This is a genomic window from Mesorhizobium sp. B2-3-7 (assembly GCF_006442695.1).
Lineage (GTDB): Bacteria > Pseudomonadota > Alphaproteobacteria > Rhizobiales > Rhizobiaceae > Mesorhizobium.
Map to the genome: position 1 here is coordinate 56,326 of NZ_VFVV01000015.1, position 54,551 is coordinate 110,876.

60 protein-coding genes, 1 tRNA gene and 2 pseudogenes (2 of these 63 only partly in view) are annotated in these 54,551 nt (G+C 62.7%); 26 read left to right on the forward strand and 37 right to left on the reverse strand.

The window, feature by feature from the left end; translation table 11 throughout:
- Nucleotides 1-975, forward strand: the 3' portion of a protein-coding gene (locus FJ940_RS24520; protein WP_140498648.1) for a CTP synthase. It extends 663 nt beyond the left edge of the window; 975 of the gene's 1,638 nt are visible here — the last part of the coding sequence; its start codon lies off the left edge, out of view; its stop codon occupies nt 973-975.
- Nucleotides 976-1,001: 26 nt separating this feature from the next.
- Nucleotides 1,002-1,553 carry a DUF1697 domain-containing protein gene (locus FJ940_RS24525; protein WP_140658186.1) on the forward strand — a complete coding sequence of 184 codons (552 nt, stop codon included), beginning with the start codon at nt 1,002-1,004 and terminating at the stop codon, nt 1,551-1,553.
- A gap of 46 nt (nt 1,554-1,599) precedes the next feature.
- Here FJ940_RS24525 and FJ940_RS24530 read toward each other — a convergent pair whose 3' ends face one another.
- Nucleotides 1,600-3,057: an NCS1 family nucleobase:cation symporter-1 gene (locus FJ940_RS24530; RefSeq protein ID WP_140498646.1), complete on the reverse strand. Its 1,458-nt coding sequence runs from the start codon at nt 3,055-3,057 to the stop codon at nt 1,600-1,602.
- Nucleotides 3,058-3,384: 327 nt separating this feature from the next.
- Between FJ940_RS24530 and FJ940_RS24535 the strand changes: the two genes are divergently transcribed.
- Entirely contained in the window at nt 3,385-3,687 is a 303-nt protein-coding gene (locus tag FJ940_RS24535) for a DUF982 domain-containing protein (protein ID WP_140498645.1), read from the forward strand.
- Nucleotides 3,688-4,142: 455 nt separating this feature from the next.
- Nucleotides 4,143-5,141, forward strand: coding sequence for a tRNA dihydrouridine(20/20a) synthase DusA (gene dusA, locus FJ940_RS24540; protein WP_140557178.1), 999 nt, complete (start codon nt 4,143-4,145; stop codon nt 5,139-5,141).
- Between the two features lie 17 nt (nt 5,142-5,158).
- Here dusA and FJ940_RS24545 read toward each other — a convergent pair whose 3' ends face one another.
- Together FJ940_RS24545 and FJ940_RS24550 are read right to left on the reverse strand one after the other, a co-directional pair.
- Entirely contained in the window at nt 5,159-5,863 is a 705-nt protein-coding gene (locus FJ940_RS24545) for a TIGR02281 family clan AA aspartic protease (protein ID WP_140584433.1), read from the reverse strand.
- Between the two features lie 13 nt (nt 5,864-5,876).
- A complete protein-coding gene (locus FJ940_RS24550; protein ID WP_140498642.1) occupies nt 5,877-6,110 on the reverse strand; it encodes a DUF1289 domain-containing protein in 234 nt (77 codons plus the stop codon).
- Nucleotides 6,111-6,270: 160 nt separating this feature from the next.
- Here FJ940_RS24550 and FJ940_RS24555 point away from each other — a divergent pair, with 160 nt between their 5' ends.
- Nucleotides 6,271-7,269, forward strand: a complete 999-nt coding sequence (locus FJ940_RS24555; RefSeq protein ID WP_140498984.1) for a nicotinate-nucleotide--dimethylbenzimidazole phosphoribosyltransferase — start codon at nt 6,271-6,273, stop codon at nt 7,267-7,269.
- Between the two features lie 37 nt (nt 7,270-7,306).
- Here the strand turns inward: FJ940_RS24555 and FJ940_RS24560 are convergent, their stop codons facing one another.
- On the reverse strand, nt 7,307-8,827 hold the full coding sequence (locus FJ940_RS24560; RefSeq protein WP_140515376.1) for a HAMP domain-containing sensor histidine kinase: 1,521 nt from the start codon (nt 8,825-8,827) through the stop codon (nt 7,307-7,309).
- A 73-nt stretch (nt 8,828-8,900) separates the two neighbouring features.
- On the opposite strand from FJ940_RS24560, the gene FJ940_RS24565 reads away from it, so the two are divergent.
- From FJ940_RS24565 to FJ940_RS24580, 4 genes are all read left to right on the forward strand, one after another.
- Complete coding sequence (locus FJ940_RS24565; protein ID WP_140515377.1) at nt 8,901-9,524, forward strand: thermonuclease family protein; 624 nt, start codon at nt 8,901-8,903, stop codon at nt 9,522-9,524.
- A gap of 49 nt (nt 9,525-9,573) precedes the next feature.
- Nucleotides 9,574-10,185, forward strand: a complete 612-nt coding sequence (locus tag FJ940_RS24570; protein WP_140515378.1) for a glutathione S-transferase — start codon at nt 9,574-9,576, stop codon at nt 10,183-10,185.
- Nucleotides 10,186-10,187: 2 nt separating this feature from the next.
- Nucleotides 10,188-10,805: a uracil-DNA glycosylase family protein gene (locus tag FJ940_RS24575; protein WP_224518976.1), complete on the forward strand. Its 618-nt coding sequence runs from the start codon at nt 10,188-10,190 to the stop codon at nt 10,803-10,805.
- Nucleotides 10,806-10,913: 108 nt separating this feature from the next.
- A complete protein-coding gene (locus FJ940_RS24580; protein WP_006205209.1) occupies nt 10,914-11,405 on the forward strand; it encodes an Lrp/AsnC family transcriptional regulator in 492 nt (163 codons plus the stop codon).
- A 46-nt stretch (nt 11,406-11,451) separates the two neighbouring features.
- Here FJ940_RS24580 and FJ940_RS24585 read toward each other — a convergent pair whose 3' ends face one another.
- The 13 genes and pseudogenes from FJ940_RS24585 to moaA all read right to left on the reverse strand — a co-directional run bounded on the left by FJ940_RS24585 (nt 11,452) and on the right by moaA (nt 20,587).
- Nucleotides 11,452-12,021 carry a DUF3299 domain-containing protein gene (locus tag FJ940_RS24585; RefSeq protein ID WP_140498637.1) on the reverse strand — a complete coding sequence of 190 codons (570 nt, stop codon included), beginning with the start codon at nt 12,019-12,021 and terminating at the stop codon, nt 11,452-11,454.
- 46 nt (nt 12,022-12,067) lie between these two features.
- Nucleotides 12,068-12,646 carry a GNAT family N-acetyltransferase gene (locus FJ940_RS24590; protein ID WP_140525214.1) on the reverse strand — a complete coding sequence of 193 codons (579 nt, stop codon included), beginning with the start codon at nt 12,644-12,646 and terminating at the stop codon, nt 12,068-12,070.
- Nucleotides 12,606-13,310, reverse strand: a complete 705-nt coding sequence (locus FJ940_RS24595; protein ID WP_140525213.1) for a DNA alkylation repair protein — start codon at nt 13,308-13,310, stop codon at nt 12,606-12,608. Before FJ940_RS24595 ends, FJ940_RS24590 begins: the two co-directional genes overlap by 41 nt.
- 7 nt (nt 13,311-13,317) lie before the next feature.
- Nucleotides 13,318-14,187, reverse strand: a complete 870-nt coding sequence (locus FJ940_RS24600) for an NAD(P)-dependent oxidoreductase (protein WP_140658188.1) — start codon at nt 14,185-14,187, stop codon at nt 13,318-13,320.
- A 110-nt stretch (nt 14,188-14,297) separates the two neighbouring features.
- Nucleotides 14,298-15,122, reverse strand: coding sequence for an ABC transporter permease (locus tag FJ940_RS24605; RefSeq protein WP_140498633.1), 825 nt, complete (start codon nt 15,120-15,122; stop codon nt 14,298-14,300).
- The gene (locus FJ940_RS24610) at nt 15,119-15,835 is read right to left on the reverse strand and encodes an ABC transporter permease (RefSeq protein ID WP_140498632.1); all 717 of its coding nucleotides are present in this window, start codon (nt 15,833-15,835) and stop codon (nt 15,119-15,121) included. The genes FJ940_RS24605 and FJ940_RS24610 overlap by 4 nt, the downstream gene beginning before the upstream one ends.
- A 74-nt stretch (nt 15,836-15,909) precedes the next feature.
- The gene (locus tag FJ940_RS24615; protein ID WP_140498631.1) at nt 15,910-16,695 is read right to left on the reverse strand and encodes an ABC transporter substrate-binding protein; all 786 of its coding nucleotides are present in this window, start codon (nt 16,693-16,695) and stop codon (nt 15,910-15,912) included.
- Nucleotides 16,696-16,854: 159 nt separating this feature from the next.
- Nucleotides 16,855-17,364, reverse strand: coding sequence for a molybdopterin-guanine dinucleotide biosynthesis protein B (mobB, locus tag FJ940_RS24620; RefSeq protein ID WP_140498630.1), 510 nt, complete (start codon nt 17,362-17,364; stop codon nt 16,855-16,857).
- Between the two features lie 50 nt (nt 17,365-17,414).
- Nucleotides 17,415-17,504 (reverse strand): annotated as a pseudogene (locus tag FJ940_RS29090) (molybdenum cofactor guanylyltransferase MobA); the annotation flags it as partial.
- A gap of 42 nt (nt 17,505-17,546) precedes the next feature.
- Entirely contained in the window at nt 17,547-18,467 is a 921-nt protein-coding gene (locus FJ940_RS24630; RefSeq protein ID WP_140658190.1) for a DMT family transporter, read from the reverse strand.
- A 119-nt stretch (nt 18,468-18,586) separates the two neighbouring features.
- A complete protein-coding gene (locus tag FJ940_RS24635; protein ID WP_140498628.1) occupies nt 18,587-18,946 on the reverse strand; it encodes a hypothetical protein in 360 nt (119 codons plus the stop codon).
- Nucleotides 18,947-19,063: 117 nt separating this feature from the next.
- The gene (locus FJ940_RS24640) at nt 19,064-19,537 is read right to left on the reverse strand and encodes a hypothetical protein (protein ID WP_140561226.1); all 474 of its coding nucleotides are present in this window, start codon (nt 19,535-19,537) and stop codon (nt 19,064-19,066) included.
- 54 nt (nt 19,538-19,591) lie between these two features.
- Nucleotides 19,592-20,587 carry a GTP 3',8-cyclase MoaA gene (gene moaA / locus FJ940_RS24645; RefSeq protein ID WP_140561224.1) on the reverse strand — a complete coding sequence of 332 codons (996 nt, stop codon included), beginning with the start codon at nt 20,585-20,587 and terminating at the stop codon, nt 19,592-19,594.
- A gap of 197 nt (nt 20,588-20,784) precedes the next feature.
- On the opposite strand from moaA, the gene FJ940_RS24650 reads away from it, so the two are divergent.
- The gene (locus FJ940_RS24650) at nt 20,785-21,138 is read left to right on the forward strand and encodes a DUF971 domain-containing protein (RefSeq protein ID WP_140561222.1); all 354 of its coding nucleotides are present in this window, start codon (nt 20,785-20,787) and stop codon (nt 21,136-21,138) included.
- 63 nt (nt 21,139-21,201) lie between these two features.
- Nucleotides 21,202-21,813, forward strand: coding sequence for a pyridoxamine 5'-phosphate oxidase family protein (locus FJ940_RS24655; RefSeq protein ID WP_140564542.1), 612 nt, complete (start codon nt 21,202-21,204; stop codon nt 21,811-21,813).
- Nucleotides 21,814-21,834: 21 nt separating this feature from the next.
- Here FJ940_RS24655 and FJ940_RS24660 read toward each other — a convergent pair whose 3' ends face one another.
- Complete coding sequence (locus FJ940_RS24660) at nt 21,835-22,287, reverse strand: MarR family transcriptional regulator (RefSeq protein ID WP_140548466.1); 453 nt, start codon at nt 22,285-22,287, stop codon at nt 21,835-21,837.
- A gap of 47 nt (nt 22,288-22,334) precedes the next feature.
- Between FJ940_RS24660 and FJ940_RS24665 the strand changes: the two genes are divergently transcribed.
- Nucleotides 22,335-23,246, forward strand: a complete 912-nt coding sequence (locus FJ940_RS24665; protein ID WP_140658192.1) for an alpha/beta fold hydrolase — start codon at nt 22,335-22,337, stop codon at nt 23,244-23,246.
- Between the two features lie 7 nt (nt 23,247-23,253).
- Here the strand turns inward: FJ940_RS24665 and FJ940_RS24670 are convergent, their stop codons facing one another.
- On the reverse strand, nt 23,254-23,655 hold the full coding sequence (locus FJ940_RS24670; protein WP_140498621.1) for a rhodanese-like domain-containing protein: 402 nt from the start codon (nt 23,653-23,655) through the stop codon (nt 23,254-23,256).
- A 72-nt stretch (nt 23,656-23,727) separates the two neighbouring features.
- Nucleotides 23,728-23,907, reverse strand: a pseudogene (locus tag FJ940_RS28910) (TetR/AcrR family transcriptional regulator); the annotation flags it as partial.
- Nucleotides 23,908-24,131: 224 nt separating this feature from the next.
- On the opposite strand from FJ940_RS28910, the gene FJ940_RS24680 reads away from it, so the two are divergent.
- The gene (locus tag FJ940_RS24680; protein WP_140564544.1) at nt 24,132-26,027 is read left to right on the forward strand and encodes a murein L,D-transpeptidase; all 1,896 of its coding nucleotides are present in this window, start codon (nt 24,132-24,134) and stop codon (nt 26,025-26,027) included.
- A 4-nt stretch (nt 26,028-26,031) separates the two neighbouring features.
- Here the strand turns inward: FJ940_RS24680 and FJ940_RS24685 are convergent, their stop codons facing one another.
- From FJ940_RS24685 to FJ940_RS24705, 5 genes are all read right to left on the reverse strand, one after another.
- Complete coding sequence (locus FJ940_RS24685) at nt 26,032-26,508, reverse strand: hypothetical protein (protein WP_140557197.1); 477 nt, start codon at nt 26,506-26,508, stop codon at nt 26,032-26,034.
- Between the two features lie 166 nt (nt 26,509-26,674).
- Nucleotides 26,675-26,932, reverse strand: coding sequence for a PepSY domain-containing protein (locus tag FJ940_RS24690; RefSeq protein WP_140525200.1), 258 nt, complete (start codon nt 26,930-26,932; stop codon nt 26,675-26,677).
- A 304-nt stretch (nt 26,933-27,236) separates the two neighbouring features.
- Nucleotides 27,237-27,410 carry a hypothetical protein gene (locus FJ940_RS28570; RefSeq protein ID WP_181165341.1) on the reverse strand — a complete coding sequence of 58 codons (174 nt, stop codon included), beginning with the start codon at nt 27,408-27,410 and terminating at the stop codon, nt 27,237-27,239.
- Nucleotides 27,411-27,606: 196 nt separating this feature from the next.
- A tRNA-Val gene (locus FJ940_RS24700) sits at nt 27,607-27,681 on the reverse strand.
- A gap of 375 nt (nt 27,682-28,056) precedes the next feature.
- Nucleotides 28,057-28,740, reverse strand: coding sequence for a phosphoglycolate phosphatase (locus FJ940_RS24705; RefSeq protein ID WP_140498617.1), 684 nt, complete (start codon nt 28,738-28,740; stop codon nt 28,057-28,059).
- A 387-nt stretch (nt 28,741-29,127) separates the two neighbouring features.
- Between FJ940_RS24705 and rpiA the strand changes: the two genes are divergently transcribed.
- From rpiA to gor, 3 genes are all read left to right on the forward strand, one after another.
- A complete protein-coding gene (rpiA, locus tag FJ940_RS24710; RefSeq protein WP_140498616.1) occupies nt 29,128-29,823 on the forward strand; it encodes a ribose-5-phosphate isomerase RpiA in 696 nt (231 codons plus the stop codon).
- Between the two features lie 21 nt (nt 29,824-29,844).
- Nucleotides 29,845-30,441, forward strand: coding sequence for a DUF2059 domain-containing protein (locus FJ940_RS24715; protein WP_140525199.1), 597 nt, complete (start codon nt 29,845-29,847; stop codon nt 30,439-30,441).
- A gap of 118 nt (nt 30,442-30,559) precedes the next feature.
- Complete coding sequence (gor, locus tag FJ940_RS24720; protein WP_140557202.1) at nt 30,560-31,951, forward strand: glutathione-disulfide reductase; 1,392 nt, start codon at nt 30,560-30,562, stop codon at nt 31,949-31,951.
- 52 nt (nt 31,952-32,003) lie between these two features.
- Here the strand turns inward: gor and mgtE are convergent, their stop codons facing one another.
- The 5 genes from mgtE to FJ940_RS24745 all read right to left on the reverse strand — a co-directional run bounded on the left by mgtE (nt 32,004) and on the right by FJ940_RS24745 (nt 38,742).
- The gene (mgtE, locus tag FJ940_RS24725; RefSeq protein WP_140658194.1) at nt 32,004-33,368 is read right to left on the reverse strand and encodes a magnesium transporter; all 1,365 of its coding nucleotides are present in this window, start codon (nt 33,366-33,368) and stop codon (nt 32,004-32,006) included.
- Between the two features lie 290 nt (nt 33,369-33,658).
- Entirely contained in the window at nt 33,659-35,563 is a 1,905-nt protein-coding gene (locus tag FJ940_RS24730; protein WP_181168624.1) for an ABC transporter ATP-binding protein/permease, read from the reverse strand.
- Nucleotides 35,564-35,935: 372 nt separating this feature from the next.
- The gene (locus tag FJ940_RS24735) at nt 35,936-36,205 is read right to left on the reverse strand and encodes a hypothetical protein (protein ID WP_140498611.1); all 270 of its coding nucleotides are present in this window, start codon (nt 36,203-36,205) and stop codon (nt 35,936-35,938) included.
- Nucleotides 36,180-36,860: a DsbA family protein gene (locus tag FJ940_RS24740; RefSeq protein ID WP_140498610.1), complete on the reverse strand. Its 681-nt coding sequence runs from the start codon at nt 36,858-36,860 to the stop codon at nt 36,180-36,182. The genes FJ940_RS24735 and FJ940_RS24740 overlap by 26 nt, the downstream gene beginning before the upstream one ends.
- 61 nt (nt 36,861-36,921) lie before the next feature.
- A complete protein-coding gene (locus FJ940_RS24745) occupies nt 36,922-38,742 on the reverse strand; it encodes an extracellular solute-binding protein (RefSeq protein WP_140658196.1) in 1,821 nt (606 codons plus the stop codon).
- Nucleotides 38,743-38,967: 225 nt separating this feature from the next.
- Between FJ940_RS24745 and FJ940_RS24750 the strand changes: the two genes are divergently transcribed.
- A complete protein-coding gene (locus tag FJ940_RS24750; protein ID WP_140498608.1) occupies nt 38,968-39,597 on the forward strand; it encodes an invasion associated locus B family protein in 630 nt (209 codons plus the stop codon).
- A gap of 92 nt (nt 39,598-39,689) precedes the next feature.
- On the opposite strand, the gene hspQ is transcribed toward FJ940_RS24750, so the two are convergent.
- Complete coding sequence (hspQ, locus tag FJ940_RS24755) at nt 39,690-40,013, reverse strand: heat shock protein HspQ (RefSeq protein WP_181165343.1); 324 nt, start codon at nt 40,011-40,013, stop codon at nt 39,690-39,692.
- A 159-nt stretch (nt 40,014-40,172) separates the two neighbouring features.
- Nucleotides 40,173-41,387 carry a UbiH/UbiF family hydroxylase gene (locus FJ940_RS24760; protein ID WP_140498607.1) on the reverse strand — a complete coding sequence of 405 codons (1,215 nt, stop codon included), beginning with the start codon at nt 41,385-41,387 and terminating at the stop codon, nt 40,173-40,175.
- A 112-nt stretch (nt 41,388-41,499) separates the two neighbouring features.
- Here FJ940_RS24760 and FJ940_RS24765 point away from each other — a divergent pair, with 112 nt between their 5' ends.
- The 8 genes from FJ940_RS24765 (at nt 41,500) to FJ940_RS24800 (ending at nt 49,804) form a co-directional block, all read left to right on the forward strand.
- Complete coding sequence (locus FJ940_RS24765; RefSeq protein ID WP_181165344.1) at nt 41,500-42,396, forward strand: DUF2182 domain-containing protein; 897 nt, start codon at nt 41,500-41,502, stop codon at nt 42,394-42,396.
- 14 nt (nt 42,397-42,410) lie between these two features.
- Complete coding sequence (locus tag FJ940_RS24770; RefSeq protein ID WP_140498606.1) at nt 42,411-43,025, forward strand: DUF1326 domain-containing protein; 615 nt, start codon at nt 42,411-42,413, stop codon at nt 43,023-43,025.
- A complete protein-coding gene (pcsA, locus tag FJ940_RS24775; RefSeq protein ID WP_140498605.1) occupies nt 43,022-43,840 on the forward strand; it encodes a phosphatidylcholine synthase in 819 nt (272 codons plus the stop codon). Before FJ940_RS24770 ends, pcsA begins: the two co-directional genes overlap by 4 nt.
- Before the next feature lie 27 nt (nt 43,841-43,867).
- Nucleotides 43,868-44,845, forward strand: a complete 978-nt coding sequence (locus tag FJ940_RS24780; protein WP_140498604.1) for a quinone oxidoreductase — start codon at nt 43,868-43,870, stop codon at nt 44,843-44,845.
- A 215-nt stretch (nt 44,846-45,060) separates the two neighbouring features.
- The gene (locus tag FJ940_RS24785) at nt 45,061-46,638 is read left to right on the forward strand and encodes an ABC transporter ATP-binding protein (protein WP_181171811.1); all 1,578 of its coding nucleotides are present in this window, start codon (nt 45,061-45,063) and stop codon (nt 46,636-46,638) included.
- A complete protein-coding gene (locus FJ940_RS24790) occupies nt 46,635-47,765 on the forward strand; it encodes an ABC transporter permease (protein ID WP_140658201.1) in 1,131 nt (376 codons plus the stop codon). Before FJ940_RS24785 ends, FJ940_RS24790 begins: the two co-directional genes overlap by 4 nt.
- Nucleotides 47,765-48,685 carry an ABC transporter permease gene (locus FJ940_RS24795; protein WP_140498601.1) on the forward strand — a complete coding sequence of 307 codons (921 nt, stop codon included), beginning with the start codon at nt 47,765-47,767 and terminating at the stop codon, nt 48,683-48,685. The genes FJ940_RS24790 and FJ940_RS24795 overlap by 1 nt, the downstream gene beginning before the upstream one ends.
- Before the next feature lie 51 nt (nt 48,686-48,736).
- A complete protein-coding gene (locus FJ940_RS24800; RefSeq protein WP_140498600.1) occupies nt 48,737-49,804 on the forward strand; it encodes a BMP family ABC transporter substrate-binding protein in 1,068 nt (355 codons plus the stop codon).
- Between the two features lie 45 nt (nt 49,805-49,849).
- On the opposite strand, the gene FJ940_RS24805 is transcribed toward FJ940_RS24800, so the two are convergent.
- Both FJ940_RS24805 and rimO read right to left on the reverse strand, forming a co-directional pair.
- Complete coding sequence (locus FJ940_RS24805; protein WP_140658203.1) at nt 49,850-50,956, reverse strand: acyltransferase; 1,107 nt, start codon at nt 50,954-50,956, stop codon at nt 49,850-49,852.
- Between the two features lie 99 nt (nt 50,957-51,055).
- Complete coding sequence (gene rimO, locus FJ940_RS24810) at nt 51,056-52,369, reverse strand: 30S ribosomal protein S12 methylthiotransferase RimO (protein WP_140498598.1); 1,314 nt, start codon at nt 52,367-52,369, stop codon at nt 51,056-51,058.
- Nucleotides 52,370-52,680: 311 nt separating this feature from the next.
- Between rimO and FJ940_RS24815 the strand changes: the two genes are divergently transcribed.
- Nucleotides 52,681-53,106: a hypothetical protein gene (locus tag FJ940_RS24815; RefSeq protein ID WP_140658205.1), complete on the forward strand. Its 426-nt coding sequence runs from the start codon at nt 52,681-52,683 to the stop codon at nt 53,104-53,106.
- Nucleotides 53,107-53,135: 29 nt separating this feature from the next.
- On the opposite strand, the gene FJ940_RS24820 is transcribed toward FJ940_RS24815, so the two are convergent.
- The 3 genes from FJ940_RS24820 to FJ940_RS24830 form a co-directional block, all read right to left on the reverse strand.
- Nucleotides 53,136-53,822, reverse strand: a complete 687-nt coding sequence (locus FJ940_RS24820; protein WP_140498596.1) for a TerC family protein — start codon at nt 53,820-53,822, stop codon at nt 53,136-53,138.
- A gap of 184 nt (nt 53,823-54,006) precedes the next feature.
- Nucleotides 54,007-54,414, reverse strand: coding sequence for a DUF930 domain-containing protein (locus FJ940_RS24825; RefSeq protein WP_140498595.1), 408 nt, complete (start codon nt 54,412-54,414; stop codon nt 54,007-54,009).
- Between the two features lie 45 nt (nt 54,415-54,459).
- Nucleotides 54,460-54,551: the 3' portion of a DUF2161 family putative PD-(D/E)XK-type phosphodiesterase gene (locus tag FJ940_RS24830; protein ID WP_140557216.1), read on the reverse strand. 607 nt of this gene lie beyond the right edge of the window; only the last 92 of its 699 coding nucleotides appear in the window; its start codon lies off the right edge, out of view; its stop codon occupies nt 54,460-54,462.

The following is a 54,551-nucleotide window of genomic DNA, read 5'->3' on the forward strand; positions in this document are numbered from 1 at the left end:
GAGCGTAGAAAACTGTCGCTGTTCTGCAATGTCAGGGAAAGCGCGGTCATCCAGGCGCTCGACGTGCCGCACATCTACGACGTGCCGATGGCTTACCACAAGGAAGGGCTCGATTCGGAAGTGCTGGCCGCGTTCGGCATCGACCCCGCGCCGAAGCCGCGCATGGAGCCGTGGCAGGCCGTGTCCAACCGCATCCACAATCCGGAAGGCGAGGTGACCATCGCCATCGTCGGCAAATATACCGGCCTCAAGGACGCCTACAAATCGCTGATCGAGGCGCTGTCGCATGGCGGTCTGGCCAACCACGTCAAGGTCAAGCTCGACTGGATCGAATCGGAAATCTTCGAGAAGGAGGATCCGACGCCCTGGCTGGAAAAGGTGCATGGCATCCTGGTGCCCGGCGGTTTCGGCGAGCGCGGCTCGGAAGGCAAGATCCTGGCTGCGAAATTCGCGCGTGAGCGCAAGGTGCCGTATTTCGGCATCTGCTTCGGCATGCAGATGGCCTGTATCGAGGCGGCGCGGTCCCTGGCCGGGGTCGATGAGGCCTCCTCGACCGAATTCGGCCCGACCAAGGAGCCGGTCGTCGGCCTGATGACGGAGTGGCTGAAGGGCAACATGCTGGAGAAGCGCCGGGCAACCGGCGATCTCGGCGGCACGATGCGGCTCGGCGCCTATCAGGCCGAGCTCGCCAAGGGTTCCAAGATCGCCGACATCTATGGCGACACGCAGATTTCCGAGCGTCACCGCCACCGCTACGAGGTCAATATCGACTATAAGCAGCGGCTGGAGGATTGCGGCCTGGTGTTTGCCGGCATGTCGCCCGACGGCGTGCTGCCCGAAACGGTCGAATACCCCGACCATCCCTGGTTCATCGGCGTGCAATACCACCCCGAGCTGAAGAGCCGGCCGCTCGACCCGCATCCGCTGTTCGCCAGCTTCATCGAGGCGGCGGTCGAACAATCGCGCCTGGTATAGGCGCGCCAGGCGGGGTTCGGCATCCGATGCAGACCTACGTCGCCCTTCTCTACAGCATCGTCCTGGGAGAAGGGCGCCGGGTCGTGATGTCCGACCTGAAGGCGATGGCGGAAGGCCTCGGGCTGAAGAATGTCCGTACGCTCGTGGCGACGGGCAATCTTGTCTTCGAGGCGCCGGCGACGGACGTCGCCGGTCTCGAGCAGCGTCTGGAGGCCGCCTTCAAAAAAGCTTTCGGCCGACATGTCGATATCATCGTGCGCGGTGCCGAAGATTGGCTGAGGCTCGCGGCCGGCAATCCGTTTCCGGCTGAATCCGCCGAGACCGGTGACCAGGTGGCCGTCCGGATAATGCGCAAGCCCGTGCCCGACGATGCGGCGGCGGCGCTCGAGACCCATGCCGCCGCCGATGAGAAGGTGATGTCACGCGGCGGCGACATCTGGGTCGTCTTTTCGCGGGAACGACCGAGTTCACGGCTGCTCGCGGCCGCCAATCACAAACGCCTGGGCGTCGGCACGTCGCGCAACTGGAACACGGTGCGCCGGCTCGCCGAGATGGTAGGAGTAGGCAGTAGGCAGTAGGGGGAAGCCGTCTGCTTTCCCTACCTTTCCTGCCTACTGCCCCATTTCAGGCCTTCGCCGTCTTGGCGCCGGCACCCACGGCGGCGGTGCGCAGCACGTAGTAGATGATGCCGGCAATCCCGACGCCGAAGAACCAGCCATAGACGCCCCACCAGGATGGCAGCCAGTTGGTGAAGTTCGGCAGGATCGAGGAGAAGACGGCGCCAATGCCGGCAGCGATGAAGGCATTGACATGCCAGCCGCCCTGGAAGCGGAACTCGCCGTCCTCGCGATAAAGCGCTTCGACGTCGACCTCGCCCTTCCGGATCAGGTAGTAGTCGACCATCATGACGCCGAAGATCGGCCCCATCGTCGCACCGATGATGTTGACGAAGGACGCAGCGCTGCCTTCCCAAGGCGCGAAGGGATAGAGCACGAGCGCGATCAGTGCCGCGATGTAGCCGCCCTTCTTGAAGTCGATCTGGCGCGGGAAGACGTTGGAGAAGTCGAAGGCCGGCGAGACGAAGTTGGCCACGACATTGATGCCGAGCGTCGCCACCGCGAAGGTCAAGGCGGCGAGCGCGGCCAGGAACCAGCTGCCGAATTTCGCCGATATCTGGTCGGGGTGCAGCAGCACCTCGTGATAGACGTCGTAAGCGGCAATGGTGGTGACGCCAGCGACCAGCGAGAACAGGATGAGATTGATCGGCAGGCCCCAGATATTGCCCTTGCGCAGCGATGCCTTGTCCGGTGCATAGCGGGCGAAATCGCAGAAGTTGAGATAGAGGGCCGAAAAATAGGTCACCCAGATCGCGGCGACGGCGAACAGCGACGTCCACGATCCCGGCGTACCTGGCACGCCCGCATCCTTGGTCTTTTCGAGCAGCACCTCCATCGGAATGTCACTGGTGAAGGCGAAGGTCCCGGCTTTGACACAGAGATAGACGGCCAGGATCAGCATCATCACCCACACGGCTGGCCCGGCCCAATCCTGGAAGCGGCGCACCGTCTCCATGCCGTTCTGGATAATCAGCAGCTGCAGCGCCCAGATGACCACGAAGCAGATCACTTCCAGCCCGGAGTGGCCGAGGAAATGGGTGTTGGCGTTGAAATCGGCGAACCATTGCGAGCGGATCAGCAGCGCGACAATGGCGCCGGAAGCGGCCGCCGTCTGTGCGCCGTACCAGAAGCAGGCGACGATGGCGCGCACCAGCGCCGGTATGTTGGCGCCCCATATGCCGAACGAGGCGCGGGCGAGCACTGGGTAAGGCACGCCGGTCTTCACGCCGGCATAACCGACCATGTTCATCAGCGCGTAGATGACGAGCGAGCCGATGCCGATGGCGATGATGAAGTTGACGAAACCGCCGCAGAACAGGAAAAGGCTGGCGGCGAGATAGTAACCCCAGAGGCTGTGCACGTCCGACGTCCAGACGTTGAAGATCGAGAATGGTCCCCAGTTTCGTATCTTGGCCGGTGCGAGATCTTCGTTATATAGATCCGGCGATGCGCCTTGTATCGTCATTGCAATTGTCCCCTTCTTGCAGCACGCGCCCTCACGCGTTGACCGTCAAGGTTACGCCTGACGCGAGGGAAGGGGCAATCGGCTGATTTGCCGGCTTTGGCCTTAAAGATATTCAATGGGGATCGCCATTGTCGCGCGGCATGATGCTTGCCCTCTGATCGGCGAGTCGGGTTCGTGGCGCTTTCAAGCGCCGGCGCGACGACATCGGAGCCGCGGCGGGCAAACCTGCCCTTTTTTTGCCAAGCGTCGTTTTTTATGGAACCAAGTGGATGATGGCGCGTTTGATGGGGTTCGGTCGAACACGTCGCGACCGAGCGGGAGGATATGATGGACTATTTGCATTTTTTTTCGCCCGTGCGGATTTCACGCGGGCAGGGACACCCTATCGAGGAAATCGACAGTGTTGCCGAGGCCATGATGTTTTTGCGTAAATGGCCGACCGGGCGACGTGGCCCTGTCTATCAATGCGCGCTGAACTGCTGCGCGGCCGCCCTGTCGGGGCAGATGTCGGCTGAAGAAGCCAGGAAGGCGTTCACCGGCTTCGCCCGGATCACGCGGCTTCTGGATGACGACATGGCCTTGTCGGTGGGCAGCGAGCCAGCTGGGCGCGTGTACGCGCTGCGGCGGTAACGTTCTGAACCGGCTGTAGTCGAAAATCGGCGCCGACCCCCGGCGCCGATCGACTGTTTGTCCGTTTGCCATGGCGTCGGCGAACGCCTAATGCGGCGCGGCCCAGGATGGCCACCATCTGCTTGTGGTCGGCAACTTCGGAAAGCAGCCAATCCTGGAAAGGCGGTCCCCCGTCTTGTTCGCCGCAGTTGAAAGACTATCGACCAGGTCGCAAAACGGCGTGCCGCTCTCCTGCGGTGTAGCAAGGGGGTGCAAGCTTCCGATTTCTTGGAGCGATTTCGCCCAGCACTCGAAAAAACGAGAAGACAGCACTTCAGGCCATAGGATTTGGCAGGCGCAGAAGGACCGCCTTCAGACTTACTGCTCGAGCGAGGGGCTTGCCTACTTCGCATATGTCGCCGATATGAGGATTGGTGGCCATACCGCCCGCATCAACCAACCAATTGACGCAAAAAATGTCGAGATACCAAGAGCATAAGGTGGCAATCGCCCCGATGATGGATTGGACGGACCGCCATTGCCGGTTCTTCCATCGCCAGCTGACTCGCCGTGCGTTGCTCTACACCGAGATGGTGGTGGCGGACGCGGTCATCCAGGGCGCGCGCGAGCGCCTGCTCGGTTTCGACGATGCGGAACATCCGGTCGCGCTGCAGCTCGGCGGCTCCGATCCGGGGAAGCTGGCCGAGGCGGCGCGCATCGGCCAGGCTTTCGGCTATGAGGAAATCAACCTCAATGTCGGCTGCCCGTCGGACCGCGTCCAGTCCGGTACGTTCGGCGCCTGCCTGATGAAGGTGCCTGACCTCGTCGCCGACTGTGTCGCGGCGATGAAGGCGGCGGTGACCATTCCCGTAACCGTCAAATGCCGCATCGGCGTCGACGAGCAGGATCCCGAGCCGGCGCTGGATGCGCTTGCAGACGGTGTTTTCGCGGCCGGCGCCGACGCCCTTTGGGTGCATGCGCGCAAGGCATGGCTGGAGGGGCTGAGCCCCAAGGAAAACCGCGACATCCCGCCGCTCGACTATGGCCGCGTCTATCGGTTGAAGGCGAGAAAACCGAGCGAATTCATCGGCATCAATGGCGGTATTCAATCGCTTGAAGAGGCGCAGACGCATCTCCAGCACCTCGACGGCGCCATGCTCGGCCGCGCCGCCTACCATACTCCAGGCATTCTGACCGGCGTCGATGCCATGTTTTATGGAGAGCGGACCGGTCCCTTCGATTTCGCCGCGCTGATCGATGTCATGGCCGGCTACGCCGCACGCCATGTCGAACAGGGCGGGCGGCTCGGCCACGTCACCCGCCATATGGTCGGGTTGTTCCATGGATTGCCCGGTGCGCGCCGCTACCGCCAGATCCTCTCCACGGATGCAACGCGCCCCGGCGCTGGGCCGCAGGTGCTGAAGACGGCGTTCGCTGCGGTCGACCTCAGCGGGGCGGTCGACAAGGCCGCCTGAACCGCTTTTGCCGAACGTCAATCCCGGAGGGTCATCCGGTCGCCGCGCACGTCGAAGCCGGACAGCGAACTGATGAAGTTCATGCCGAGCAGGCTCTGGCCAAGCATACCGGGTGCCGCGACCATCACCGGCATATTCTTTCGCACGATGCCGCCGATGGCCAGTTCGTTGGTTTTCACAGCCGCGGCGCGCGCCGTGCCGTTGGCGGTCGAGACCGGTATGGTGAAATCGAGAGCGGCGGGATTGATCCCGGCTGCCTGGGCGTCCTGCGACGTCAACACGGTGCTGGTCGCTCCTGTGTCGACCACCGTGCGCACTGGCGCGCCGTTGATCAGGATGCGCGCCTCGAAATGGCCATTGTCGGCCTTGTCGAGCGTCACGGTGGCATGGCCGTCCTCGATGCCCAGCGCCAGCGGGCTGCCGGGAACAAGGCCAGCGGTTACCCGGTTGGCGAAATCCTGCAATTCGTAGCGATATTGATAGCCGGCGATCAGCGCGAGCGCGATCGCCGCCCACGCGCCGAGATTGCGCGCCATGGCCCCGAGCGGGCGGCCCGACCTTAGCAGGCCGGCGCCGATGAGCGCGCCGAAGGCGCCCAGCCAGATCAACCGGCCGAAATCATCGTTCTCGACGCCGAGCGTATTGCCGGCGGAATCGTTGAACATCAGCAGCACCGCGCCGACGCCGATGACGAGCATCAGGATCCAGAACAGGCGGTTCATGTCGGCAATCCGTTCACGAGAGCGCGTCGCGTTCCCGTGCCATACGGGTGCGGCGGGTTTCGCGGCGCGGCCGGCGCTCGACCGTCTCCAGCCTTGCAGGCAGTTGGGCCATGACGTTACGGCGCGCCTGCGCCGTCATGTCGATCCAGGCGCCGATCTCGTCCCGGGTGCGGCCGCACCCGAAACAGAAACCGGTCTTCATATCGATCGAACAGACCAGAATGCATGGGGATTCGATGGCCGTCATGAATGTTTCCTTGGCTGACTTCCACATGGTGCAACGGCATGGCCTTTGCAAGCCCTCGGGAATGCGTCGCTCGCGGCCGCTTTTACATCAGGCGCGGGAGGTTGTGCCGGCGCACGAGGGCGGCTATGCCGCTGCCATCTGCAAGGACGATTTCCACGACATGACCAGAGCACAGCCCTTCGACGATTTCCGTAACCTGCTGGCCAACCTGCCGGCGGCCGACACGACAGCCGAGGCCCGTGTGCGAACGCTGTTCGCCAAGGCGGACAAGCCAAGGAACTCGCTTGGTCGAATCGAGGATATCGCTGCCTGGCTGGCAGCATGGAGCGGCCGTGCGCCGCCGGCAGTGACGCGGCCTCTGGTCGCGGTCTTTGCCGGCAACCATGGTGTTGTCAGGCACGGCGTCTCGCCGAGAGTCGTGGCGGCGACCGCCAACGCCGTCGAACTGTGTGCGGCCGGCGGTGCAGCGATCAACCAGGTCTGCGTCGCCAACGACCTCGGGCTGAAGGTTTTCGATCTCGCCTTGCATATTCCGACAGCCGACATCACGCAGGATGCCGCACTCGACGAGCGGGGTTGCGCCGCGACCATGGCCTTCGGCATGGAGGCGATCGCCGGCGGCGCCGACCTGCTTTGCCTCGGCGATCTGGGCGTCGGCAATTCCACCGTCGCCGCGGCCCTGTTCGCGGCCGTGTTGGGCGGCAAGGGCACCGATTGGGTCGGCCCGGGCTCCGGCGCCGATGCGGCGATGCAGGCGCGCAAGGCGGAGGTGGTCGATGCGGCGCTGGCTTTCCACGCCGGCCATCTCGATGAACCGTTGGAGGTGTTGCGCCGGCTCGGTGGCCGTGAGTTCGCGGCGATAGCCGGCGCCATCCTTGCGGCACGGATGCAGAGAATCCCCGTGCTGCTCGACGGAGTTGCGGCAACGGCCGCGGCGGCGGTGCTGCATGCCGCAAATCCTGCGACACTGGATCATTGCCTGCTCGCCGGCCTGTCGCCGGAGCCCGCGCATGCGCAGGCCGCCGAGCGCCTTGGCCTTCGCCCCTTGCTTGACCTCGGCGTCGGCCACGGCGAGGGAGTAGGCGCGGCACTTGCCGCCGGCCTAATCAAGGCAGCGGCACTGACCAGTTCGGGCATGGCCGCGGCCGTTCGCGGCTAGGCCGAGCATTCGTCGCTCATTCCACGCATGAGGCGCGTCAACGCCGACGCGCCGCGACCGCCGCGGTCGGCAGGGCCGGGAGTTCCTCCATTACCCGGCTCAGCGGGAAGATGGCAATCGCCTCTGTGCCTTCGCGCAGCTTGGAATGAAGTTGGAATTCGCCGCCATGCATGGCGAGCAGGCCCTGCACGATCGGCAGACCAAGTCCGGTGCCCTGTTCGGCGCTCTTGATGGCGATCGAACCCTGGCCGAAGGCCGAAAGCACTACCGGGATCTCGTCTTCCGGTATGCCGGGGCCGTTGTCCCTGACCGAGATGTATTGTCCGCCGCCGGCCGTCCAGCCGACGCGCACGCGGATTTCGCCGCCGGTAGCGGTGAACTTGATCGCGTTGGACAAGAGGTTGAGGGTGATCTGGCGCACCGCGCGCTCGTCGGCGAACAGGCGCGGCAAGGCATGTTCGAAATCCTGAATGACGCGGATATCCTTGTTGCGCGCCTTCAACTCCATCATGTGGCAGCAATCCTCGACAATGCCGAGCAGCATCACCGGCTCTTCATTGAGCTGGTACCGGCCGGCCTCGATGCGCGACAGGTCGAGGATCTCGTTGATGAGGTCGAGAAGATGCTGGCCGGATTCGTGCACGTCATGGGCATAGTCGCGATAAGTGGGATTGCTCATCGGCCCCAGCACTTCGTTCGACATCACTTCGGAAAAACCGAGAATTGCGTTGAGCGGCGTGCGCAATTCATGGCTCATCGAGGCAAGAAAGCGCGATTTGGCCAGATTGGCATCTTCCGCGCGCCGCCGCGCCTCGTCCGACATCGATTTCGCGGTCTCGACTTCGGCGATCAGTGCGTCCTTTTCGGAGCGGAACGACAAAAGCATCAGGGAGGAGCGGTTGAGGTTCCGCGCGATATAGGCAAAGAAAGGCAGCGAAAGAACGAGCAGTACGGCCATGATCGCCCCGACCGGCATCCACAGCCTTATTTCGGCGTAGGCGTAAAGCGTCACCGGAACAGCGAAAGTCGCCAGCAACGCCCCGCGCAGGGATGAGGCCATGATAGCGGTTCCGGCCATGGCAAGCAGCAGCACCACGGCCTTGACCACCTGAAACTGGTCGACCGCGCAGGCACCGCAGCCGAGCCAGACGAACCAGCCCCAGCCGAGGCCGCACAGGAAATGTGCGAACAGGAATTCTCTCTGGGTTTGCAACGGGTTAAGCTCGGACGCTTCCACGCGTTCGACGCGGCGCGCCATGAAAGCCAACATCGTGTAGCAGGTCAGGGTGAACAGCGCCCAGAGAATGATCTCATTGCCGATGCCGGCCAGCCGGCCAAGCGCGGCGATCGCCAGGACAAGCAGCGGAATGGCAATGGCGCCGCTGGTCATCGCGCGCGCATGGAGTTTCAATAGTTCGCGATCGAAATCCGGATTGCCGGCCTGTTGCGAAAGACGGTCGCGCGTCTTGCGCACCGCGCGCGCGACATCGCTGTTGCGATGGCGTTTCCTGCGGTCCACAATGAATTTGTCCGCTGTGTTCGAGCGTTGCAAAGGCATGAAGACTTCAATTATGCGGGCGGCATTTCAAGGTGTTAAGCTACGTTCGAATGATTAACCAACCGTTTGCCATATGAGCCGTTCCTGGTCGCAAGGACCGCGCCGGCGGTACGCTGCGCCGCGTCCGCGAAGCCCATGGCGCAAATTGCTGGACTACGGGCTGACCGTCATTATTCTGGGGTTGCTGATCGTGCTTGCGGCGCGCCTCGATCGCGTGGAGACGCGAAAGACACAGGGCGTCGCCATCATCAATGATGGCGACTCGATCACGCTCGGCGCCGAACGCATTCGCATGCGCGGCATCGACGCGCCGGAATACACTCAGACCTGCCGCAAGAAAGGCGCCGACTATTCCTGTGGCACGCTTGCGCGCCAATCTCTGGTGCGCCTGATCGCCGGCAGGCCCGTCATCTGCAGCGGCTGGCAGCGCGATCGTTACGGCCGGCTGCTCGGCGATTGCAGGGCCGGGGACACCGATCTCAACCGCGCACAGGTCGAGGCGGGCTGGGCGGTCGCTTTCGGCGATTACGAGAGCGAGGAAGCGATCGCGCGCGCGGCAAAGGCCGGTATCTGGGCAGGTACGTTCGACCAGCCGCAAGATTGGCGCGACAGCCACCATGGCGAGTCCGTCGAGAGAAAACATGGCACGTTCGCCTCCATCGGCGATGCCGTGCGAGAGATCTTCCGCTTCTGGTAAGCCGGCGGAAGCTGAACCCTGCCATCACCGGCAAGAACTGGAGGATCGAATGAAGCTCTTCGACGGCGGCCGAGCGCCCAACCCAAGACGGGTTCGCATTTTTCTGGCCGAGAAGGGAATCGCGGTTCCGCTGGTGTCCGTCGACATGGGCGCGCTGGAACACAGGCAACAGGCGGTCAGCTCGCGCAATCCACTGCGGCGATTGCCGGTGCTGGAGCTTGACGATGGCACCGTCATCACCGAGTCCGTCGCCATCTGCCGCTATTTCGAGGAACTCAATCCCGAGCCCGCACTGTTCGGTCGCGGGGCGCTCGGCAAGGCGCAGGTCGAGATGTGGCAAAGGCGGATGGAATTCAACCTGCTGACCTGCGTCGCGCAAGCTTTCCGCCACACCCATCCGGCCATGAAGGAATGGGAGATCCCGCAGATTCCCGAGTGGGGCGAGGCCAACAAGCCGAAGGCAATCGAATTTCTGCGACTTCTCGACGGCGAACTGGGAACCCGCGAATTCGCCGCCGGCGACGCCTATTCGATCGCCGATATCACCGGGATGATCGCCATCGATTTTATGAAACCGGCGCGCATCAAGGTGCCGGACGAGTGCAGCAATGTGTTGCGCTGGTATCGGATGGTTTCGAGCCGGCCGAGTGCCGCGGCCTGAGGATGACTGCGGAACTCGAAAGCTTCGCCGCGACGGTTCGCGCCTGCCGCATCTGCGTCGACAATCCGATCGGCCGGCCACTGCCGCACGAACCGCGCCCGGTGCTGCGACCCTCGTCGAATGCCCGCATCCTGATTGCCAGCCAGGCGCCGGGAACCAAGGTGCATCTGTCGGGCATGCCGTTCACCGATGCTTCGGGCGACCGGCTGCGAGACTGGCTCGGCGTCACCAGCGAGGAGTTCTACGACACCGAGAAGTTCGCTATCGTGCCGATGGGCTTCTGTTTCCCCGGCCAGGACGCCAAGGGCAGCGACTTGCCGCCAAGGCGTGAATGCGCGCCGGCCTGGCGCGCGCCGTTGATGGGGCTCATGCCGCAGATCGACTTGGTGCTGACGATCGGCATCTACGCGCAGTCCTGGCACATGGGTGCCGCGCGGCGCCCGTCCCTGACGGAAACGGTGAGGGACTGGCGCTCCATCTGGGAGAAATCCGCTGGCCAGAAGGTGCTGCCGCTGCCGCATCCGTCCTGGCGCAACACCGGCTGGCTGAAGCGGAATCCCTGGTTTGAAATGGATTTGCTGCCTTTCCTCAGGTCGGAAATCCGCTATCGCCTCGGTTAGACATTCAGCAAGAAACCACCGGCTTTTCCGCCAATCAGCAGAATTTTTTTCTTGTGGAAGCCTATAATAACGCCGATTATGGCCAATCCATTCCTTCAGGAGCTTTCAATGGACCGCCTTGACCGAAAAATTCTCCGCCTCCTGCAGGAGGACGCGACGCTCGCGGTCGCAGATGTCGCCAAGAAAGTGGGACTGTCGACGACCCCTTGCTGGCGGCGCATCCAGAAGCTCGAGGAAGAGGGCGTCATCAAGCGGCGTGTCGCCATTCTCGATCATGAAAAGGTCAATGTGCGGGTCACCGTCTTCGTCTCGATCCGCACCAATTCGCACAGCCATGAATGGCTGCGGCGCTTTTCCGAAGTCATCCAGGAATTCCCCGAGGTGGTCGAGTTCTACCGCATGAGCGGCGATGTCGACTATCTCCTGCGTGTCGTGGTGCCCGACATTGCAGCCTATGATGCCTTCTATAAGCGGCTGATCGCCAAGATCGAGATTCGCGACGTCTCGTCCTCGTTCGCCATGGAGCAGATCAAGTACACGACCGAAATCCCGCTCGATTACATGGTGCTGGACAAGGAATCGGGCGCGAACGCGGCCTGAGCGCGCGTGGCCTTGGTGCATGCAAGGTCACGCAAGCTCGCCTTGCTTAGTTCTTCTTTTTGTTGAGGAAAGTCCAAGGCGAGTTGACCGGTAGGGTTATTGTGTCCGGCACGGTGTCGACGCCGGTCACGTCTGCCTTGCGCACGGTATAGCCCGACTGGATGACCGAGACGCCGTCCAGGATGAAAAGCTGGCTCTTCTCCATGCCTGGTTTCAGCGCGCCGGTTACGGAAACCGGCTGGTAGGCCCGCGATATTTTGTAGGGCTGAGCCGGGGTGACCAGGACGATCTGGTTGGGTGGTGGTGTCGGCATGTGGCTGCAGGCGCCGGTCCACGGCACCAGTAGGAATTGATAGACAAGATCGCCTTCGCGATCGACCGGCAACGCATAGCCGGCTATTTGTATGGTCTTGTCCTGCAGGCCGAGGGATAACGTCTCGCCGCGATCGGGCAATTTTGCCGCGATCATCGGCAGGCCAGCTTCTTCGGCAACCGCCTGGGTCGCCGGGCGCAAATCCTTCCAGAATATGTGTGTGGTCTCGGCCGAAGCGAGGGCGGCTGTAAAAGCCGACATCGCGCCCGCGAACGCTGCCATGGCTATCAGACGTTTGGTCATGGGACGTTTCCTTTGCGTTCGAGTAAAGACACCGCCACCGGCGACGTCAACGCTCGAGCCGCATTACATGCCGGCGAGAACCGGTCATGCCGGCGTCGTGAAAGCCGCGCGCCGCAAACATGTCGCGAAACCCCATGAAACGGTAGCTCGGCGATGCCTCGCCCACCGGATAGGCCTCAATGATATGCGCCCCCTTGGCGAACGCGTGGTCAATGGCCGCATCGAGCAATGCGGAAGCAAAACCGCGGCCGCGCAAAGCCCTTGGCACATAAAAGCAGACGATCGACCATACCCCTGTCTCGCTGTCGTCCTGCCGCTTTGAAAGCCTTCGGTAGGTTTCGCGCGGCGCGACCGAACACCAGGCAACGGTCTTGCCGTCGATCTGGGCGAGGATGCCGACCGGCCTGCCGGCATCGATAAGTGCCATCATCTGGCGCTTTTTCTCATCATTCGGGATGTGCTCGCGGACGGACTGCCGCCACGCCATGCACCAGCAATATTTTGGCGCACCCGGCTGCTCGAACAATATCTCGAAGTCGCCGCGTGTTGCCGGCGTCACCTCCGTGAACCGGATATCGGCAAGATCAGCTTTTTCTGGAGGTGAGCCGTTCCAGCCTTTTGGCATCCGTTAACTCCTTCACGGCGTCCCGGCCGATCCAGCGCGCCGTCTTGTCGGATGATCCGGCCAACTTTTGCGCGAGCGCAAGGGCAGGGGCATGCAGCGCCGCCGAGCGTTTGCCAATCTGCCGCAGCGCCCAGCTGACCGCCTTCCTGACGAAATTGCGCGGATCGCCGGCATGCGCCTCGATCAACGGCAGATAGGCGAGAAACGTCGCGTCCGGCTCCTGCTTCAGATGCACTGCGCTCCACGCCACCATGGCAAAGCCGGCGCGGCGCACGAACTCGCGTTCGTCGGCAGCAAACTCCTCGATCAACTCACGCCGGAACGGCGTTTCAGCAAAGAGATCCGAAACGCTGTCTACGATCTCCCATGAATCGAAATCGCCGGCCCAGCGGCGGCACTGCTCGGCCGTGATCCTTTTCGGCTCCCCGGTGAACGCCGCCACCAGCCGCGCCTCGCGAACACCGCTGTCCCACAGGGCAAGCGCCCGCTCGTGATTGCGCTTCAGCTTGCGCGCCAGCGGCCGCAAATCCGAATTGCCTACACCAAGCGCCGTCGCGGTGTTGATGCCGAACCGGGCCATGCCGGCGCGGTTTTCCTGCGTGCCGATCGAGCGCAGGTGAGCGACGATGTCGTCCGCGCTCCAGCTCGGGCAGGGCAGGGACATCTGCGTTCTACTTTTCCAGCCTCGCCAGCAGTGAGGATGTGTCCCAGCGCCTGCCGCCCATCGCCTGGACGTCCTTATAGAACTGGTCGACGAGCGCCGTCACGGGCAGTCTGGCCCCGTTGCGGTCGGCTTCATCAAGGCAGATGCCGAGATCCTTGCGCATCCAGTCGACCGCGAAGCCGAAGTCGTATTTGCCTGCATTCATCGTCTTGTGCCGGTTCTCCATCTGCCACGAGCCCGCTGCGCCCTTGGAGATCACATCGATGACCTTCTCGATGTCGAGCCCGGCTTTCCTGCCGAAATGGATGCCTTCGGACAGTCCCTGCACCAGCCCGGCGATGCAGATTTGGTTGATCATCTTGGTGAGCTGGCCGGCGCCTGCCGGTCCCATAAGCCCGACCATCCGGGCATAGGCGTCGATGACGGGCCTGGCTTTGTCGAAGGCTGCCTGATCGCCGCCGACCATGACGGTCAGAATGCCGTTTTCGGCGCCGGCCTGGCCGCCGGAGACCGGCGCGTCCAGGAACGAGAAGCCGCGCTCCTGTGCGGCCTCGGCCAATTCGCGCGCGACCTCGGCCGATGCCGTGGTGTTGTCGATGTAGACGGCGCCCTTTTTCATGGCCTGAAAGGCACCGTCCTTTGCCGTCGTCACCGAACGTAGATCGTTATCATTGCCCACGCACGAGAAAACAAAGTCCTTGCCTTCGGCAGCCTGCGTCGGCGTCAGGGCGAGAGCGCCGCCGTGCTGGGCGACCCATTGCTCCGCCTTTGCCCCGGTGCGGTTGTAGACGGTGACGTCATGGCCGCCCTTGTTCTTCAGATGCGCGGCCATGGGGTAGCCCATGACGCCAAGACCGAGAAATGCCACCGATGCCATGGCTTGTTCCTTCCGACGGGAGCAAAGATTGCAGTTGCGGAAGGTCTAGGCCATGCGGCGGATTCGTCAAGGCGCGCGCCGCGCCATCGACTGGCACAGATCAGGTAGGCTTACCGTTTCAGGTGAATGGTAATCCGGCGCTCGATCCATTCGACCCCGTGGCGCAGGATCTCGACCATGACCAGATAGACGATTGCCACCCAGACATAGGCCTGGAAGTCGAAGGACTTGGCGTAGGCGAGTTTCGCATTGCCCATCAGGTCGTAGACGGTGATGATGGCGACGATCGCGGAGGCCTTGATCATCAGAACGAGTTCATTGCCGTAGGGTCGCAAGGCCACGATGATCGCCTGGGGCAGTATGACCTTGCGCAGCGTCTGCAACTTGTGCAGGCCGAGCGAAGCGGCGCCTTCCCACTGGCCCCTTGGAACGCTCTCTATGGCGCCGCGCAAGATTTCGGCCTGATAGGCGGCCGTGTTGAGCGCAAAGGCGAACACGCCGCAGTTGAAGGCGTCGCGGAAGAACCACCATAGCCCAACCGATTCGAGCTGCACGCGGAAAGAACCGACCCCGTAATAGACCAGATAGACCTGGACCAGCAGCGGCGTGCCGCGGAAGAAATAGACGTAGCAATAGGCGGGCCACGACAGCAACCGGTTGTTCGACATGCGGCCATAGGTGACGGGCAGCGACAGGATGGCGCCGGCCACCATCGACACAGCCACCAGCGACAGGGTGGTTCCAAGTCCCTGCAGATAGGCCGGCGCATATCGTGCGAAGAACTCGCCGTTCCACGCGGAGACCAGATAGGCCAGTATGCCGAAGCCGAAGAGGATCCAGAGGCCGACGAGTGCGTATCCCACGATACGGGCACGCGGCCAGCCGCGCGCCGGCGGCGGCGGCCGATCGACGGCAATGGTGTCGGTGACGCTCATCGCGCTTCCTTCTGCCCGAGCGACCGCAAGATGAAGCCGGTGGCGATCGAAGACAGGATTGCCAGGATGAGAAAGACCAGCGCCGCGACGCTGTAGAACAGGAACGAATGTTTGGTGACGCGCGCCGCGACGCCCGCATTGCGCAAGGTCTCGGCGAGGTTGACGACCGAGACCAGGGCTGTGTCCTTGAGCAGGCTGAGCCAGCAATTCTCGAGACCGGGGAAGGCGATGCGCAGCAATTGAGGCAGGATCACCTTGCGCATGGTCAGCCACTTCGACAGACCGATCGCATAGCCGCCCTCATACTGGCCCTTCGGAATGGCGCGAAAGGCCGAAAGGAATACCTCGCTGGCATAGGAAGAGAAGATCAGCGAGAGCACGATCATGCCGGCGATGAAGCTGTCGACATCGATCGTCGCCTCGGGCCTGAAGAAGCGGATGATGTATTGCAGCAGGATGGGCATGCCGAAGAAGAACAGGAAGAGCGTCACCAGCTCCGGAAGGCCGCGAAACATGGTGGTGTAAATGTTCGCGGCCAGCCGCAGCGAAGGCTCTTCGGATTGCTTTGCCCAGGCAATGAAAAAGCCGATCGTCAGGCCGATCGGAAGCGTGGCGAGCGCCAGCGCGATGGTGACCACCGCGCCATAGGCGATATCGTCAAGCCAGCCATTGGGTCCCCAACTGAGAAGTGTCCATATGCTTTGGGCTGGCATCGAGTGGTGTTATCTCCAGAGCTCCCAGATCGGGTAAAGCGGCAGGGAGACCCTGCCGCCCTTGGAGGTGATTATCAGGACTCGGCGCCGTAGACGTCGAACTTGAAGTACTTGTCGTTGATTTCCTTGTATTTTCCGTTGGCCCTGATGGCGTCGATGGCGGAATTCAGCTTGTTGACCAGATCGGTCTCGCCCTTGCGCACGGCAATGCCGGCGCCAGGTCCGAAAATCTCGACCGGCTGCGGCGAGGGCTGGCCGAGGATCTTGCAACAGGCACCGTCAGGCGAATCCAGCCACTGCTGCAGCACCACGATATCATCCTCGATGGCGTCGAGGCGGCCGTTGGCCAGATCCGCCTGTTCCTCGGGGCTGCTCGGATAACCCTTGATCGTGCTGTCGGTGTAGGTCTTCGAGGCATAGTTGAAATGGGTCGTCGTGGTGGCCACGCCGATACTCTTGCCGGCGAGGTCCTCCTTGGTCACGCCCTTCAGCGTCGAATCCTTCGGGACGGCCAGCGCCGAGGGCGTGTTGTAGTATTTGTGAGTGAAGTCTACCTTCTCGGCACGCTCCGGCGTGATCGACATCGATGCCACGATGGCGTCGAACTTGCCCGCCTGCAGCGCCGGGATGATGCCGTCCCAATCCTGGGCGACGAAGGTGCACTTGACCTTCATCTCATCGCAGAGCGCCTGGGCGATGTCGATGTCGAAACCGACGAGCTTGCCATCGGAAGTCAGGTTGTTGAAGGGCGGATAAGCGCCCTCGGTGCCGATCCTCAGGGTCTTTTCCTGGGCCTGGGCTACGCCGAGCGTCAGCAGCGCGGCCGAAGCGGCGAGCGCGATACGCAGTGCAATACGCATAATGATCCTCTCTTTATGGTCCCGGCCGTCGTTCCGAAACGGCTCTGTGGGGGCGGTGCTTTTGACCGCCCGCTGGCCCGATACTCCCACTCTTTCCAAGAAAAAAGCAACTGCAAAACCACGAAAATCGGCAATGTCCTTCTGCCGTTACGTTACTTCTCAAGCAACGAGGCCGGTCGCGCGCTCGACGAAGTCGGCTATCGATTTCACGTCGTCGAGGTCGAACACCGGCAGGCTTTTGTCCTCGATGACGAAGTCGGCCGCAATGGCAACGATCCCGGGGTCACCCGCCGAAAGCGGCGTCCGGTCCTTCGCCTCCAGGCGCCGGGTTTCGATCTTGCGGTGGGCTTCGCGCTTGTAGCCTTCGACCAACACGATGTCGGACGGCGCAAGCCGCGACAGGATCGCTTCCAGCGCCGGCTCATCCTCGCCGCGCAATTCGTGCATCAGCGCCCAGCGATTGGCGGAGACGATGGCGACTTCCATGGCTCCTGCCTGCCGGTGGCGAAAGCTGTCCGCGCCCGGCTTGTCGATGTCGAAATCATGATGGGCGTGCTTTACGGTCGAAACCGTCCAGCCGCGCCCAACGAGTTCCGCGACCAGTTTCTCAGTCAGGGTCGTCTTGCCGGAGTTCTTCCAGCCGGTGATGCCGAAGAGGCGCTTGTTCATCTCAGATGCTCTGCAGCAACCGCGCCGCCTTGGCAAGATCGTCGGGGGGCGCTTTCGAGCCGCAGCAAGGTCTTGTCGCCGCCGCCCCTGCGTCTGGATTGAACGCCGGCCAGCATCAATCCCGCAATATCTCTCACCATCATCGAGCCCGTGCGCCGTCGCGAAAATTCCCCGCGAGCCACTTATATGCCGTCCGGGGCCATGGCAGGACCAGTGCTTTCCGCGACGATCCTGCGCCGGCCGACGACGCGCTCACGATAAAGCGCGTAAAGGCCGGAGCCGACGATTGTGCTGGCGCCGATGATCATCGTCATGTCGGGGACATCGCCGAAGACCAGCAGGCCGAGCACAATGGACCAGAGCAGCGCCGTATAGCGGAACGGTGCTATGAAGGAAATCTCGCCCGAGCGCATCGCCATGATGATGAATTGGTAGCCGATGAGCACCAGCACTGCTGCGAGCGCCAGCAGTGCAGTGGCTTTGCCCGTCATCGGTGTCCAGCCGCCCATCGGCGACAGCAGCAGCGCGCCGACCACGGTCATGGCCAACGCCGTTGCGGTTGAGACGAGCAGCGTGGGGATAGCCTGCGGAATCCGCTTGGTGGCGAGGTCGCGTACCGCACAGCAGGCGACGCTGGCCAGCGCCACCAGCAAAAACATGCTGAACCCGTCGAAGCCCGGGCGCACCACGACCAGCACGCCGGCAAATCCGGCAGCGATCGCCAGCCAGCGGCGCCAGCCGACCGCCTCGCCGAAGACAAGGGCCGCGCCCATCGTCACGGCCAGCGGCAGTGCCTGCAGGACGGCCGAGACGCTGGCGATCGGCAAATGGGCAAGCGCGACCAGGAAGGTCACCGTCGCGCCGGCCTCGGCAAGGACGCGCAGCGCCACCAGTGGCTGCAGCATCGAGCGCGGCCGGACCAGCGCGCCGCGCTGCCAGGCAAGCAGGCCGACGAAGAGCGAGGCAAATGCGCCTCTGATCAGCATGACCTGCGCCATGTTCATCGACTGCGACGAATATTTGGTGATGGCGTCATTGAGGGTGAAGCCGGCCATCGCCACCACCATGAACAACGCACCGCGAAGATTGGGAGAAAGGGGCAAGATCTCTACCGGTTCTGCTTTGAAAAAAGCCTGTAGCAGCCGGGACCGAAACAGCAACGACAAAGGGCTGGGCCACGGCCTTGATCGCGGCCCAGAATTTCAACCGCGGATGACCGGCCTTACTTCTTCGGCGTTAGCACCTCGGTGCCGCTGCCGTCTTTGCCGGCGATCGTCCACAGGCCGTGCAGCGAGCCGTCGTCATCCATCTTGTAGACGACAAGGCCGATCTCCTTGCCCAGGACATAGCCGGCCGAGAAGGCGTTGTCGTTGCGCATGCAGATGCCGTCCGAGGACGAGCCGCCGGTTTCCCAATGGATCGTGCAGGTCGTGCCGCTTGTCAGCGTGATGGTTGCTTCGCCGCCATAGGCCGAACCATCGAAATTGGTGCCGGCGACATCGTAAGTGCCGCCGATGGATTGCGCCGCCGCCGGCATGGCGGCGAGGCCGAGCAAGGCAACAGAAAAGATGAATTTGCGCATAATGTTTTCCCCACGGAGCGAAAGCCGCTACCGGATGGAAGGCTAGGCGCGAAAACGGCTGGGGTAAATCAGGCGGGCATCCGCCGGCGGAGATTTATTGCGGCATGGCCGCAATAGTCACGGTCCCTCGAGGCTGGCGGCGATGGCGCTGACCAGCGGGTCGTATTTCGACTTCACGGCCGGCGGATATTCGATCCAGACGGTGCGGATGACGCCGTCCTTGCCGAACAGGCGGCGCTCATAAAAGATGTTCCCGGCCTTCAGCCCCGAAAGCACGGCCCAGTTCTTTCCCGTCCTGCTGTAGGTGACCTTGTAACCCGCCTGGGTGCTTGTCTTCTCGGCCGCAACGAAGCTCTTCGGCGTGTCGTTGTCGATATTGAGGATGCCGGAACAGATCAGGCTGGCGCCGTCGGGCGCGAGCCATTGCTGGCCGTCGCCATTGTCCGGTTCGGGCTGGCGGTCGGTGAAAACATCATCGGGAAAGGTGCAGACCGTGCCGAATCGCTCGTTGGTGTAGGTGAAAGGAGCGGCAGCCGACGGGATTGCCGCGATCGCCGCAACGAATGCCAGTACCGAGCGCGCGCACTTCATTCCATTCCTCCAGCAGTCAGCCGGAAGCGATCCTGCACCAGATCCGTGGGAAAATCAGCCGCCGGTGACGCTCATATGCCGCGACACGGAGGGGCGGCTGGTGCGGCGGTCGATGATGAAATCATGCCCCTTCGGCTTGCGCCCGATCGCCTCGTCGATCGCCGCGCCGACCAGCTCGTTGCCTTCGGACGCGCGCAACGGCTCCCTGAGATCGGCGGCATCCTCCTGGCCCAGGCACATAAAGAGCGTGCCGGTGCAGGTCAGCCGGACGCGGTTGCAGCTCTCGCAGAAATTATGGGTCATCGGCGTGATGAAGCCGAGCCGGCCACCGGTTTCCGCGACATGGACATAGCGGGCCGGACCGCCGGTTTTGAACGGGACGTCTGTCAACGTGAACTGGCGCTCCAGCGAGGCGCGCAGCAGCGACAGCGGCAGGTACTGGTCGGTGCGGTCGGCATCGATCTCGCCCATCGGCATGGTTTCGATGACGGTCAGGTCCATGCCGCGGCCATGCGCCCAGCGCATCATCTCAGGCAATTCGGCGTCGTTGAAATCCTTCAGCGCCACGGCGTTGAGCTTTATCTTCAATCCCGCCGCCTGGGCCGCATCGATGCCGGCCATGACCTTGCCGAGATGGCCCCAGCGGGTGATTGCGTGGAACTTGTCGGCATCAAGCGTGTCGAGCGAAACATTGATGCGCTTGACGCCGCAATCGGCGAGCTCGGCAGCAAAACGCGAAAGCTGCGAGCCGTTGGTGGTCAGCGTCAGTTCTTCCAGCGCGCCGCTTTCGAGATGACGCGACAGCTGGCGGACCAGGTGCATGATGTTCTTGCGCACCAGCGGCTCGCCGCCGGTGAGACGCAATTTGCGCACGCCTTTTGCGATGAAGACGCTGCACAGCCGGTCGAGTTCCTCGAGCGACAGCAGGTCCTTCTTGGGCAGGAAAGCCATGTCCTCGGCCATGCAATAGGTGCAGCGGAAATCGCAGCGGTCGGTGACCGACACGCGCAGGTAGCTGATCGTGCGGCCGAAAGGATCGATCATGTCCATGCGTGAAGCGTTTCCCGTGGCTGTGAACGACGGCGTTATATATCGCTATGTGATACGATCCGGCCTGTCGTTCAAGATAGCCGCTCTCGATCTTTGGTAACATTCCCCGACCGACACCGGATGTCGGCTGCCTGGTACGGGCTTTTCCAATCCGGCGAAGCGGCGTAGGGAAGGGCGGTTCGAAACGGAAAAACACCATGACGGCGCCGAAGGAACTGCGGGTCTCCAAAGACCGCAAACTGCTCTCCGTGACCTTTCCCGGCCACCAGCCATTCGAGCTGCCGGCCGAGCTGCTGCGCGTCGCCTCGCCGTCGGCCGAGGTGCAGGGCCATTCGCCGGACCAGCGGGTGACCGTTCCGGGCAAGCGCGATGTCACCATCCTCAAAATTGAACCGGTCGGCAACTACGCGGTCCGCATAACCTTCGATGATTTCCATGACACCGGCATCTTCACCTGGAATTACCTGCACACGCTGGGCCACGAGAAGGATGCGCGCTGGAATGCCTATCTTGCCGAGCTGGCACAAAAGGGTCTCAGCCGCGACCGTTAGCCGGCGGGCGTCGTCAAGATGTCATGGAGCGGGAGTAGGGGCGGCGGATCGGGAGACAAGACAATGTCCATCATAACCACCGTCGAACAGCTTGAAGCGTTCTATGGCCTGCCCGGCGAAGCCTCGGTGGTCAAGGAACTCGACCACGTCATTCCCGAATACGCCGCCTTCATCGACGCCTCGCCCTTCGTCGCGCTGGCGACGAGCGGGCCGGAAGGGCTGGATTGCTCGCCGCGCGGCGATCTCGCCGGCTTCGTGCGCATCGTCGATCCGAAAACCCTGATGATGCCGGACCGGCGCGGCAACAACCGCGCCGATTCGCTGAAGAACATCATTCGCGATCCCCGCGTCGGGCTGCTGTTCCTGGTGCCGGGCTCCGGCACGACGCTGCGTATCAACGGCCGCGCGCACATCACCACGGATGCCGCGCTTTGCGCGTCGTTCACGGTCGACGGCAGGCCGGCACGCTCGGTGAGCGTCATCGATGTCGATACGGTCTATTTCCAATGCGCCCGCGCCATCGTGCGGTCGGAACTGTGGAACCCGGAAAGGCATGTCGATCCGAAGTCCCTGCCGACGCCAGGAAAGATCCTGGAGATCACCAGCCGCAGGAACATCGACGGCGAAACCTATGACAAGGAATGGCCGGAGCGGGCAAAAAAGACGATGTGGTGATCCGCTGGACCGCAATGGCGGTCAGGCGTCCTTCAACACCTCGTAGATCTTGCGCATCTGCTCGCCGATCATGTCGCACTGCTCCGGCGTCGACTGGCTCATCGCTTTCTCGATCAGCGCCATGTGCACCTTCAGCGCCTGCATCAGCAGCGCCTCGCCGGCTTCGGTGAGGGCCAGCCGCAGGATGCGCTTGTCCTTCTCGTCGCCTTCGCGGCGCAGCAGGCCGCGAGCCTCGAGCTGCGGCAACAGCATGGTGATGTTGGAGCGGCCGACGAGCAGCTTGCGGGCGAGATCGTGCTGCGACATGCCGGGATGGCGGTAGAGATTCATCAAAACATCGAGCTGCGCGGGTTTCAGATCGAGCGGAGCGAGCTTCACGGCAAGCGTGCGCTCCAGCACATGGCAGGCGCGCGCAACCGCGACCCAGTTGCGAAACCGCGGGTTGTCCCAGGGCAGCTCTTGTTTATTGTTCATCTTTGAACTATTATGTTCATGCTTGAACGTATGGATGGATTCCCACTATGGCATCATTCGGACTGAAGGTCATCCGGGGTGTATTCGGGGCCGCCGAACATGTCGCCCCCCGCCTCACCGGGCGCGCCGCATTCGAGCTGTTCTGCCGTACGCCGAACGCCAGGGTGCTGAGCGAGGGCGAACGCCGTGCCGTCGCCCGCGCGGCAGATTTCATGGCCGAAGCGCGGCATCACCGGCTGAAAGCCGGGTCCGGCTGCGTCATGGTGCATGAATTCCGTCCGGAGCCGGGCAGGGCGTCCGCCGGAACGGTTCTCGTCGTTCATGGGTGGCGCTCGCGCACCGAATATATGCGCATGCTGATCGAGGGCTACCGCGCCGCCGGCTACAGGGTCGTCTCGCTCGACCTTCCCGGCCACGGCCAATCGCATGGCCGGCGGTTGAACATGGTCAATGCCGTGGATGCGGTGCGAATCGCGGGCGAATGGTTCGGCCCGTTCGCGGCGGTGGTCGGTCATTCCTTCGGCGGCGCCGTCGCCGCCAATGCAATCGCCGGATCGATCAGGAACATTGCGCCGCTGGCGGCCGGGCGCCTGGTGCTGATCGCCGCGCCCAGTTCATTGCCGGCCATCTTCGCCGACTTCAGCCGCATGCTCAATGTCGGTCCGCGCTCGCAGGCCGCCATGGCGGACCGTGTCGAATATCTTTCCGGCCGGCCGCTGCACGAATTCACCGGCGATCGGCAGCTTGCCCAGGCGCCGGTGCCGACGTTGGTCATCCACGCACCCGACGATCGCGAAGTCTCGGCCGATCATGCCTGGCGTTATGCCGGCGCCGGTGACCATGTGTTGCTCCACTGGGCCGAAGGGCTCGGCCATCGCCGCATCCTGGCGGACAAGGGCGTGGTGGAACGCGCCGTCAGCTTCGTGGCCGCGCAACGGGAGCCGTCGCTGCTCCATTGAACCGCAATCAGGGCTGTTTCTTCTTCTCGCCGGGTTCCACCGGCAGTCCGGCCGCCTTCCAGGCGGTGTAGCCGCCAAGGATATGCTTGACCCGCGACAGCCCCATGTCCTGCGCGGTCTTGGTGGCGAGCGCCGAACGCCAGCCGCCGGCGCAGAAGAACACGAAGCTCTTTCCCGAAGCGAAGAACGGCTTGTGATAAGGGCTCTCGGGATCGATCCAGAATTCCAGCATGCCACGGGTGACATGTTTCGCGCCGGGAATCCTGCCGTCGCGTTCAATCTCGCGAGGATCTCGCAGGTCGACAAAGATGGTGCCTTCGTCCTCGATCAGGGCTGCCGCTTCCTCGGGCGAAAGCACTTCGATCTCGGCATTCGCCTCGTCCAGCAGTTCGCGATAACCCTTTTTCACCGTTCGATCCTCCCGGCCCGTTTAGACTGGCGCTCCGTCCGTTCGGATTTCGAGCACAACGCCCGGCGTTTGTCATCCCGCGTCGGGACCGGCTATCGTCTTCCAGGCCGCCAATGCCCCCTCCGCGGTCGCCAGCAGGGCCGCATGCGAAGCACCGTCGCGGCCCTGGATCGACATGCCGTGTTGAGCCGTCGCGCAAAAGGTCGCAGCGGCTTCGCAGTCGAAACTCCTCGGCAATTCGCCCACGGCCATGCGCCGAGGTCTGACGACGCCCCTGGGCTTCGACGGCCGGAGCGGATTGTGTCCGCTCCGGCCGTCACGATGTTGTGAAACCGTTCTGCCACAGCCGCCCCAAAATTTATGAAAGCTTAACGAAATCGGTATGAATCGGTATAGTCGCGTCTTACATCCGCCATGCGGTGGGCAAGACGCACGAGCGTGCGGAACGGAGCCGGTTGCGGCTGGAGCGGGTGACCATGAAATTGCCGGGAAACAAAGCTACCGCGTTGCCGCTTGCAGCGCTCGTGGCGACGCTGGCCCTGGGAACGCCGCAAGCAGGCGCGCAGGGGCTTTTCGACATGCTTTTCGGCGGCGGCGTAAGGCACGAGCCGCGAGGTGAGTTTCCTCCTCCGCCACCAAGGCGCAAGCCGAACCCCAACGTATCCGCCGGCGGTGGTGGCGGCGGCAGCGTGAAGATCAGCAGCCCTTCCTACTACACCTACAAAGCCGACAAGCTCGTGCGCGTCGACTTCTCGGCGCTTACGGCAGCGCCGCAGCCGGCGACGCCGCAGGACGCCGCCTTCGTGCCCTCAGCCACCGGCAACGCCTTTCGCGAGGCAATCGCCGGACTGAGCGACTACGAGCTCTATGCGGAGCCGGATATCGCCAAGGCGCTGATCGCCTATTATTCGGCCAATCCGGATTTCATCTGGGTGACCGGAGCCAACGCCAACAGCCGCGCACAGGACGCGGTGCGGGTGCTTGGCGAGGCGGCGAGCTACGGCCTGGCACCGTCCGACTACACGGTCGACGTGCCGACCGCCGCTGCGTCGACTGGTGACGCCGCTGCACGTTTGAAGGAGTTCGTGCGCTTCGAAATGGCGCTGTCGGCTCGCGTGCTTCGCTATGTCCATGATGCCCAAAGCGGCCGCGTCGAACCCAACCGCATGACCGGCTACTATGATTTCCCCGCCAAGCCGCTCGACATGGAAGGCGTTTTGAAGACGCTGGCGCACACCCAGGAAGTGCGCACCTATCTCGAATCGCGGCATCCGCAGAACCCGGAGTACCAGGCGCTGCGCGTCGAGCTGGAGTCGCTGCAAGCGAGCGCCGAAAACGAGATCGTCGTCGATCCCAACCTGTTGCTGAAGCCGGGCGAAACCAGTCCCGAGCTTCCCAAGCTGCTGAGCCTGATCGCGCGCGATCTCGACGACGAGATGGGCGGCGCCTACGGCGAAGTGCTGTCGCGGCTCGCCACCAGCGACGTCTACCTCCCTGAGCTGGTCCCGGTCATCAAGGCGGTGCAGCAAAAAGCAGGCATGAAGGGCGACGGCGTCATCGGACCGCGCACCGTCGCGTCGCTGGCCGGAACGTCCAAGGCCGACCGGTTGCTCAAGGTACAGGTGGCGCTGGAAGAACTGCGCTGGCTGCCATCCGACCTCGGCAGCCCGCGTGTGTTCATCAACCAGCCGGCCTTCACGGCGAGCTACATCGACAATGGCGAGGAAAAGCTGAAAACCCGTGCGGTCATCGGCAGGACCACCAACCAGACCGCCTTCTTCTACGACCAGATCAAGCAGGTCGACTTCCATCCTTATTGGGGGGTGCCGCAGTCGATCATCGTCAACGAAATGCTGCCGAGATTGCGCAGCGATCCGGGTTATCTCGACCGGGCCGGCTATGAGGTGACCGATTCGCGCGGCAAGCGCATTCCGTCCTCGGCGGTCAACTGGGGCGGCTATGGCGCGAACATCCCCTACAGCGTGCGCCAACTCCCGAGCGAGGCCAATGCGCTGGGCGAATTGAAGATCCTGTTCCCCAACAAGCACGCCATCTACATGCACGACACACCGCAGAAGTCGTTCTTCCAGCGCGATATGCGCGCGCTCAGCCATGGTTGCGTGCGGCTGCAGGATCCGCGGGGCATGGCGGCTGCGGTGCTGGGCACCTCGGTCGACGATATCGCCGAGAAGCTGAAGCACGGCCATTCGACCGAGAGCGTGACGCGCACAATCCCGGTCTACGTCGCCTATTTCACTGCATGGCCCGACATGTCCGGCAAGGTCGAATACTTCAACGACGTCTACGACCGGGACACGCGGTTGAAGCAGGCCCTGGACGCCACCGAAGCGGCACGCTCGCCGTCGAGCTGAGAATTCAGCGGGCCGAGAGCGGTCGCCGGAAACCGGCGTCGCGCCCTGCGATCAGCCAGTAGACAAGCCCGGCGACCAGGCCGGCAGCGGCGATGATGCCTATATCGGCCCAGCGCTCCGACGCCATGTCCTCGAGCGCGCTCGGCCAGATCAGGGCAAAGCCGCCGACCGCCGCCGCACCGCCGAAGAGCATGTGTAGCCAGAAGCCGCGCAACGAGAAGCATTCGGCGATCAATGCGAACACCAATGTCTGCACCCCGGTCAGCACGATCGTCAGGAAATAGATGAACATGCCGAGCGGCGGCACCACCAGCGCCGCGATCGGCGAGACGCCCATGAGGTCGAAATACCGGGGCGCATTGGGTAGGGAGCTCAGCACGGCATAGATCGCGACAACGGCGATCAGGCCGACCAGCACGGCGACGAGATAGCCGGCAAGCACCATCAAGATACGTTTCAACACATGCCTGGCCGTCGCCATGCATACCCCCCGTGAAGCTCCGCTGTAATCAGCCATCAAAGGTGCATTGGCGCAAGGGCGGGCACATCTCACGCCGCAGGCTCGGCATTTTCAGATGGGACCGGTGATCATTGCCGGGAGGGATCGTAGAACGGGTTGCCCGTCCCGCAGGTTTCCCCTGACGAAGCTATCTGGGTTCGGCTGTCACCGGATCATAGGTGATTTCGACCTTCGCCTTGTCGGCGGTGTAGTAGGTGACGGTATAGGCGCCATCATCCCAGTCGACCTCCTTGACATAGCGGAAGCCATCGCGCTGCTCGACCTTGGCGATGATGTCGGACAATTTCTTGGCATTGGGCGGCGGCAGCGGTTTTTCGTCGGCCGCCAGAACCGGGCCGGAGCCGAGAAGAACGGCGACGCTTGTCGCCACGAGAAATCTGGTCATGGTTTTCCCTCAAGTTTCGACAGGGGGAAACTCAGTGATGGGGAGGTTTGTTCCCCAGGCGGGATTGATGGCCAGGCTATGCATCGGCTTTGTGACTGCCCTCGAGCAATTCCCGATTTTCTTGCAATCAACCCCGCCGGCTTTGTCCCGGCGCTACAAGACGGCGAATGATCATGGTCGAATCGATCGCGATTCTCGAATACCTGCTCGCCCGCACGGGCCGAGCCCGCTCGCCGTCGCCCCACATGATCCGGCTTTCGTCGCCTACCTGCAATTTTTCGGAGGGCTTCTCAACCCCCACGCGTCAGGCTGACCGCTTAAGCTCTGCCACCTGCACACCCAGCCGGAACGCCTGACCGTCGGCGTATGAGCGCGCATAGCTTTCGGCTGAGAATGGGACGGTGGTGGTGACGCCATTGACGGTCACGCGAACCGACCACGACTTTTCCCTGACGATTTCAACGGCGTGTTCTGCCATGTTCTCCCCCGAGAATCTGACGTTGAGGAAGCTACCATAGCGTCGCCCAACTGATTTGCATACAAACAAACCGACAGATGGTGACGGAAACCCAAAATCAATAAGGGCGAGGCGCCAAGCTGTTTGGCCTACGCGCCAGTAGCTTTTTTGGACAAAGTGGAGGGGCCTAGTCATCCAACAAATCAGTTTAGTTGGATGGTGGGCGATGCAGGGATTGAACCTGCGACCCCACCCGTGTGAAGGGTGTGCTCTCCCGCTGAGCTAATCGCCCGCTCGTTGCCCGAAGGCCAAGCGAGCCGCGATATAAGGGAGGGCGGTGCGGGAAGTCAAGGCGGTGTCCGGCGTTCTCACAAGGGGCAATCGCTTCAGGTTTCGTCATACTCTTTCAAGCGCCGGCGCCGCCCCTCACCTGCCTGCCGGCATCCTCTCCCCGTATAGACGGGGAGAGGGGGCTGTGTCGCCGTTTTCGCCAATTTTTAACGTTGCAATGGAGGCGCCAGCGTTCCGGCCAGACCCTTCTCCTCGTCTCTGTGCGGGGAGAAATGCCCGGCAGGGCGATGAGGGGCGGCGCCGACTTCGATCATTAGAGGCATCCGCCGCAAACAGGAAACTGTCATTGAACCTGTCCCGGCCGCCCGCTATCCGTTCAATGTTGCGCCGCGGCGATCAGCCGCTCAGCTAGGTCCAGCGTCAGCGCGTCGAAATGCGAGATTACCGCCGAGGGCTCGAACTCGCGCACGTGGCGGTCGGTGTAGCCGAAGTCGACGGCCACCACTGGGATGCCGGCGGCTTTCGCGGTGTCGATGTCGGTCTGCGAATCGCCGACCATCAAAGCGCGGTGCGGGTCGCCGCCGGCGCGCTTGATGGTTTCGGTGAGGTGGCGCGGATCGGGTTTGCGGAAGGCGAAGGTATCCTGTCCGGCAATCGCCGCGAAGTGTTTGGTCAGGCCGAGCGCCTCGATCAGCGCCAGCGAGTTGGCCTCGTATTTGTTGGTGCAGACGGCCAGGAGGTAGCCGGCCTTCTCGAAGCGGGCGATCGCCTCGAGGACGCCGGGGTAGGGGCGGGACTTGCCGGGAATGTTGAGGGTGTAGTGGTCGAGGAACAGTTTCAGCAGCCGGTCGTGTTCGGCGACATCGAGCGACCGTTGCTGCGCGGCGTGCGCCCGTTCGATCATCACGCGGCCGCCATGGCCGACGAAGCGCCTGAAGCCGGCTTCGTCGACGGCCGCGAGCGCGCTGGCGGCAAGGCTGTGGTTCAGGCTGTCGAGCAAATCCGGTGCTGTGTCGATCAGCGTACCGTCGAGGTCAAACACGATGATCGGGCGGGTCATGATCCATCCTGGGCAGTTTATGCAATGGGCAGGCGATAAAGGCTGCGGCGCGTCAAGGCAAGCGCCGGGCAGGCTCGTTCAGGCAAGCAAGCTCCCCGGACCGGGCATTCGCGACGAACCGCCAGCCATGAAAAAACCCGCCAGTGCGGCGGGTCCCGGCGCAAATCTGCACCATAGGCAAATATGTAGCATAACTGCCTTCACCCAGTCAATGGCATATAAGAAAAAATTCCTATGAACGTTACTCGCGCATCGCTCGCTGGCCGCGCGGGCACACCATTGACGGGAGGCCGAACGTCATCAACCTACGCCGCTGCAAGGGCTTTGACCGGACCGGCAAAAATGGTAGGAGCCGCAAACACCAGGTTCCGGGGCGGTAAAAGCGGCATGGATGCAAGACAGTTGAAGGTCGAAGCCGCGCGGGCGGCCCTTGCCCATGTCACCGACGGCATGCGGCTCGGCATCGGCACCGGCACCACCGCCGACGAGTTCGTGCGGCTGCTTGCCGACAAGGTGGCCACGGGCCTGACCATCATCGGCGTGCCAACGTCCGAGCGCACCGCCTCGCTGTGCCGCGAACTTGGCGTGCCGCTGTCGACGCTGGAAGAGACGCCGGAACTCGATCTCACCGTGGACGGCGCCGACGAAGTCGACCCCGCGCTGACGCTGATCAAGGGCGGCGGCGGCGCATTGCTGCGCGAGAAGATCGTCGCGGCGGCTTCCGCTCGCATGATCGTCATCGCCGACCGGTCCAAGATGGTCGAGACGCTCGGCCGTTTCCCATTGCCCATCGAGGTCAACCCATTCGGTCTGCGCGCAACCGAAATCGCGATCGGCAAGGCGGCTGCAAGGCTCGGCCTTTCCGGTCCGGTTACATTGAGGATGACGGGCGGCCAGGCTTTTGTTACAGACGGCGGCCACTTTATCCTCGATGCATCTTTTGGCCGCATTCCGGATACAAGAGCGCTATCGAATGCTCTCCACGCCATTCCCGGCGTGGTCGAGCACGGTCTTTTCATCGGGCTGGCGTCAGCGGCCATCATCGCCGGGGGCGATGGCATCCAAACCGTCCATGCCGCCTGAAAACAGGGAGTTCTATCGACCATGATGTTGCATAACCGGGTTCGCCGCTTTTCCGTCCTTCTGGCGGCATCGGCCGTTTTGGCCTTCTCTTCGCCGGCGTTCTCGCAGGACGTCACGGAAGCGCACCTGAAGGCGGCGCGTGCCGCGGTCACCGCAATCCATGCGACCGACCCGTTCGACAACATCCTGCCGCAAGCCGCCGCCGCCCTCGAATCGCAGCTCATCCAGAAGAACCCCGACATGCAGGAGCTGATCGCCAAGACGATCAGCGAGAAGGCCCTGGCGCTGGCCTCGCGCCGGGCCGACCTGGAGAAGGAAGCAGCCCTTGCCTATGCGAAGGTGTTTTCCGAACAGGAACTCAACGACATCGCGACCTTCTACAATTCGGACTCCGGCAAGAAGCTCCTCGAGAGCGGCCCGGCCGTGACGCGCGACCTGGTGAAAGCGGCCGATATCTGGCAGAACGGGCTTGCTCGTGACCTCGCCCAGCAGGTCGGCGAAACGTTGGCCGCGGCGGCCAAGGCGAAAGCGCCGGCAGCGCCTGCCGATGCGGCTGCGCCTGCGAATGGCGCCGCCCCCGCCGACGGGTCGGCCCCTGCCGACGACACGCAGAACTGATCCTGCCATTTCAAACGGCCCTGCGGCCATCTGTGAAGCCCGGCTTGTCCGGGCTTTTCTTTTTATGCTTTGCGGCCTACCTGTCACTCACATTTTCCGAAGCTCAAGGAGCCGCGCAATGGCCGCTTACGACTACGATCTTTTCGTCATCGGCGGCGGTTCGGGCGGGGTGAGGGCGGCGCGCGTCGCCGCAGCGCTCGGCAAGCGCGTGGGCATCGCCGAGGAATACCGCTTCGGCGGCACCTGCGTCATCAGAGGCTGCGTACCGAAGAAGCTCTATGTCTATGCTTCGCAATTTCCTGAGCATTTCGCCGATGCCGCCGGCTATGGCTGGACGGTGCCGGAAGCCAGTTTCGACTGGCCCACACTGGTCGCCAACAAGGACCGCGAGATCAGCCGGCTGGAGGCGATCTACAAGAGGAACGTCGAGGGCGCCGGCGGCGAGGCCTTTCACACGCGCGCCATGATCGTCGACCCGCATGTGGTACGTCTTCTGGACGAGGACCGTACCGTCACCGCCGACCAGATCCTGATCGCCACCGGCGGCCGTCCGGCGCCGCACCCGGCATTGCCCGGCCACGAACACTGCATCTTCTCCAACGAGGCCTTCGACCTCAAGCAGTTGCCCAAGTCGATCATGATCGAAGGCGGCGGCTATATCGCGGTCGAATTCGCCAACATCTTCCATGGCCTGGGCGTCGACACCACGCTGGTCTATCGCGGCAAGGAGATCCTCAGCCGCTTCGATATGGACCTGCGGCGCATGCTGCACGAAACGATGGAGAAGAAGGGGATCAAGATCCTTTGCCATGCCGTCTCGGAATGGATCCGCAAACGGCCGGACGGCCGGCTCGACGCGTTGCTCACCGGCGGCCAGACGCTGACGGTCGACCAGGTGATGCTCGCCATCGGCCGCATCCCCAACACCGAGAATATGGGACTGGAAGGCATCGGCATCGAGATGACCGCGACCGGCGCGATCCAGGTCGACGCGTACTCCCGCACCAACGTCGAAAACATCTGGGCGATCGGCGACGTCACCAATCGCGTGCAACTGACGCCGGTGGCGATCCACGAGGCGATGTGCTTCGTCGAGACCGCCTTCAAGGGCAACCCGACCGCGCCCGACCACGACACGATCGCCACCGCCGTGTTCTCGCAGCCGGAGATCGGCACGGTCGGCCTGTCGGAAGACGAGGCGGTCAAGCGCTTCCCCGACATCGAGATCTATCGCGCGGCATTCCGTCCGATGCGGCACACCTTGTCCGGCCGCGACGAAAAGATGCTGATGAAGCTGGTGGTCGATGGCGCGTCTAAGAAGGTACTCGGCGCGCACATATTGGGGCCGGATGCCGGCGAGATGGCGCAGCTTCTCGCCATTCCGCTGAAGGCCGGGCTGGTCAAGGATGATTTCGACCGCACCATGGCCGTGCATCCGACGGCCGCGGAAGAGCTTGTGACCATGTACAAGCCGACTTACCGAGTGAAGGATGGCGAGCGCGTAGACTGACGGACAAACGCGCCGCGGCAAGGTGCTTGCCGCGACGCAGCTAGGAGAGCTGCTACAGCAACGTGCCGCGCAGGATCACCTGCGCCACCGAGAAATAGATGACAAGCCCGGTGACATCGACCAGCGTGGCGACAAACGGCGCCGACGCGCTGGCCGGGTCGAAGCCGACGCGTTTCAAGGCGAACGGCAACATCGAACCCGACAGCGAGCCGAAGGTGACGATGCCGACCAATGCCGCTCCGACCGTCGCGGCGATCAACGGCCAGTGCGGGCCGTAGTTGTAGAAGTCGAAATACTGCCAGAGCGCGATGCGGCAGATGCCGACGACGCCGAGTATCGCCCCGAGCAGGAGGCCGGTGGGCAATTCGCGCAACGCCACCCGCCACCAGTCGCGCAGGCCGATCTCGCGCAATGCCAGCGCGCGTATGACCAGCGAGGTCGCCTGCGAGCCGGAATTGCCGCCGGAACTCATGATCAGCGGAATGAAGAGCGTCAGCACGATCGCTTTTTCCAGCTCGCTCTCATAGCTCTGCATCGCGTTGGCCGTCAGCATCTCGCTGATGAACAGCGCGCACAACCAGCCGGCACGCTTCTGGATCATGGCGAGGAAGCTCATCTTCATGTAGGGCTCGTCCAGAGCCTCCATGCCGCCGAAGCGATGCACGTCCTCCGTCGTCTCCTCGATCATCGTGTCGATGATGTCGTCGATGGTGACGATGCCGAGGATCTTGCCGTGATCGACGACGGGAACGGCGAGCAGATCGTATTTGGAAATCGTCTGCGCCAGGGTTTCGCGATCGGTCAAAGGCGTGACGGTCACCGGCACGCGGTCCGGCGCCACCGACAGGATCGAATCGTCAGGCTCGCCGGTGATAAGCCGGCGCAGGCCGGTCGAGCGCATGAGCAGATACGTCTCGGGATCGACGATGTAGATGGCGTAGACGGTTTCGCGCGTCCGCTCGACCTTTCGGATGTAGTCGAGCGTGCGGCCGACGGTCCAGTCCGAGGGCACGCTGACGAACTCCGTCGTCATGATCGAAGCGGCACTGCCTTCGGGGTAACCGAGAATCGAGAGCAGGGTTGCGCGCAGCGGGGGCGCCAGCACGCCGAGCAGCTCGGAACGGGCGGGTTCGTCAAGATCGCGCAGGATGTCGGCAGCGCGATCGACCGACATGGCGGTAAGCAGCTTGCCCGCCTTGGCGCGAGGCAAGGCCTCCGCCAGCTCGGGCGCGCCCTCGAGCTCCGGCTGGTCGAAGATATCGACCAGCCGTTCGAACGGCACTTCGCAAAGCAGCTCGGTCGCCGTTTCGCGCGACTCGCGGTTGAGCGCTTCGACCACGTCTGCGACATGGTCGTTTGCAAGGACGCGGGCGATGGCGACGGCCTCGTCGTCCGCTACGGGGGAAAAATCGTTCATGGTTCACTCCTTGCCGTCCGGCAAGACGTGAACCGTCGAGGTCACGTCAGGGCGGACGGCGGTTGCGTTCGACTGTGACTGTCGCCAGGCATGGCGCGGTGACCTTTCCGCTCGCGGGTTCGAGTTTGATGTCTGCGAGCGGGCGCAACATAGGAGCTCGCCTTGCCCTGTCAATCGAGGTGATCGAGGAAAATGCGGGCAACATGCCCCAGTCGCGAGACTGTGATCGCTGAAGCGTATCGCGCCGAAACGGTAAAATGGCTGGACGGCCTATGCCGCGGCGAGTCCGGCTACTTCTGCTTCAGCCGGCGCGGAAAACGCAGCCATTTGTCGTCGACCGGCCTTGGCACCGGCCCTGGCTGTGCGAGAATGGTGGTGAGCTCGGGAGGCAGGCTCGGCACCAGCGGCTTCTTGGTGGCGACGCCGTCCGCGATCGCGACGATCGAGTGGTAGAACTCGGCGCCGGTGACCGATCGCGGCGCCACCGCTTCATGCATGACGCTGATCACCGTTACATCGGGGCAGTTGTCCTTGATCGCCTGGTGGAAGGCAACCTTGCCCTCCGGATCGAGTGCGCCGGTCGCCTCGTCCAGGAATAGTAGCCCGGGTTGATGGAGCACGATGCGGGCCACCACCAGCTTCTGTTTCTGACCGCCGGACAGGACCTGATCCCAGCTTTTGCCTTCGCGGCTTTCGTCGCCCATATTCTCGATGAAGTCGCCCAGACCCGCCTTGTGCAGCGCGGACGCGACCTGCGCGTCGCCATGGTCGTGCTCGGAGCCCGGCAGGCAGACCAGCTGCTTCAGGGTCACCTGCTGCAGCTTGACCTCCTGGGCTGCATAGAAACTCTTCACCCCTTCGGGGAAGACGATGGTGCCGCGGCCGTAGGGCCACAGGCCGTTGATGGCCTTGATCAGCGAGGTCTTGCCGCAGCCGGATTCGCCTTTCAGGAAGGTCCATTCGCCGCGCCGGAAGCGCAGGTTCGCCGCTACGAGGAAAGGCGTTGCGTCCTCACCCTGATGCGCCAGTTCGAGCTTCTGGATGGTCAAGCCAAAAACCGGGTTCTGGCTGGCGTAGCGGAAGTCGGAACGGCCGCTCTGGCTGTAGAATTCCTGGGGGTGCTGAACGTTCTCGATCGCATTGGCCAACTCGGTGACACGCTGGCTGTTGGCGCGCAGGGTGGCGATGGCGGGCATGACATGGATGAACCACGAACATTGGCCGATCAGCGAATTGACCAGTTCGGAGCCGGTTATGTAGCCCTTCAGGTCGAAGCCGTTGTGGATGAACGGCACAAGGCCCGGTCCATAGGCGACAATGCGGGCGCCGATGAAATTGTAGATCAGCTCGAACGACATGTAGACGGTGTTGACGATGTTGAGCCGCGTCCATGTGCCGTCAATATCGCCATAGAGGCGGCCATGCATGGTCCTCTGCACGCCTTCGCCGCGCGAGGCCGCGACATGGAAGCTGCGGCGCAGGAATGTCGTCAGCTCGCCACGGTAACTGCCTTCGGCCTGCTGCATCCTGACATTGAGACGCTCGAGCATGCCACCGAGCTTTACCGCGATCCAAGTGTTGAGCGGCACATAGATGGCGACGGCAAGGAGGGCGAGGATGGCGCTGCCATAGCTGCCGAGGAATTCGAGCCCCTTTACCTCGACGGAGGTCTCGAGCAGCTTCTGGCCGACGAAATAGAGCGAGGTGGCGACACCCAGCACACCCATGGCCAGCCCGATGGCGCCGCCCGTCATGTCCTTGATCGATTCCTGGACGCGCTGATCGATGTTGTCGGGGGCCGGCGCGCCATTGCCGGTCGAGGCATGCTGGGCGTGGAAATGGGTGTGGTTGCCGTCCAGCAGCGCCTCGTTGAAACGGCTGTCGAGCCAACCGCGCCATTTGCGGTGCAAGGTTGCTGAGACGAGATTGCGGATGCCCGTGAAGCCGGCGTCCTTGAGCACGACCAGCAGCACCAAAATACCGGCATTGGCCAAAAGCGTCTGGAGAGGGGTGGTGTTGGCGGCGTCGTGGAAGAAGGCGATCGAGTTGACCAGTTCCCCGGATGCTTCTGCGAACCAGACGCCGGCCTTGCTGGACAGAGCGGTGAGCAGCGCGATCACCAGCGTCAGCGTCCAGGCCTCCTTCCACCGGTCCGAGACCCAGTAGGCCCGCATCAGGCCCCAGAAGCTGCGCATCGAGGAAACCGGGGTCAGAAGCGACCGCCTTGCGGCATCGCTGTGTAGTCCATCTGTTCCTGACAGTTGCGGTGGTCTGTCGACCCGAATCACAATCCCGCCCAAACCTTTTTTGTATTGTTACGGATGGTAACACCAATTGATCATTTTCCATTAATTTTTATAGGGGGGCAGCGGGATTGAGGTGGATGCCGTGGCTGCAGGGCAACAGGTTCGGCTTCCCGAGCGTCGCGCCAAAGCCGACGAAAAGCCGGTTTAAGCTAGTGATGTCAGGTAATTACGCGGCATCAGAGCGCGACGTTTCTACCTTCCCCTAGGGAAGGCGTTCGCACGAATTTGTGACCCGCTTGGGCTGCCCGGCAAGCCGGCTTTTCATTGCAGGCTAATCAAAATTCCGGAAAACACGTCGCCCTGGACGCCTGATTCCTCGCCGGCATGTCCCCGCCGGAAGTCCGGAAATGACCTGAGACGCTGGGCAAGCCAGCGATCGACCGGACCGGCGGCATCAAGGCAGGCCGCGACGCCGGCAAAGCCAATGATCGCGGAACCCACCGGGGCCAGGCGTTGCCTCACGCCCGGGGAGGGCTGCTTGAAAATCCTGCGTTGAAGATCGGGTTCAGTCGACTTTTTCCAGTTCGCCACGCGCCTTGGCGGCGGCTACCTGGCGGATGGCGTCGGCGAGCGTGTCGACGTCCTGCGCGCCCATCACCGCGTATTTGCCCTCCAGCAGGAAGCATGGCACGCCTGATATGCCCATGCGCGACGCGGTGGCGATCTCGGTGCGAACCGCCTCGACATCGGCATCGGTCGGCAAGAGCGTCTCGACAACGGATGCGTCCATTCCGGTCTCGCGCGCCGCCTCGACCAGCACGGCGTGATCGCCGATGTTGGCGCCTTCTTCGAAGTTCAGCTGGAACAGGCGGCGCACCAGCCGGTTCTGCACGTCTTCGCCGGCCGCACCGGCCCAGCGAATGACGCGATGGGCATCAAGCGTGTTGGGCGCGACCTTGATGGCGCCGAAAGCGAAGGAAATGCCTTCGGCTTCACCGAGCGGCTCGATACGGGCGTGGATCTGGCGAATGTGTTCGTCGCTGCCGAACTTGGCCAGCATATACTCGCGGCGATCCTTGCCTTCCGGCGGAATGGTCGGATCGAGCTGGAACGGCCGCCAGCGTATATGCACATCCACCTCGCCGGCGGCGGCGACCGCCTTATCCAGCCGCTTCTGGCCGATGAAGCACCATGGGCACACGACGTCGGACACCACGTCTATGGTGATCGTATTCGCTTGGCTCATCTCGATCTCCTGAACGTTCGGGCGCCGTGCACTTACCGGGCTTCCACTCCTGGGCCTATGCTCAGTTCGGCTTTCGCCACCAGGTCGGCAACTGGTAACCGAATATGGGCGTCTTTTGCGGATGGTCCAGATAATTCCAGTAAGCGATCCATTGCTGCGTGTTGTGCTGCATCGGCACCATGTAGTTGCCGGAGATCAGCAACCGGTCGAGAACGCGCACGGCGGCGACGTAATCCTCCTTGGTGCGGGCGCGCAACATGGCCTCGATCGCAGCGTCCACCGCGGGATCGGCGACGCCGGCGAGGTTGAACGAACCTTCAGCCTTGGCGGCGGAGGATGACCAACGCCCGATCTGCTCGATGCCGGGCGAGAGCGAATTGTTGAAGCCGCTCGAGCCGATCAGCACCTCGAAATCGAAACGCTGCTTGCGCGACTGTATCTGGTCGCCGTCGAGGCTGCGGATGGAGACATCGATGCCGATCTTTTCCAGCGTGCGCTGGTAGATGCCGGCGAGACGCTCCTCGTCCTGCGAGGCGGTCAGGATCTCGAAGCCGAAGGGCTTGCCCTCGGGGTCGAGCATCGTGCCGCCCTGCAGGTGGTAGCCGATGCTTTTCAGGAGATCGAAAGCCGCTTTCAGCACCTTTCGGTCCTGGCCCGAGCCATCGGTCACCGGCGGCCGCCAGGTTCCGTCCATGACGTCGGCCGGCACGCGGCCGGGGTAGGGCGCCAGCAACGCTTTTTCCCTGTCGTCGGCCGGATGGCCGAGCGCCGAAAGCTCGGAATTCTGCCAGTAGCTCATCGTTCGCGCGTATTTGCCGCCAAACAGGTTCTTGTTGGCCCATTCGAAGTCGTAGAGCATGCCGAGCGCCTGACGCACCACGGGGTTCGAGAATTTCGGCAGCCTCGTGTTGAACAGGAAACCGGTCACGACGGGTGGAATACCGGTGTCGAAAGTTTCGGCAACCACCTCTCCCCTATGGAAAGCGGGAAAATCCAGATCGCGTTCGCGCTTCACCGGATCGCTGTCGTCGTCGATGGCGCAAAGGCCTTTCTTGAACGCCTCGAGCTTGGCATTGGCGTTGAGGAAATATTCGATGGTGATCTGGTCGTAATTGTCGAAGCCGCGCTTGGCCGGAATATCCTTGCCCCAATAGTCCGGGTTGCGCTTGAAAACGATGCGCTGGCCGGGCGTCACCTGTGCGATCCTGTAGGGGCCGCTGCCGATCAACGGCTTCAGCGTCGTCCTGTCGAAAGTCTCGATGTCGAAGGCGTGCTTGGGGATGATCGGCGTCAGCGCGATGATCAGCGGAAATTCGCGATCGGCCTTGTCGTTGAAGGTGAACCGCACGCTGTGGTCGCCGGTCTTCTCAAGCTTGGCAATCCTGGCCATGCGGTCGCTGTAGGGCGGACGGCCTTTCTGGGTGTAGGCATCATAGGTGAACAGCACGTCCTCCGGCGTCACCGGCTGGCCGTCCGACCATTTGGCATTCGGGTTGAGATGGAATTCGATGCTCTTGCGCTCGGGATCCATGTCAGCCGACTCGGCAAGCAAGCCATAGAGCGTGAAGGCCTCGTCGGCATTGCGCTGCATCAGCGGCTCGAAGACCAGATTGCCGAAGATCGTGTCCATCATGCCGCGCGCCGTGGTGCGCAGGCTCTTCAGGATGAAGGGGTTGAGATTGTCGAAACTGCCGACGACGCAATAGGTGATGCTGCCGCCCTTCGGCGCGTCGGGATTGACGTAGTCGAAATGCGCATAGTCGGGCGGTAGGGCCGGCTCACCCTGCATGGCAATTGCATATTTGGGTTCCGACGCCGCCGGCAGGGACGAAAGGACGAAAAATGATGTCGCGGTGATCAGCCAAACGAGAACGCGGCCCATGACCGTCTCCTTACCGGGTCGGCTTGATGATTCGGTGCGCACACTAGCATGAGGCACCGCCAATGTTCGTTGCCAAGAATCGCAGATTGCAGGCTGGATTCGGCACCGCTTGCAGTGTAACACGCCGTCCGAAGTCATTCTGTTGCCTCATTTCGGCAACAGGTAGCTGGACCACATGGCGCGAAGAAGCGGGTCCCCGGGATCATTTGAGAGGAAGTGCACGACATGACGAGCCTGAACAGCAATGCGTACCGCCTGTCGGTCATGGCCGCTGGCGTGATCGGCTTTCTGGGCGCGGCAATTCCCGTTGCTTCCGCACAGCAGCAACAACAGATCCCGCAGGGCTGGTTCAAGGCTTGCACAAAGCAGGAAGACGTCGACATCTGCAACGTGCAGAACATCACCACCGCCGGCAACGGCCAGTTGGTCACCGGCGTGAGCCTGATCGAGCTGAAAGGCAAGGTGAACCGCAAGGTCTTCCAGGTGACGGTTCCGACCGGTCGTCTGGTTGGTGCCGGCATTGGCCTCCAGATCGATACCGGCAAAACGCAGAAGCTTGAATATGTGGTCTGCTTCCCCGACCGCTGCGTGGCGGAAGTGCCGCTGACCGACCAGCTCGTCGCCTCCTTCAAGAAGGGCCAGGCGCTCACCTTGACCTCGATCAATTTCCAGAACCAGCCCAATCCGATCAAGGTCGCGCTGCAGGGCTTCAGCGGCGCCTATGACGGCCCGCCGCTGCAGCAGTCGGACATCGAGGACCGGCAGAAGAAGCTCCAGGATTTCGTCGCCAAGAACAACCAGGACTTCGCCAAGAAGCTCAAGGAAGAGCAGGACAAGGCGAAGACCGCGAACTGATCGGTTCGGGCATTCTCAAAGCCACAAAAAAGCGGGGTCATGCCCCGCTTTTTTGCTTCTGCACCTGACTCACTGATCAGTGCCTGAGGTGATCAATGCCTGGACTGCCGTTTCGGTTCGTAGCGTCCGTCCGGCTTTTTGTCGAACATTTCCTTGATCTGCGGGTGGCGGACCGGTTCTCCCGATTGGTCCTCGAGCAGATTCTGCTCGGACACATAGGCGATGTACTCGGTTTCCGAATTCTCGGCGAGCAGATGGTAGAACGGCTGGTCCTTGCGCGGGCGCACGTCGACGGGGATCGCCTCGTACCATTCCTCCGTATTGGCGAATTGCGGATCGACATCGAAAATGATGCCCCGGAACGGAAACAGCCGATGGCGAACCACCTGTCCGATCGCGAATTTGGCTGTTCTCATCGTACTCACCACTGAATTCCTTAGCTTTATTTGGCGCAGACTCCGAATCAATTCAATCCCGAAGCTTTGAGCGTCCTCAAGCTGCGTGTGATACGGAGCAAAGATTGTGGGCGAGTTGCCGGCCATCGATGCCTGCCGGCAGCAAATGTGTTCGCAAGCTCACTGCTGGCGCGCTTGCTTTCCCAAGCCACCGCCAAGCGCCGCAAACCCGCTGCCGGGACGGAGCCCTTCGCGCATGAAGAAAGCGCGAAGCGGTGCAAAACCACCAAGCACGCCGAGCCCGGCACCGCGCGCCATCTGCGCCGGCAGCAGGTCGGAAAGCAGCGACATGTTCAGTAGATTGACCGCGCTGCTGCGCGCCAGAATATCGGGCCGGCGCTTGAAGTCATAGATGGCGAGGGCTTTCGCGGCCCCTGGGTCTTCATAATTTTCATTCGCGATTCCAATAAGATCGTCGATATCCCTGATGCCAAGATTGAGCCCTTGCGCGCCGATCGGCGGAAATACGTGGGCGGCTTCGCCGACAAGCGCCACCCGGTCGCGCGCAAAACGCAGCGGCGTCGCCGTTGCAAGCGGATAGACCTGCCGGCCTGGCTCGACCGTCACCCGGCCCAGCATGGACTGCATCCGCTGTTCGACCCGCAGCGACAACGTCGCATCGTCCAGCGCGGCAAGTTCCGTGGCGGTTTCCGGCTTGACCACCCAGACCAGGCTCGAGCGGTTGCCGGGCAGCGGAACCTGCGTGAACGGACCGGTTTCGGTATGGAACTCGGTCGAGGTGAAGGCATGATCGCGGCCGTGGGAGAAGTTGAGCACCAGCGCTGCCTGGGGATAAGTCCGGGCGGCGGTCGAGATGCCCGCCGCCTGGCGCGCCGGCGACAGGCGTCCGTCGGCGGCAACCGCCAGGGATGCTTCGATCACGCTGCCGTCGGCAAGGGCCGCGCGAGCCTTATCGGCGCCGAGATGCCAGGCATCGACCATGGATGTCAGCCACGCGATCCCGGAATGCGCGGCAACCCTGCCGGCGAGCGCGGGAATGAGGACGCTATTGGGCAGGTTGAGCCCGAACTGATCCTCGTCGATCTCGCTGGCGCGGAAGGTGACGACCGGACTGCGGATCAACCGGTTGGTCGCGTCGACGATGCGCATCACCTTGAGGGGCGCGGCCTGCGGCTTGATGTCGGCGAGGACGCCCAGCCGCTCAAGCACCTTCAAGGCAGGGTTCATCAGTGCCGTCGTGCGGCCATCGCGGGCGGATGCCTCCGGCCCGACGAGCGTCACCGGAAAGCCGGCATCGGCGAAACCGAGCGCGGCGATCAGCCCTGCCGGCCCCGTGCCGGCGATGAGTATCCGTGCTGTTTTCTGATGCTCCAAGATCGACTTCCGGCTTGCGATGCGGGGCAGCGCACGCGCCCCGCCACTCGATGAGCATATAGGTCAGGTCATACGGCTTGATCAACGGGGCGATTCGGCCCATTCGAAGGTCATGACCGGCCGCCAGGACGACTTCAGCCATCTCGACAGCGCAGGCCGTGCGACGGCCGATATCGCACGCAACCCGCGTTTGACGGTGAACCTCGTTGTCGGCGCCGGCATCCTGCTTGCCTGGCTGTCCCTGGCCGCAATGGCGGTCCGCGCCGCGGAGGGACGCGCCGCGGGTATCGGCGCGCCCGGCGACGCCTTGTTGAAAACCCTGCCGCAGCTGCCGTTGCCCGATTCCGTGGCCCGGTTCTTCGCCCTCTGCCTCTCGGCCGCGCCCCTGGACGGAGATATCGGCCCGCGCGCCGGTGCGCTGACGGCAATGTGGTTCCTGATGGCGACCGCGACGATGCTGCCCTCGGCGGCGCCGATGATCCGAACCTATTGCGAGATCGCCGATACGGCCAGGATCAGGCATGAGCCGGTCGTCCATCCGCTGGTGCTGGTCGCCGGCTATCTCTCGACATGGCTGGCCGCGTCGGCTGGGTTTGCGGCGCTGACGCTCGCCATCGATGCGTTCGCCTCGTCAGGCCAGATGTTCGATCCGGTTCTGGGCATTGCCGGCGCTGTCGCCTTGCTGGTCGCCGGCCTCTACCAGTTCAGTGGCCTGAAGGAGGGCTGCCTGAAGAAATGCAGGAACCCCTTCGCGATCCTGTTTGCCAACTGGAGCGCGCGGCCTGCAGCCATTTTCCGGCTCGGCGTCGCGCAAGGCATCTGGTGCCTTGGCTGTTGCTGGGCACTGATGCTGGTGATGTTCGCCGTGGGCGTGATGAACGTCTTCTGGATGGCGCTGATCGGCCTGTTCACCCTGATCGAAAAACAAGCCGCGGGCAGGCTTCCAACCCGGCTGGCCGGTGCGATACTGCTTGTCTGGGCAGCCGCGCTGCTAGTAGTCTCGCTATGAGTGGGGGAAACTCGATGACGGATCCGAGCTGGGCAATGAAGGGGGAGCTCGTACTCTCCTGCAATTGCACGGTTTTTTGCCCTTGCGTGCTGTCGCTGGGCAGCCATCCTCCGACCGAAGGCTATTGCCAGACCTGGGCGGGTTTCCGTATCGATGCCGGTCATTTCGGAGAGGTCGACCTGTCAGGGCTTAATCTCGGGCTGATCATGGAAATCCCCGGCTATATGAGCCGCGGCAACTGGACCGCCGGCCTGTTCATCGACGTCAGAGCCTCGATCTATGCGGTCAAGGCGTTGACGAAGATCTTCACCGGCAAGGCGGGCGGGACGACGTCGCTGCTTTCGATCCTCGTCGGCAAATTCCTCGGTGTCGAACAAGTGCCGATTACCTATGAGACACGCGACAAGACGCGTATCTTCCAGATACCGAAGATCATCGATGGGGCGGTCACGCCAATTGTCGGCAAGGACCGCGACAAGGACACGGTGATCAGCAATTCGGAATATTGGATCGCGCCGGAGATCATCGTGGCCAAGTCCGACAAGAGCAAGATGCGAGCCTTTGGTCGCAACTGGAATTTCGGCGGCCGTTCAGCCGAAATCTGCAAGCTGGACTGGCAGGGCCCGTGAGCAAGAACACAACGGCCAGGAAAGCCGCCAAGAAAATCGCCGACCGGATTCCGCGGCCGAAGAAGAAAGTCACCTGGCCGCAGGCGCGCGCTTTTTCGGTGCATCTCCTGACCGCCTCGGGTTCGTTCCTGGCCTTCCTGTCGCTGGTGGCGGCGAGCGAGGAGCGCTGGACGGCCATGTTCTGGTGGCTGGGGCTGGCGCTGTTCGTCGACGGCATAGACGGGCCGATCGCGCGCAAGCTCGAGGTCAAGGAAATCCTGCCAACATGGTCGGGCGAGCTCCTCGACAACATCATCGACTATGTCACCTATGTTCTGATCCCGGCCTTCGCGCTCTATCAGCGCGGCTTCATGGGCGAGGGCCTGTCGTTCCTGTCGGCGGCCATCATCGTGGTGTCCAGCGCGATCTACTATGCAGACACCGGCATGAAGACGAAGGAGAATTTCTTCAAGGGATTCCCCGTTGTCTGGAACATGGTGGTGTTCACGCTCTTCGTCATCGAGCCGGGACAATGGGTCTCGTTCGCGGTGGTCGTGGTGGCGGGCATCCTGACATTCGTTCCGATCAACTTCATCCATCCGGTTAGGGTGGTGCGGCTGCGGCGCATCAATCTCGCAATGACTCTTTTGTGGTGCGCTTTCGGCGCGCTTGCGCTTGCGCAAGCGGCACTCGCCGCCTTCTATGACCAGATCGGCGTGCTGGGCGCGCAGGTCAGCACCTTCATAAAGATTGGCATTACCGTTACCGGGCTCTATCTCGCCTGTATCGGCGGCATCATGCAGTTCTTTCCAAATCTCGGTGCCAAAAAAGCCTGATCGGCAAATTTCTCAAGGAAGCCCACCATGCCCAAAGCAGTCCGCATCCACGCCCATGGCGGTCCGGAAGTCCTGACCTATGAGGACACCGATCCCGGCCAACCGGGATCAGGGCAGATCCTGGTCAGGCACACGGCAATCGGCCTCAATTTCATCGACGTCTATCATCGCTCCGGTCTCTATCCGCCGCCCGGCGGGTTTCCGCTTATTCCCGGCAGCGAGGCCGCCGGTTTGGTCCTGACTGTGGGCGAGGGCGTTGACTGGCTGAAGCCCGGCGACCGGATCGCCTATGCCGTCACCACAGGCGCCTATGCGCAGGAGCGCGTCATCGATGCCAGCAAGGTCGTCAAGGTGCCGGACGGCATCAGCGACGAGCAGGCGGCAGCAATGATGCTGAAAGGCATGACCGCCGAATATCTCTTGCGCCGGACCTTCAAGGTCAAGGCAGGCGACACCATCCTGTTCCATGCGGCAGCCGGCGGCGTGGGGCTCATTCTCGGCCAATGGGCGAAGCATCTGGGCGCGACCGTTATCGGCACGGCAAGTTCGAACGACAAGATCGAACTCGCCAAGGCACACGGCTTCGACCATGTCATCAACTACAAGGAGCAGGATTTCGTTGCCGGCGTCGCGGCCATCACCGGCGGCAAAAAATGCGATGTCGTCTACGATTCCGTCGGCAATGACACATTCCCGGCCTCGCTCGACTGCCTGAAGCCGCTCGGCATGTTCGTCAGCTTCGGCCAGTCGTCGGGACCGATCCCGCCATTCTCGATGTCGCTGCTGGCGCAGAAAGGATCCTTGTTCGCCACAAGGCCGACGTTGTTCGTCTACAATGCAAAACGCGAGGATCTGGACGCCTCGGCCGCGGCCTTGTTCGAGGTCGTGCTCAGCGGCGCCGTCGAGATCAAGATCAACCAGCGTTATGCACTCAAGGATGCGGGCAAGGCGCACGCGGATCTTGAAGGGCGCCGCACGACAGGCACGACCATACTGGTTCCCTGACGGATACTGCCCTGGTTTTCAGCTCTCTCACACAGGTGCGGGCAAGGTTTGCACGAAAAGCCGGCCCGCCGCGTGGTTGCGCGAAGAAGACTGATCTTTGCCCTTGAGTTTCCGCTGAAATTCTTGAAGCTCTTTCAAGTCGAGTGCTGCTTTCGCATGGGAGCTGGCCGCGCATACGATGCTTGCGGGAACACAGAACATATCCGGGAACCCGGATGGGAGGCACTGTGAGTGCAAATCATAACGGAGCGAATCTGCTTGAGGTTCGCGGCCTTACCAAGATTTTCGGCACGCTGACGGCGTGCGATCATGTCGACCTCGACATCGCCAAGGGTGAGATCCACGCGCTGCTCGGCGAGAACGGCGCCGGCAAGTCGACGCTGGTCAAGATGCTGTTCGGCTCGCTGGAACCCAATTCCGGCGAGATCTTCTGGAATGGCCAGGCCGTCCGAATTACCAGCCCGGGCGTCGCGAAAAAGCTCGGCATCGGCATGGTATTCCAGCACTTCTCGCTGTTCGAGGCACTGACGGCGGCCGAGAACATCGCGCTTTCCCTGGATGACGGTTCGCCGATCAGCAGCATCGCGGCCAAGGCGAGGGCGCTTTCCTACAGCTATGGCCTGCCGCTCGATCCGGAATCGCTGGTCGGCGACCTGTCGGTGGGCGAGCGCCAGCGCATCGAGATCATCCGCTGCCTGCTGCAGACGCCGCAGCTCATCATCCTCGACGAGCCGACTTCGGTGCTGACGCCGCAGGAGGCCGACAAGCTGTTCGAGACGCTCGAACGTCTGCGCTCGGAAGGCAAATCGATCCTGTACATCTCGCACCGGCTGGAGGAGGTCAAACGCATCTGCGACCGCGCCACCGTGCTGCGGCACGGCAAGGTGGTCGGCCACTGCAATCCGCGCGAGGAAACAGCCTCGTCGCTGGCCCGCATGATGGTCGGCAACGAAGTACAGGCTGTGGTGCGGGCGCCGGTCGCGGGCATCGAAACAGCGCAGTCCCTGCTCGAAATCCGCGGCCTCAGCCGCAAGCCGGCGACGCCGTTTTCGATCCCGCTCAAGAACATAAACCTCACCGTCCGCGCCGGCGAGGTGATCGGAATCGCCGGCGTCGCCGGCAATGGCCAGGGCGAGTTCTTCGAATCCGTTTCCGGCGAAGTCCTGCAGCCGGATGCCGCCTCGGTGCGCATTCGCGGCAAGGATGCAGGCAGCCTTAGCATTACCGGGCGCCGGCTGCTCGGTGCAGCCTTCGTGCCGGAGGAGCGCCTCGGCCATGGTGCCGCCCCGCGCATGCGGCTTTCGGAAAACCTGCTCCTGTCGCGCCATGCCACCGATGGCAAGACCTTTGTGGGCACGGGCGGAATGGTCAAGAGCGGCACCGTCTACGCCGCCGCCCAGCGCATCATCGAGGCGATGGACGTGCGCAAGAGCGCGCCCGATCCGGAGGCGGCAGCCCTGTCCGGCGGCAATCTGCAGAAATTCATCGTCGGCCGCGAACTCGACCGCAGGCCTGACGTCATGGTGGTCAACCAGCCGACATGGGGTGTCGATGCAGGCGCAGCCGCCCATATCCGCCAGGCACTCATCGAACTGTCCCGCAGCGGATCGGCGGTGTTGGTCATCAGCCAGGATCTCGACGAGCTGTTCGAGATATCGGATGCGATCGCGGTGATGCACAATGGCGAACTGTCCAGGCCGCTGGCGATCGCCGAGGCGACCTTCGAAAAAATCGGCCTGCTGATGGGCGGCGCCGAACCAGGCCACGCCGAACACACGCTGGAGACGGCATGATGCGCCTCGAACTCGTCAAACGGCCGCAGCGCTCGGCGCTGTTTTCCATGCTGTCGCCATTCATCGCCTTCGCGCTGACGATCATCGCGGGCGGCATCATGTTCGCGCTGCTCGGGGTCAATCCGTTCAGCGCGTTCAACATCTATTTCATCGAGCCGGTCAGCCAGGTCTGGCAGTTGCACGAGCTGGCGATCAAGGCGGCGCCGCTGATCCTGGTCGCGGTCGGCCTGTCGGTCTGCTACAAGGCCAACATCTGGAACATCGGCGCCGAAGGCCAGTTCATCTTCGGCGCCATCTTTGGCTCGGCCGTTCCGGTGCTGTTTCCTGGGTTCGAGGGCCCATTGGTGCTGCCGCTGATGCTTCTGCTGGGCATGGTCGGCGGTGCCGCCTACGCGGCTATCCCCGCATTTCTGAAAACCCGCTTCAGCACCAACGAGATCCTGACCAGCCTGATGCTGGTCTATGTGGCACAGCTCTTCCTCGACTGGCTGGTGCGAGGACCCTGGCGCGACCCGCAGGGCCATGGCTTCCCGCAGACCATCCAGTTCGGCGATTCCGCCATCCTGCCGGAACTGATGCCGGATGCCGGCCGCGCCAATTGGGGCTTCGTGTTCGCGCTGGTCGCGGCGGTGCTGGTGTGGCTGATGATGAGCCGCATGCTCAAGGGTTTCGAGGTTCGCGTGCTCGGCTCCAGCCCGAGGGCAGGGCGCTTCGCCGGCTTCGGCCTCAACCGCATGGTCTTCTTCGCCTTCCTGTTGTCGGGCGCCCTGGCCGGGCTTGCCGGGATATCGGAAGTTTCCGGCGCCATCGGGCAACTTCAGCCCGTCATTTCGCCCGGCTACGGCTTCACCGCCATCATCGTGGCGTTCCTTGGCCGGCTCAATCCGCTCGGCATCGTCGCGGCGGGCCTGGTGCTGGCCCTGACCTATCTCGGCGGCGAGGCGGTGCAAAGCGCGCTCGGCATCTCCGACAAGGTGGCGCGCGTGTTCCAGGGCATGCTGCTGTTCTTCGTGCTCGGCTGCGACACGCTCATCCATTACCGCATCCGGTTGATCGGTCTGGCGCTGACCAAATCGGAGAGTGCCGCGAAGCTCGAGGCCGCGCCAAAGTTGAAGGAAGCCCGCTGATGGACATCACCGTCAACATCCTCCTGACCATCGCCACGGCGGCGACGCCGCTGCTCATTGCGGCGATCGGGGAACTGGTGGTCGAACGCTCCGGCGTGCTCAACCTTGGCGTCGAAGGCATGATGATCATGGGCGCCGTCGGCGGTTTCGGCGCAGGCTATCTGACCGGCTCGCCCTGGATCGGGCTCTTGGCGGCCATCGCCATGGGCGCGCTGTTCTCGCTGCTGTTTGCCGTCATGACGCTGTCGCTGGCCACCAACCAGGTGGCGACCGGCCTGTCGCTGACACTGCTCGGCCTCGGCCTCTCCGGCATGATGGGAACCAGTTTCGTCGGCCAGCCCGGCGTCAGGTTGCCCAATCTCGATATTCCCGGGCTCAGCTCCATCCCGGTGGTGGGCAGACTGCTGTTCGGCCAGGATCCGTTGTTCTACATCTCGATCGCGCTGACGGCGGCGGTGATGTGGTTCCTGTTCCGGACGCGCACCGGGCTGACGCTGCGCTCGATCGGCGACAGCCACGCCTCGGCGCATGCGCTCGGCATCAGGGTCATCCGCTACCGCTATCTCTCGGTGATCTTCGGCGGCGCCTGCGCCGGTCTTGCCGGCGGCCATCTCTCGCTGGTCTACACCCCGCAATGGGTCGAGAACATGAGCGCGGGCCGCGGCTGGATCGCGCTTGCGTTGGTGGTGTTCGCGTCCTGGCGGCCGTGGCGGGTGCTGGCGGGCGCCTATATCTTCGGCGCGGTGTGGATCGGCCAGCTTCATGCACAGGCTTTTGGCATTCCGGTGCCTTCGCAACTGCTTTCTTCGTTGCCCTATCTGGCGACGGTCGTGGTTCTCGTTCTAATCTCGCGCAACAAGCGTCTGACGATGATGAACACACCGGCTTCCTTGGGGCAGCCATTCGTTCCGGATCGTTGACAACAATAACAAGACGGGAAGCTCCAAGGCTTAACTCAGAGAGGTAACACGATGAAAAAACTGCTTATTGCCCTGATGACGACGACAGCGGCATTTTCGCTGGTCGCGTCCGCGGAGGCCGCCGACAAGCTGAAGGCATGCTGGGTCTATACCGGCCCTATCGGCGACTTCGGCTATTCCTACCAGCACGACCAGGGCCGCCTCGAAGTCGAAAAGGCGCTCGGCGACAAGGTCGAGACCGCCTATCTTGAAAACGTCTCCGAAGGCCCCGATGCCGACCGTGCTTTCGAGCGGCTGGCGCGCGAAGGCTGCAAGATCATCTTCGGCACGTCCTTCGGCTTCATGGACGCCGAAGTGAAGGTCGCCAAGAAGTTCCCCAAGGTGATGTTCGAGCACGCCACCGGCTACAAGACGGCGGACAATCTCGGCATCTACAATGCGCGCTTCTATGAAGGCCGCTATGTGCTCGGTCAGATCGCGGCCAAGGAATCGAAGTCCGGCGTCGCTGGCTACATCGTCTCCTTCCCGATCCCGGAAGTGGTGATGGGCATCAACTCCTTCATGCTCGGCGCGCAGTCGATCAATCCGAATTTCAAGGCCAAGATCGTCTGGGTGAATTCCTGGTTCGATCCGGGCAAGGAAGCCGATGCGGCCAAGGCCCTGTTCGACCAGGGAGCCGATATCATCGTCCAGCACACGGATTCGACCGCGGCACTGCAGGTGGCCGAGGAGCGCAAGCTGCACGGCTTCGGCCAGTCCTCCGACATGATCAAGTTCGCGCCGAACGCGCAGTTGACCTCGCTGACCGACGAATGGGGACCTTATTACATCAGCCGGGTTCAGGCAGCGATCGACGGCACCTGGAAGCCCGACAATGTCTGGCTCGGCATCAAGGACGGCGCGGTGAAGCTCGCGCCTTACACCAATATGCCCGACGACGTGAAGGCAATGGCCGAGGCGACCGAAAAGAAAATTGCCGGCGGCTGGAATCCCTTCACCGGACCGATCGCCAAGCAGGACGGCTCGCCATGGCTGAAGGACGGCGAGGTCGCCGATGACGGCACGCTGCTCGGCATGAATTTCTACGTTAAGGGCGTCGACGACAAGCTGCCGCAATAAGCTCTACGTACGTTCGTCAGGGAAGGGCGCCGCGAGGCGCCCTTTTCATTCGGCGGCTTGCGCTACCGCCGGGACATGGCGAAACCGCACCAGGCCGGCGTCCACCCCGAGGCTGAGCCGGATCCTGAGCCAACGCTGCACCGGCCGCTCGAAATAGCGCCAGATCGCCCACGACACCAAAACCATGAGCGCCACGCAGGTCCACGCTGCAACCCATTTGCCGGCCAGCGGCGTCAAGGCGTTGATGAAGAGATAGCCGGCATTCTGGTGAAGAAGGTAAAGCGGGTAAGTCAGCCCGCCGAGAGCCAGCGTGAGCGGCGACGGTCTGATCCGGTCGCGCAGCAGGACAGCGCCGATCAGCGCCGCGTGCATCGCTAGGTTGGCGGCCACGAGATGGGCGGACGAGACCGCAATGCCATAATGCCCGATCATCCACTGTTGCGTCACCGATAGCGTATAGCTGGAGAGCACGAAGGCCGCCGCCAGCAACAGCAAGGCCGGCACTGAGCGACCATGCGCGTGGAGATGATGGACCAGCATGCCGGCGGCGAAGAACGGCCCGAACTCGGTGAGAAACAGAAGCCGCGCCGCGCCGCTGCCGAGCAAGAGTTCATTGACCGCCGAGATCGCCAGCCAGCCGAGGATCAGCCCCAATTTCCATCGCTGGAAAACGCCGGCAATCAGGGCCAGCGTCACCCAGCCGTAGAAAACCACTTCAAGCACGACCGACCAGTAGACGCCGTCCATGAAAGGTTGGCCGACGGCCGGCGCGAACATTGTGAGATTGGCGAGATACTGGCTGAAGGAGGCTGGGAGCAGCGGCGTGCCGGAAAAGGCGATAACCGCGAAGCTTATCGTCATGCAGAGCAGAAAGCCCGGATATAGACGCGCGAAACGCGCGACGGCGAATTCTTCCCAGCCGCCGCCTTCCGCCGACCATGCGATGACGAAACCGCTGATCAGAAAGAAAAGATTGACGCCGAGATAGCCGTACAGAGCGAGTGGAGCGGCATGAGGATAGCCCGTCGTGAGAAAGCCGTCGGCAGCCGCGCCGCGGAAGAAATAGTGAAACAGCACGACGGCCAGCGCCGCCGCCAGCCTCAACAGGTCCAGCGTCGCGATATAATCCTGGCGGACAGGTCTGGGGTCCATCCTGAGTTCCTGCGTTTACGGTCCGGAAACCATAAGGCAGGCGGCGGCCAAACAGGGTAAATGGCCGGAACTATCGCGAAATGTGGTAAATCGTGGTCCTCAGACGGCCGAACCGTAGAGATCATAGGCGTCGGCGCGATCGACCTTGACGGTGACGATGTCGCCGGCGCGCAGCGGGCGGCGCGACTGGATATGGACGGAGCCATCGATCTCAGGCGCATCGTATTTGGTGCGGCCCTTGGCCGATGTGCCATGCGCTTCGTCGATCAGCACCGGCAGGCGCTTGCCGACCTTCTTGGCCAATTGCGTCGCCGAGATCTTCTGCTGGCGCTGCATGAAGCGGTGCCAGCGCGCCTCCTTGATTTCCTGCGGCACCTGCTCAAGGCCGAGTTCGTTGGAGCGCGCGCCCCGTACAGGTTCATATTTGAAGCAGCCGGCGCGATCGATCTTCGCTTCGTCCAGCCAGTCGAGCAGCATCTCGAAATCCTCGTCGGTCTCGCCGGGAAAGCCGACGATGAAGGTCGAGCGGATGGCGAGGTCGGGACACACATCGCGCCAGCCGCGAATGCGCTCGAGCGTCTTTTCGCCATGTGCCGGTCGGCGCATGTTCTTCAACACCTGCGGCGACGCATGCTGGAAGGGGATGTCGAGGTAGGGAAGGATTTTTCCCTCGGCCATCAGCGGGATGACGTCGGCCACGTGCGGGTAGGGGTAGACATAGTGCATGCGCACCCAGATGCCGAGCTTGCCCAGTTCCTCGGACAGATCGAGGAATTTCGCCCGCACTTCACGATCACCGAACATGCTGGCCTGGTATTTGATGTCGATGCCGTAGGCGCTGGTGTCCTGCGAGATGACGAGGAGTTCCTTGACGCCGGCCTTGGCCAGTTTCTCGGCTTCACGCAGCACATCGGCCGCTGGCCGCGAGACAAGGTCGCCGCGCAGCGCCGGGATGATGCAGAAGGTGCAGCGATTGTTGCAGCCTTCCGAAATCTTGAGATAGGCATAGTGGCGCGGCGTGAGCTTGACGCCTTGAGGCGGCAGCAGATCGATATAGGGATCATGGCTCGGCGGCGCAGCCTCGTGCACGGCCGCCATGACGCTCTCATAGGCCTGCGGACCGGTGATGGCGAGAACGTTGGGATGCTTCTCGCGAATGACATCGGGCTCGGCGCCCAGGCAGCCGGTGACGATGACCCTGCCGTTCTCCGAAAGCGCCGAACCAATGGCGTTGAGCGATTCATCGCGGGCGGAATCGAGGAAGCCGCAGGTGTTGACCACGACGAGATCGGCACCGTCATGCTTGCGCGCGATCTCATAGCCCTCGGCGCGCAGGCGCGTGATGATGCGTTCGGAATCCACCAGGGCTTTGGGGCATCCGAGACTGACGAAGCTGACGCGCGGGGCGGACATGGGCAAGGTTCCAATGGACATGAACCGGAAACGCTGATCCGGCTCGAAGTCTCGACATATAGCGGTTTGCACGGCTCTGGCGGGAGCTCAATTCGGGCGGCGCAATAGCACGGCTCGCCCGATCAGGCAAACAGGCAAGCTCTGCGACATCGGCGATCTCGTTGTGCGGATCGAAGCGAAGAAGCCGAAAGCCGTTGGTTCGCGGCTCTTAAAGCGAATTGCCGGGTAATGGCAGCCAGTCAACGCGACTTTCAGCGCTATGATTAGGACTCACTAATATGCTATAGGCAGAATGGTGAGGGGCTAGTCCCATGAAACAGTTGCTAGGACATATTGCATTGGCGTGGCTTGTGCTGCCCGGCGATGCGGACGCACACGGTTGGTATACGGGCAAGACCGATCCCGTTCTTCACTATGACTGCTGCGGAAACAAGGATTGCCGCCCCATCGATTCCAACGATGTCAGGATGACCAAAGACGGCTATTTTGTCAGGCTGCACCCTACCTACTTGAATGAGCCACAAGAAGCAGAGTGGTTTATCCCGAGAGAACGTGTCCAGGCTGCGCCCGATGATCGATACCACATCTGCGAGCGTCTAATGACGTTTTATCGAACGATCATTCCCCATATGAAGTTTGATCCTTACCAGCGATATAGGTGGACGTGCTTCTTCGCGCCTATGGGCACCGGTTCAATCCCAATTAGAATGAACCACTATGCTGCAACTTCAAACTGACCAACATCGGCGGGCGCAAGGGTTCCAGCTCAGTGGCCGCTCGACCCGAACCATGGCGCCAGGAAAGCGAATTGGTCGGGAAACTGCTGCACGGCGCCGTCAAGAAGCATCTTCACGGCGACGTAAAGGATGATCAGCAGGCCGATATAGGCGATCCAGCGGTATTTGTGCAGCAGGCGCGCGACGAAGGACGCGGCGAAGCCCATCAGCGCAATCGACAGAGCGAGGCCGATGATCAGCACCGTCGGATGGTTCATGGCCGCTCCCGCCACGGCCAGGACATTGTCGAGCGACATGGATACGTCGGCAATGACGATCTGCCAGGCGGCCTGCGAGAAGGTCTTGCGCGGCGACTTGCCGGCAATGGTCCCATCCTTGTCGAAATCGCCATTCGACAGCGCTTCGGTCGCGTCGCGCTCCTGCTCGTGGCTGACACCCAGCTCCCGCCACATCTTCCAGCACACCCAAAGCAGCAGCAGGCCGCCGGCGATGAGGAGCATGGGGCCAATTGTCAGCAGCCATTGCGTGATCAGGGCGAAGAAAATGCGAAGGACGGTGGCCGCGATGATGCCGACCAGAATGGCCCGTTTGCGCTGACTGGCCGGCAAGCCGGCCGCCGCAAGGCCGATGACGATGGCGTTGTCCCCAGCCAGCGCAAGATCGATCGCGATTACCTGAAAAAGGGCCGATAAGCCTGCGGCAGTAAATATTTCCATCGACCTGGAAGCCCTTGCCTGTTCGCCGAGTGTTCGTTGTCGATCGCCCAGCCCGCCCTAAAGGCATGGTTCCTTGCCGTCAAGACATCGCTTCGGGCAACGCCGCAAAACCGCTTTCGTTGCAGCGGCGCCATTGAGGGGATTCGACAATCGCGGCAAGCGAGTCGAAACGGCAATGAAAAACCTAATCGTAGAGATTGTATTTTGCCCAGTCGGTCTCCGGAATTTCGTCGCCGATGCGGTAGCGGAGCTGTAAGACCTCCATATGGTCCGGCGCCGTCTCGCACTTGAATTTCAGCCGGTACCATTGCCCCTTGCTGCGGAAGGCGGCTCCTGGGCTCTTAATGGCGTCGTCGCTCATGACCGGCGTGGCAAAGGCGTAAGCGACCACCCGATCCGCCTTGTACTTGCGGTCGTCATGGGTGATCCGGTCGAGGACTTCAGCATCACAGCGCTGTTCGAGGCGGGTTTGCGGGTCGAGTTTCAGGAGGCCTGCGCGCAAGGCGCTGTCCATGGCGTTGGCCGGAAAAGCCAGGGTCAAGAACGCCATGACCGTCGTGCAGAGTGTCTTCATGGGCGGGACAAGCAGCATATTTTGTCTGAAAAATCAACCAAAGGGCCGGGCGTTGTCCCGCGCTCAGCCACTCGGCGCGTTCAAAATCCCGTGTCGGGATTCATCGTGCGACGGCTGCGGCCAACGCATCAGCGAGGCACGGCCGGCGTCGGTCA

Coding starts and splice junctions, on each gene's coding strand:
- FJ940_RS24525 (WP_140658186.1), top strand. CDS start 1,002: ATGCAGACCTACGTCGCCCTTCTCTACAGCATCGTCCTGGGAGAAGGG.
- FJ940_RS24530 (WP_140498646.1), bottom strand. CDS start 3,057: ATGACGATACAAGGCGCATCGCCGGATCTATATAACGAAGATCTCGCA.
- FJ940_RS24535 (WP_140498645.1), top strand. CDS start 3,385: ATGGACTATTTGCATTTTTTTTCGCCCGTGCGGATTTCACGCGGGCAG.
- dusA (WP_140557178.1), top strand. CDS start 4,143: ATGTCGAGATACCAAGAGCATAAGGTGGCAATCGCCCCGATGATGGAT.
- FJ940_RS24545 (WP_140584433.1), bottom strand. CDS start 5,863: ATGAACCGCCTGTTCTGGATCCTGATGCTCGTCATCGGCGTCGGCGCG.
- FJ940_RS24550 (WP_140498642.1), bottom strand. CDS start 6,110: ATGACGGCCATCGAATCCCCATGCATTCTGGTCTGTTCGATCGATATG.
- FJ940_RS24555 (WP_140498984.1), top strand. CDS start 6,271: ATGACCAGAGCACAGCCCTTCGACGATTTCCGTAACCTGCTGGCCAAC.
- FJ940_RS24560 (WP_140515376.1), bottom strand. CDS start 8,827: ATGCCTTTGCAACGCTCGAACACAGCGGACAAATTCATTGTGGACCGC.
- FJ940_RS24565 (WP_140515377.1), top strand. CDS start 8,901: ATGAGCCGTTCCTGGTCGCAAGGACCGCGCCGGCGGTACGCTGCGCCG.
- FJ940_RS24570 (WP_140515378.1), top strand. CDS start 9,574: ATGAAGCTCTTCGACGGCGGCCGAGCGCCCAACCCAAGACGGGTTCGC.
- FJ940_RS24575 (WP_224518976.1), top strand. CDS start 10,188: ATGACTGCGGAACTCGAAAGCTTCGCCGCGACGGTTCGCGCCTGCCGC.
- FJ940_RS24580 (WP_006205209.1), top strand. CDS start 10,914: ATGGACCGCCTTGACCGAAAAATTCTCCGCCTCCTGCAGGAGGACGCG.
- FJ940_RS24585 (WP_140498637.1), bottom strand. CDS start 12,021: ATGACCAAACGTCTGATAGCCATGGCAGCGTTCGCGGGCGCGATGTCG.
- FJ940_RS24590 (WP_140525214.1), bottom strand. CDS start 12,646: ATGCCAAAAGGCTGGAACGGCTCACCTCCAGAAAAAGCTGATCTTGCC.
- FJ940_RS24595 (WP_140525213.1), bottom strand. CDS start 13,310: ATGTCCCTGCCCTGCCCGAGCTGGAGCGCGGACGACATCGTCGCTCAC.
- FJ940_RS24600 (WP_140658188.1), bottom strand. CDS start 14,187: ATGGCATCGGTGGCATTTCTCGGTCTTGGCGTCATGGGCTACCCCATG.
- FJ940_RS24605 (WP_140498633.1), bottom strand. CDS start 15,122: ATGAGCGTCACCGACACCATTGCCGTCGATCGGCCGCCGCCGCCGGCG.
- FJ940_RS24610 (WP_140498632.1), bottom strand. CDS start 15,835: ATGCCAGCCCAAAGCATATGGACACTTCTCAGTTGGGGACCCAATGGC.
- FJ940_RS24615 (WP_140498631.1), bottom strand. CDS start 16,695: ATGCGTATTGCACTGCGTATCGCGCTCGCCGCTTCGGCCGCGCTGCTG.
- mobB (WP_140498630.1), bottom strand. CDS start 17,364: ATGAACAAGCGCCTCTTCGGCATCACCGGCTGGAAGAACTCCGGCAAG.
- FJ940_RS24635 (WP_140498628.1), bottom strand. CDS start 18,946: ATGCGCAAATTCATCTTTTCTGTTGCCTTGCTCGGCCTCGCCGCCATG.
- FJ940_RS24640 (WP_140561226.1), bottom strand. CDS start 19,537: ATGAAGTGCGCGCGCTCGGTACTGGCATTCGTTGCGGCGATCGCGGCA.
- moaA (WP_140561224.1), bottom strand. CDS start 20,587: ATGGACATGATCGATCCTTTCGGCCGCACGATCAGCTACCTGCGCGTG.
- FJ940_RS24650 (WP_140561222.1), top strand. CDS start 20,785: ATGACGGCGCCGAAGGAACTGCGGGTCTCCAAAGACCGCAAACTGCTC.
- FJ940_RS24655 (WP_140564542.1), top strand. CDS start 21,202: ATGTCCATCATAACCACCGTCGAACAGCTTGAAGCGTTCTATGGCCTG.
- FJ940_RS24660 (WP_140548466.1), bottom strand. CDS start 22,287: ATGAACAATAAACAAGAGCTGCCCTGGGACAACCCGCGGTTTCGCAAC.
- FJ940_RS24665 (WP_140658192.1), top strand. CDS start 22,335: ATGGCATCATTCGGACTGAAGGTCATCCGGGGTGTATTCGGGGCCGCC.
- FJ940_RS24680 (WP_140564544.1), top strand. CDS start 24,132: ATGAAATTGCCGGGAAACAAAGCTACCGCGTTGCCGCTTGCAGCGCTC.
- FJ940_RS24685 (WP_140557197.1), bottom strand. CDS start 26,508: ATGGCGACGGCCAGGCATGTGTTGAAACGTATCTTGATGGTGCTTGCC.
- FJ940_RS24690 (WP_140525200.1), bottom strand. CDS start 26,932: ATGACCAGATTTCTCGTGGCGACAAGCGTCGCCGTTCTTCTCGGCTCC.
- FJ940_RS28570 (WP_181165341.1), bottom strand. CDS start 27,410: ATGGCAGAACACGCCGTTGAAATCGTCAGGGAAAAGTCGTGGTCGGTT.
- FJ940_RS24705 (WP_140498617.1), bottom strand. CDS start 28,740: ATGACCCGCCCGATCATCGTGTTTGACCTCGACGGTACGCTGATCGAC.
- rpiA (WP_140498616.1), top strand. CDS start 29,128: ATGGATGCAAGACAGTTGAAGGTCGAAGCCGCGCGGGCGGCCCTTGCC.
- FJ940_RS24715 (WP_140525199.1), top strand. CDS start 29,845: ATGATGTTGCATAACCGGGTTCGCCGCTTTTCCGTCCTTCTGGCGGCA.
- gor (WP_140557202.1), top strand. CDS start 30,560: ATGGCCGCTTACGACTACGATCTTTTCGTCATCGGCGGCGGTTCGGGC.
- mgtE (WP_140658194.1), bottom strand. CDS start 33,368: ATGAACGATTTTTCCCCCGTAGCGGACGACGAGGCCGTCGCCATCGCC.
- FJ940_RS24730 (WP_181168624.1), bottom strand. CDS start 35,563: ATGCGCAGCTTCTGGGGCCTGATGCGGGCCTACTGGGTCTCGGACCGG.
- FJ940_RS24740 (WP_140498610.1), bottom strand. CDS start 36,860: ATGAGCCAAGCGAATACGATCACCATAGACGTGGTGTCCGACGTCGTG.
- FJ940_RS24745 (WP_140658196.1), bottom strand. CDS start 38,742: ATGGGCCGCGTTCTCGTTTGGCTGATCACCGCGACATCATTTTTCGTC.
- FJ940_RS24750 (WP_140498608.1), top strand. CDS start 38,968: ATGACGAGCCTGAACAGCAATGCGTACCGCCTGTCGGTCATGGCCGCT.
- hspQ (WP_181165343.1), bottom strand. CDS start 40,013: ATGAGAACAGCCAAATTCGCGATCGGACAGGTGGTTCGCCATCGGCTG.
- FJ940_RS24765 (WP_181165344.1), top strand. CDS start 41,500: ATGACCGGCCGCCAGGACGACTTCAGCCATCTCGACAGCGCAGGCCGT.
- FJ940_RS24770 (WP_140498606.1), top strand. CDS start 42,411: ATGACGGATCCGAGCTGGGCAATGAAGGGGGAGCTCGTACTCTCCTGC.
- FJ940_RS24780 (WP_140498604.1), top strand. CDS start 43,868: ATGCCCAAAGCAGTCCGCATCCACGCCCATGGCGGTCCGGAAGTCCTG.
- FJ940_RS24785 (WP_181171811.1), top strand. CDS start 45,061: ATGGGAGGCACTGTGAGTGCAAATCATAACGGAGCGAATCTGCTTGAG.
- FJ940_RS24790 (WP_140658201.1), top strand. CDS start 46,635: ATGATGCGCCTCGAACTCGTCAAACGGCCGCAGCGCTCGGCGCTGTTT.
- FJ940_RS24795 (WP_140498601.1), top strand. CDS start 47,765: ATGGACATCACCGTCAACATCCTCCTGACCATCGCCACGGCGGCGACG.
- FJ940_RS24800 (WP_140498600.1), top strand. CDS start 48,737: ATGAAAAAACTGCTTATTGCCCTGATGACGACGACAGCGGCATTTTCG.
- FJ940_RS24805 (WP_140658203.1), bottom strand. CDS start 50,956: ATGGACCCCAGACCTGTCCGCCAGGATTATATCGCGACGCTGGACCTG.
- rimO (WP_140498598.1), bottom strand. CDS start 52,369: ATGTCCGCCCCGCGCGTCAGCTTCGTCAGTCTCGGATGCCCCAAAGCC.
- FJ940_RS24815 (WP_140658205.1), top strand. CDS start 52,681: ATGAAACAGTTGCTAGGACATATTGCATTGGCGTGGCTTGTGCTGCCC.
- FJ940_RS24820 (WP_140498596.1), bottom strand. CDS start 53,822: ATGGAAATATTTACTGCCGCAGGCTTATCGGCCCTTTTTCAGGTAATC.
- FJ940_RS24825 (WP_140498595.1), bottom strand. CDS start 54,414: ATGCTGCTTGTCCCGCCCATGAAGACACTCTGCACGACGGTCATGGCG.